The organism is Bradyrhizobium sp. SZCCHNRI1029 (assembly GCF_032487555.1).
Lineage (GTDB): Bacteria > Pseudomonadota > Alphaproteobacteria > Rhizobiales > Xanthobacteraceae > Bradyrhizobium.
Genome location: NZ_JAUEUK010000001.1, coordinates 1,030,387 through 1,087,510 on the forward strand (window position 1 = coordinate 1,030,387; position 57,124 = coordinate 1,087,510).

52 protein-coding genes and 3 tRNA genes (2 of these 55 running past the window's edge) are annotated in these 57,124 nt (G+C 66.0%); 14 read left to right on the plus strand and 41 right to left on the minus strand.

Annotation, left to right across the window (positions count from 1 at the left end; all coding sequences use genetic code 11):
* Positions 1-433, plus strand: partial view of a crotonase/enoyl-CoA hydratase family protein gene (locus QW861_RS04775; protein WP_315714716.1) — the final stretch only. The gene continues 458 nt to the left of window position 1, outside the view; only the last 433 of its 891 coding nucleotides appear in the window; its start codon lies beyond the left edge, outside the window; its stop codon occupies positions 431-433.
* A 195-nt stretch (positions 434-628) separates the two neighbouring features.
* Here the strand turns inward: QW861_RS04775 and QW861_RS04780 are convergent, their stop codons facing one another.
* The 4 genes from QW861_RS04780 to QW861_RS04795 form a co-directional block, all read right to left on the minus strand.
* Complete coding sequence (locus tag QW861_RS04780) at positions 629-2,668, minus strand: methyl-accepting chemotaxis protein (protein ID WP_315749424.1); 2,040 nt, start codon at positions 2,666-2,668, stop codon at positions 629-631.
* Positions 2,669-2,760: 92 nt separating this feature from the next.
* The gene (locus QW861_RS04785; protein ID WP_315749423.1) at positions 2,761-3,738 is read right to left on the minus strand and encodes an NADPH:quinone oxidoreductase family protein; all 978 of its coding nucleotides are present in this window, start codon (positions 3,736-3,738) and stop codon (positions 2,761-2,763) included.
* Positions 3,738-4,343, minus strand: coding sequence for a 2-hydroxychromene-2-carboxylate isomerase (locus tag QW861_RS04790; RefSeq protein WP_315749422.1), 606 nt, complete (start codon positions 4,341-4,343; stop codon positions 3,738-3,740). Before QW861_RS04790 ends, QW861_RS04785 begins: the two co-directional genes overlap by 1 nt.
* Before the next feature lie 223 nt (positions 4,344-4,566).
* On the minus strand, positions 4,567-5,271 hold the full coding sequence (locus QW861_RS04795; RefSeq protein WP_316192753.1) for a glutathione binding-like protein: 705 nt from the start codon (positions 5,269-5,271) through the stop codon (positions 4,567-4,569).
* 137 nt (positions 5,272-5,408) lie between these two features.
* On the opposite strand from QW861_RS04795, the gene QW861_RS04800 reads away from it, so the two are divergent.
* Positions 5,409-6,431, plus strand: coding sequence for a methionine synthase (locus tag QW861_RS04800; RefSeq protein ID WP_315714721.1), 1,023 nt, complete (start codon positions 5,409-5,411; stop codon positions 6,429-6,431).
* A gap of 502 nt (positions 6,432-6,933) precedes the next feature.
* Complete coding sequence (locus tag QW861_RS04805; RefSeq protein ID WP_316192754.1) at positions 6,934-10,140, plus strand: autotransporter domain-containing protein; 3,207 nt, start codon at positions 6,934-6,936, stop codon at positions 10,138-10,140.
* A 40-nt stretch (positions 10,141-10,180) separates the two neighbouring features.
* Here the strand turns inward: QW861_RS04805 and QW861_RS04810 are convergent, their stop codons facing one another.
* From QW861_RS04810 to QW861_RS04820, 3 genes are all read right to left on the minus strand, one after another.
* Positions 10,181-10,804: a hypothetical protein gene (locus QW861_RS04810; protein ID WP_315826250.1), complete on the minus strand. Its 624-nt coding sequence runs from the start codon at positions 10,802-10,804 to the stop codon at positions 10,181-10,183.
* A gap of 104 nt (positions 10,805-10,908) precedes the next feature.
* Positions 10,909-11,430, minus strand: a complete 522-nt coding sequence (gene gpt / locus QW861_RS04815) for a xanthine phosphoribosyltransferase (RefSeq protein WP_315714724.1) — start codon at positions 11,428-11,430, stop codon at positions 10,909-10,911.
* 38 nt (positions 11,431-11,468) lie between these two features.
* Positions 11,469-12,206 carry a competence/damage-inducible protein A gene (locus tag QW861_RS04820; protein WP_315714725.1) on the minus strand — a complete coding sequence of 246 codons (738 nt, stop codon included), beginning with the start codon at positions 12,204-12,206 and terminating at the stop codon, positions 11,469-11,471.
* A 228-nt stretch (positions 12,207-12,434) separates the two neighbouring features.
* Between QW861_RS04820 and QW861_RS04825 the strand changes: the two genes are divergently transcribed.
* The 5 genes from QW861_RS04825 to QW861_RS04845 all read left to right on the plus strand — a co-directional run bounded on the left by QW861_RS04825 (position 12,435) and on the right by QW861_RS04845 (position 17,691).
* Complete coding sequence (locus QW861_RS04825) at positions 12,435-13,853, plus strand: circularly permuted type 2 ATP-grasp protein (protein WP_316192755.1); 1,419 nt, start codon at positions 12,435-12,437, stop codon at positions 13,851-13,853.
* Positions 13,854-13,942: 89 nt separating this feature from the next.
* A complete protein-coding gene (locus QW861_RS04830; protein ID WP_315714727.1) occupies positions 13,943-14,887 on the plus strand; it encodes an alpha-E domain-containing protein in 945 nt (314 codons plus the stop codon).
* A 172-nt stretch (positions 14,888-15,059) separates the two neighbouring features.
* Positions 15,060-15,908, plus strand: coding sequence for a transglutaminase family protein (locus tag QW861_RS04835; protein WP_315749412.1), 849 nt, complete (start codon positions 15,060-15,062; stop codon positions 15,906-15,908).
* Between the two features lie 234 nt (positions 15,909-16,142).
* Complete coding sequence (locus QW861_RS04840; RefSeq protein WP_315714729.1) at positions 16,143-16,901, plus strand: peptidase; 759 nt, start codon at positions 16,143-16,145, stop codon at positions 16,899-16,901.
* Between the two features lie 34 nt (positions 16,902-16,935).
* Positions 16,936-17,691 (plus strand): SDR family oxidoreductase, encoded by a 756-nt coding sequence (locus tag QW861_RS04845; RefSeq protein ID WP_315749410.1) that lies wholly within the window; start codon positions 16,936-16,938, stop codon positions 17,689-17,691.
* Positions 17,692-17,900: 209 nt separating this feature from the next.
* On the opposite strand, the gene QW861_RS04850 is transcribed toward QW861_RS04845, so the two are convergent.
* Positions 17,901-19,127 carry an MFS transporter gene (locus QW861_RS04850; protein ID WP_315749409.1) on the minus strand — a complete coding sequence of 409 codons (1,227 nt, stop codon included), beginning with the start codon at positions 19,125-19,127 and terminating at the stop codon, positions 17,901-17,903.
* Positions 19,128-19,245: 118 nt separating this feature from the next.
* Between QW861_RS04850 and QW861_RS04855 the strand changes: the two genes are divergently transcribed.
* A complete protein-coding gene (locus QW861_RS04855; protein WP_315749407.1) occupies positions 19,246-20,496 on the plus strand; it encodes a NupC/NupG family nucleoside CNT transporter in 1,251 nt (416 codons plus the stop codon).
* Here the strand turns inward: QW861_RS04855 and QW861_RS04860 are convergent.
* The 3 genes from QW861_RS04860 to QW861_RS04870 form a co-directional block, all read right to left on the minus strand.
* Positions 20,434-22,455, minus strand: a complete 2,022-nt coding sequence (locus QW861_RS04860) for an acyltransferase family protein (protein WP_316186824.1) — start codon at positions 22,453-22,455, stop codon at positions 20,434-20,436. The genes QW861_RS04855 and QW861_RS04860 overlap by 63 nt on opposite strands.
* A 221-nt stretch (positions 22,456-22,676) precedes the next feature.
* On the minus strand, positions 22,677-23,282 hold the full coding sequence (locus tag QW861_RS04865) for a cupin (RefSeq protein ID WP_315749404.1): 606 nt from the start codon (positions 23,280-23,282) through the stop codon (positions 22,677-22,679).
* A 210-nt stretch (positions 23,283-23,492) separates the two neighbouring features.
* Complete coding sequence (locus tag QW861_RS04870; RefSeq protein WP_315776727.1) at positions 23,493-23,777, minus strand: usg protein; 285 nt, start codon at positions 23,775-23,777, stop codon at positions 23,493-23,495.
* 379 nt (positions 23,778-24,156) lie between these two features.
* Here QW861_RS04870 and groES point away from each other — a divergent pair, with 379 nt between their 5' ends.
* Both groES and groL read left to right on the plus strand, forming a co-directional pair.
* Positions 24,157-24,471 (plus strand): co-chaperone GroES, encoded by a 315-nt coding sequence (groES, locus tag QW861_RS04875; protein WP_315714736.1) that lies wholly within the window; start codon positions 24,157-24,159, stop codon positions 24,469-24,471.
* Positions 24,472-24,558: 87 nt separating this feature from the next.
* Positions 24,559-26,199: a chaperonin GroEL gene (groL, locus tag QW861_RS04880; RefSeq protein ID WP_315714737.1), complete on the plus strand. Its 1,641-nt coding sequence runs from the start codon at positions 24,559-24,561 to the stop codon at positions 26,197-26,199.
* 256 nt (positions 26,200-26,455) lie between these two features.
* Here groL and lepB (QW861_RS04885) read toward each other — a convergent pair whose 3' ends face one another.
* The 11 genes from lepB (QW861_RS04885) to QW861_RS04935 form a co-directional block, all read right to left on the minus strand.
* Positions 26,456-27,232 (minus strand): signal peptidase I, encoded by a 777-nt coding sequence (lepB, locus tag QW861_RS04885; protein WP_409998606.1) that lies wholly within the window; start codon positions 27,230-27,232, stop codon positions 26,456-26,458.
* A gap of 51 nt (positions 27,233-27,283) precedes the next feature.
* A complete protein-coding gene (gene lepB, locus QW861_RS04890) occupies positions 27,284-27,895 on the minus strand; it encodes a signal peptidase I (RefSeq protein ID WP_315749402.1) in 612 nt (203 codons plus the stop codon).
* A 102-nt stretch (positions 27,896-27,997) separates the two neighbouring features.
* The gene (locus QW861_RS04895) at positions 27,998-29,341 is read right to left on the minus strand and encodes an RtcB family protein (RefSeq protein WP_315749400.1); all 1,344 of its coding nucleotides are present in this window, start codon (positions 29,339-29,341) and stop codon (positions 27,998-28,000) included.
* 321 nt (positions 29,342-29,662) lie between these two features.
* A complete protein-coding gene (locus QW861_RS04900) occupies positions 29,663-29,950 on the minus strand; it encodes a GIY-YIG nuclease family protein (RefSeq protein WP_315714979.1) in 288 nt (95 codons plus the stop codon).
* Between the two features lie 211 nt (positions 29,951-30,161).
* Complete coding sequence (locus QW861_RS04905; RefSeq protein ID WP_315749397.1) at positions 30,162-31,313, minus strand: slipin family protein; 1,152 nt, start codon at positions 31,311-31,313, stop codon at positions 30,162-30,164.
* Between the two features lie 354 nt (positions 31,314-31,667).
* Positions 31,668-31,733: transfer RNA gene (locus QW861_RS04910), tRNA-His, on the minus strand.
* A gap of 2 nt (positions 31,734-31,735) precedes the next feature.
* A tRNA-Phe gene (locus QW861_RS04915) sits at positions 31,736-31,808 on the minus strand.
* A gap of 300 nt (positions 31,809-32,108) precedes the next feature.
* Entirely contained in the window at positions 32,109-32,645 is a 537-nt protein-coding gene (locus QW861_RS04920; protein WP_315749395.1) for an HNH endonuclease, read from the minus strand.
* A gap of 39 nt (positions 32,646-32,684) precedes the next feature.
* A tRNA-Asp gene (locus QW861_RS04925) sits at positions 32,685-32,759 on the minus strand.
* Position 32,760: 1 nt separating this feature from the next.
* Positions 32,761-32,937: a hypothetical protein gene (locus tag QW861_RS04930; RefSeq protein ID WP_315749393.1), complete on the minus strand. Its 177-nt coding sequence runs from the start codon at positions 32,935-32,937 to the stop codon at positions 32,761-32,763.
* A 1,399-nt stretch (positions 32,938-34,336) separates the two neighbouring features.
* Positions 34,337-35,512, minus strand: a complete 1,176-nt coding sequence (locus QW861_RS04935; RefSeq protein ID WP_315749391.1) for a DUF2778 domain-containing protein — start codon at positions 35,510-35,512, stop codon at positions 34,337-34,339.
* A 542-nt stretch (positions 35,513-36,054) separates the two neighbouring features.
* On the opposite strand from QW861_RS04935, the gene QW861_RS04940 reads away from it, so the two are divergent.
* The gene (locus tag QW861_RS04940; protein ID WP_315749389.1) at positions 36,055-36,855 is read left to right on the plus strand and encodes an FkbM family methyltransferase; all 801 of its coding nucleotides are present in this window, start codon (positions 36,055-36,057) and stop codon (positions 36,853-36,855) included.
* A gap of 8 nt (positions 36,856-36,863) precedes the next feature.
* Here QW861_RS04940 and QW861_RS04945 read toward each other — a convergent pair whose 3' ends face one another.
* The 3 genes from QW861_RS04945 to QW861_RS04955 form a co-directional block, all read right to left on the minus strand.
* A complete protein-coding gene (locus tag QW861_RS04945) occupies positions 36,864-38,381 on the minus strand; it encodes a glycosyltransferase family 39 protein (RefSeq protein ID WP_315749388.1) in 1,518 nt (505 codons plus the stop codon).
* Positions 38,378-39,511: a glycosyltransferase family 2 protein gene (locus QW861_RS04950; protein ID WP_315749386.1), complete on the minus strand. Its 1,134-nt coding sequence runs from the start codon at positions 39,509-39,511 to the stop codon at positions 38,378-38,380. The genes QW861_RS04945 and QW861_RS04950 overlap by 4 nt, the downstream gene beginning before the upstream one ends.
* A gap of 265 nt (positions 39,512-39,776) precedes the next feature.
* Positions 39,777-39,977, minus strand: coding sequence for a hypothetical protein (locus QW861_RS04955; RefSeq protein ID WP_315714746.1), 201 nt, complete (start codon positions 39,975-39,977; stop codon positions 39,777-39,779).
* A gap of 158 nt (positions 39,978-40,135) precedes the next feature.
* On the opposite strand from QW861_RS04955, the gene QW861_RS04960 reads away from it, so the two are divergent.
* Together QW861_RS04960 and QW861_RS04965 are read left to right on the plus strand one after the other, a co-directional pair.
* Positions 40,136-40,960 carry a DUF72 domain-containing protein gene (locus QW861_RS04960; protein WP_315749384.1) on the plus strand — a complete coding sequence of 275 codons (825 nt, stop codon included), beginning with the start codon at positions 40,136-40,138 and terminating at the stop codon, positions 40,958-40,960.
* 15 nt (positions 40,961-40,975) lie between these two features.
* Complete coding sequence (locus QW861_RS04965; protein ID WP_315749383.1) at positions 40,976-41,437, plus strand: DUF488 domain-containing protein; 462 nt, start codon at positions 40,976-40,978, stop codon at positions 41,435-41,437.
* A 4-nt stretch (positions 41,438-41,441) separates the two neighbouring features.
* Here QW861_RS04965 and QW861_RS04970 read toward each other — a convergent pair whose 3' ends face one another.
* From QW861_RS04970 to QW861_RS05045, 16 genes are all read right to left on the minus strand, one after another.
* Positions 41,442-43,127: a tannase/feruloyl esterase family alpha/beta hydrolase gene (locus QW861_RS04970; RefSeq protein WP_315749381.1), complete on the minus strand. Its 1,686-nt coding sequence runs from the start codon at positions 43,125-43,127 to the stop codon at positions 41,442-41,444.
* Positions 43,128-43,219: 92 nt separating this feature from the next.
* Positions 43,220-44,536, minus strand: coding sequence for an adenylate/guanylate cyclase domain-containing protein (locus QW861_RS04975; protein WP_315749379.1), 1,317 nt, complete (start codon positions 44,534-44,536; stop codon positions 43,220-43,222).
* 39 nt (positions 44,537-44,575) lie between these two features.
* Positions 44,576-45,733: an ABC transporter permease gene (locus tag QW861_RS04980; RefSeq protein ID WP_315714752.1), complete on the minus strand. Its 1,158-nt coding sequence runs from the start codon at positions 45,731-45,733 to the stop codon at positions 44,576-44,578.
* Entirely contained in the window at positions 45,730-46,668 is a 939-nt protein-coding gene (locus QW861_RS04985; protein ID WP_315749378.1) for an ABC transporter ATP-binding protein, read from the minus strand. The genes QW861_RS04980 and QW861_RS04985 overlap by 4 nt, the downstream gene beginning before the upstream one ends.
* Positions 46,665-47,456 (minus strand): efflux RND transporter periplasmic adaptor subunit, encoded by a 792-nt coding sequence (locus QW861_RS04990; RefSeq protein WP_315714754.1) that lies wholly within the window; start codon positions 47,454-47,456, stop codon positions 46,665-46,667. The genes QW861_RS04985 and QW861_RS04990 overlap by 4 nt, the downstream gene beginning before the upstream one ends.
* On the minus strand, positions 47,453-48,121 hold the full coding sequence (locus tag QW861_RS04995; protein WP_316192756.1) for a TetR/AcrR family transcriptional regulator: 669 nt from the start codon (positions 48,119-48,121) through the stop codon (positions 47,453-47,455). The genes QW861_RS04990 and QW861_RS04995 overlap by 4 nt, the downstream gene beginning before the upstream one ends.
* A gap of 116 nt (positions 48,122-48,237) precedes the next feature.
* Positions 48,238-49,518 (minus strand): alpha-glucosidase/alpha-galactosidase, encoded by a 1,281-nt coding sequence (locus QW861_RS05000; protein ID WP_316192757.1) that lies wholly within the window; start codon positions 49,516-49,518, stop codon positions 48,238-48,240.
* Between the two features lie 97 nt (positions 49,519-49,615).
* Positions 49,616-50,641: an alcohol dehydrogenase AdhP gene (gene adhP, locus QW861_RS05005; RefSeq protein ID WP_316192758.1), complete on the minus strand. Its 1,026-nt coding sequence runs from the start codon at positions 50,639-50,641 to the stop codon at positions 49,616-49,618.
* Between the two features lie 122 nt (positions 50,642-50,763).
* Positions 50,764-51,177: a DUF2000 family protein gene (locus QW861_RS05010; protein WP_316164454.1), complete on the minus strand. Its 414-nt coding sequence runs from the start codon at positions 51,175-51,177 to the stop codon at positions 50,764-50,766.
* Between the two features lie 124 nt (positions 51,178-51,301).
* Positions 51,302-51,706: a DUF4189 domain-containing protein gene (locus QW861_RS05015; RefSeq protein ID WP_315749370.1), complete on the minus strand. Its 405-nt coding sequence runs from the start codon at positions 51,704-51,706 to the stop codon at positions 51,302-51,304.
* A 170-nt stretch (positions 51,707-51,876) separates the two neighbouring features.
* Positions 51,877-53,481, minus strand: coding sequence for a molybdopterin-binding/glycosyltransferase family 2 protein (locus QW861_RS05020; protein WP_316192759.1), 1,605 nt, complete (start codon positions 53,479-53,481; stop codon positions 51,877-51,879).
* On the minus strand, positions 53,478-54,179 hold the full coding sequence (locus QW861_RS05025) for an XdhC family protein (RefSeq protein WP_315714761.1): 702 nt from the start codon (positions 54,177-54,179) through the stop codon (positions 53,478-53,480). The genes QW861_RS05020 and QW861_RS05025 overlap by 4 nt, the downstream gene beginning before the upstream one ends.
* 3 nt (positions 54,180-54,182) lie before the next feature.
* Entirely contained in the window at positions 54,183-54,506 is a 324-nt protein-coding gene (locus QW861_RS05030; protein ID WP_315750017.1) for an XdhC family protein, read from the minus strand.
* A 13-nt stretch (positions 54,507-54,519) separates the two neighbouring features.
* Positions 54,520-55,725 (minus strand): VWA domain-containing protein, encoded by a 1,206-nt coding sequence (locus QW861_RS05035; protein ID WP_316191753.1) that lies wholly within the window; start codon positions 55,723-55,725, stop codon positions 54,520-54,522.
* Positions 55,726-55,894: 169 nt separating this feature from the next.
* Positions 55,895-56,803: a MoxR family ATPase gene (locus QW861_RS05040; RefSeq protein ID WP_315714763.1), complete on the minus strand. Its 909-nt coding sequence runs from the start codon at positions 56,801-56,803 to the stop codon at positions 55,895-55,897.
* A 31-nt stretch (positions 56,804-56,834) separates the two neighbouring features.
* Positions 56,835-57,124, minus strand: partial view of a xanthine dehydrogenase family protein subunit M gene (locus tag QW861_RS05045; RefSeq protein WP_316192760.1) — the 3' end only. It continues 568 nt past the right edge of the window; 290 of the gene's 858 nt are visible here — the last part of the coding sequence; the start codon falls outside the window, past its right edge — the gene reads right to left on this strand; the stop codon is at positions 56,835-56,837.

Below are 57,124 nucleotides of genomic sequence, written 5' to 3' on the forward strand. Positions count from 1 at the left end.
CGGCATCGTGCCGGAGGCGGCGTCGAGCTGGTTCCTGCCGCGCATCGTCGGCATCTCGCAAGCGCTGGAATGGTGCTACACCGGCCGCGTGTTTCCGGCGCAGGAGGCGCTCGCCGGCCGCCTCGTCAGCAAGGTCGTGCCGCCGGATGATCTGCTGCCCACCGCCCGTGCGCTGGCCCGCGAGATCGCCGACAAGACCGCGCCGGTGTCGATCGCGCTGATCCGCCAGATGATGTGGCGCATGATGGGCGCCGACGATCCGATGGAGGCGCACAAGGTCGACAGCCGCGGCATCTACGCGCGCGGCCGCTCCGACGACGTCAAGGAAGGCGTGGTGTCGTTCCTGGAGAAGCGCCCTGCGCAATTCAAGAACACGGTGACGGCCGATATGCCCGACTATTTCCCGTGGTGGGATGAGCGGGAGTATAAGTAGCGCCACGGCCCCAGGACACCATTTGGCAAAGAACGGCGTCCAGAGCGCCACGCGATAGATGGCGCGGTATGGGTCCTGGCTCAAGGCCGGGACGACGCCGCGTGGGCGGCAACTGCAACGACTCCATCAGCAGCACCAGGATCGCAATCAACCCCGGCAGCCAATCACCGCGCCAATCACATCGCGTGCGATCGCTCACGCCGCCTTGATGCCGCGAATGAAGTCGTCGACATGGCGGCGCATGCTCTCGGACTGACGCAGCAGCTCCGCCGACGCCCCGAGCACCTGGCTGGCGGTGGCGCCGGATTCGTTTGCGGCGGCCGTGACCTGCTGGATGTTCTGCGAAATTTCGTCGGTCCCCTTGGCTGCGTGCTGGACGTTCCGCGCCATCTCGCGCGTCGCCGCGCCCTGCTCCTCGACGGCATTCGCGATCGACGACGCGATCTCGTTCAGCTCGCCGATGGTCGTGGTGATGCCGCGGATGGCCCGGACGGCCTCGCTCGACACCTCCTGCATTCCGGAGATCTGCGCGCGGATCTCGCCGGTCGCCTTGGCGGTCTGCTCGGCGAGCAGCTTCACCTCGCCGGCGACGACGGCAAAGCCGCGGCCGGCTTCACCCGCCCGCGCGGCCTCGATGGTCGCATTGAGCGCGAGAAGATTGGTCTGGCCGGCAATGTCGCTGATCAGCCGCACGATGTCGCCGATCCGCTCGGCCATGCTGGAAAGGCCCTGCACGGTCTCGTTGGTCCTCTGCCCCTCCGCGGCCGCCTTCTGCGCCATGTCGGCCGACTGCGTCACCTGACCGCCGATGCCCGCGACCGAGCTCGACAGCTGGTCCGTCGCAGCGGCCATCGTCTGCATGTTGCTCGACGCGGCCTCGGTCGCCTGCGCAACGCTGCTCGCTTCACTGCAGGTCCGGCTCGCCGTCCGATTCATCACGGCGGCCGTCGATTCGAGCTGTGCCGAGGCTGAGATCACGCTGTCGATCACGGCCGCGATGTCACCGCTGAAACGGTCGGTCAGTTCGCCGACGCGCTTGGCTTTTTCGGCGCGCTGGCTCATCGCCTCCGCATCCCTGGCAGCGAGCTCGGCGCCATGGATCATGTTCTCCTTGAAGACCTGCACTGCCCTCGCCATCAGGCCGACCTCGTCGCGCCGATCGACCGCGTCGATTGCAGTGCTCACATCGCCCTTCGCCAGCCGCGTCATCGTATCGGCAAGGGCGTTGATCGGCCTGGTGATGCTGCGCGCCAGCGCAACGACGATCGCGAGGCTCAGCGCCAAGGCGACCAGCAGCAGCGCGCCGACGGCGGCGAGGCTGGCCGTGGCCGCGGCCTGCTTGCCGGCCATCAGCTCGGACAGCTCGACGGCCAGAGCGTCTTCGACCTGCTTCAGCAGATCGATCCGCAGCGTGGCCGCATCGAACCAGGCCTTGCTCGCAAGCCCTTTGAAATCACCGCTGACGCCGCCCTGCTCCACCACCTTGCGCATGGCAACGACGCCGTCGATCGCCGATCCCGTCATCGCCGCATCGAACGCCGCACGTCCTTTCGCCGAGGCGGCGGCGCGAAATCCCGCGAAATAGCTATCCTGCGCCGCAGCCAGCCCTATGGCGCGCGCGTAGGCGGCCTGCTCGAAGCGACCGGCGGCAAGGCCTCCCGCCACGACCGCGCGCTCCAGGCCGGCGCGCTCCTTGCCTTCGGTCAGATTGCCATAGGCAATGATCGCCTTGGAGATATCGTCGTCGTCGCTGAGCCTCGATATGCCGCTGATCAGGCTGATCAGCCGGCTGACGATCTCGGTGAGCGAGCTGACCGCTGCCGCCGGCGTGACGGCTTGGGCATCGATGTCGCCGCGGCGGCGATCGAGCTGCGTCAACGCCTGTTCGCCCGCCTGCGCCGCCTCGGCCAGTGCGGCGCTCCGGCGCAGCCCGTCCAGCGCGGCAACCGCGTGCGCGCGCTCGCCATCGGTCAGCTTGCGCTGCTGATCCAGCTCGGCACGCATCTGCGTGCCCTTGCTGCTCAGAAATGCCGACGACATGCCGCGCTCACGCTGCAGCTCATGAACGAAGCGGCTGAGCCTGGCGACGGCGTCCGCCGCCGGCTGCATGCGCGTCATCTCGACACGCACCGCCCATTTCGTGGAAATCTCGTAGGCCGCCAACGCGGCCAGTGTGACGATGGGCAGCAATGCAGACAGGGCTATGCGGTGAAGTATCTTCGACGTCTTCAACATGATCGGCCTCGACCTGTCCGATCACTCTATGAATCCAGTGGTAAAAAAATACACAGCCCCATCCGCCGAATTTTTGGGCAGACGCCTGCCAACTAATCCATCACCAGCGCGACGCGTCCGATGGCCCTGCGCTCGATCAGAAGCCGCATCGCCGATGCGTAATTGTCGAACGGCACGCGGTGGGAGACGTTGGGCCGCAGCTTGCCTTGCTCCGCGAACGCGAGCAGTGCAGCCATCCGTCGCTCGCCCAGCTCGGGATCCTTCCGCACCGCCTCGCCGGCGCGAACGCCGAGCACGCTTGCGCCCTTCATGAGGATCAGATTGGTGCGTGCGAGCCCGATGCCGCCGGTGAAGCCGACCACCAGCAGCCGCGCGCCCCAGGCGATGCAGCGCACGCTGTTCTCGAACACCTCGCCGCCGACGGGATCGAACACGACGTCGACGCCGCGGCCATCGGTGATGTGTTTGACGGCGTCGCGGAACGGCCCGCGTGAATACAGAATGAGATGATCGGCGCCACGCGCGCGTGCCACCGCGAGTTTCTCCTCCGACGACGCCGCCGCGATCACCGCTGCGCCGAGCAGCTTGCCGATCTCGACGGCGGCGAGGCCAACGCCACCGCCGGCGCCGTGCACCAGCAGCGTCTCGCCGGGCTTGAGCTGGCCGCGATCGACCAGGGCGTGATGGGCGGTGCCGTGGCCGGCGAGATAGGTCGCGCCTTCCGCGTAGTCGAAAGTCGACGGCAGCGGCGTGAGCTGGCTGGCCGCAACCACCGCCTCCTCCGCATAGGCGCCGAAGCGCATGCGGACGATCACCTTGTCGCCGACGGCGCGGCCGGTCACGGCGGCCCCGGTTTCGACGACGTCACCGGCGGCCTCGACGCCGGGCGTGAACGGCAGCTCAGGCTTGAGCTGATACTCGCCGGCCGCCATCAGTATGTCCGGAAAGTTGATGCCGGCAGCGCGGATCTTCACCCGCACCTCGCCGTCACCGAGTGAGCGCGGCGGTAGGGCCTCCAGCCGCAGCGTCTCCGGCGGACCGAGCTCGCGGCAGACGATCGCACGCGGCATCAGGCGCGCCCCTTCGCCCGCGCCAGCGCCTCGCGGATCAGCGGCAGGCGATCATTGCCGAAATACATGTCGGTCACGTCGAGGAAGATCGTCGGCGAGCCGAAGCCGCCGCGCTTGACGACCTCCTCGGTGTTGATGCGCAGCTGGTCCTTGATGCCCTGCTGCGCGATCCCATCGAAGAACGCCTTCGGATCTATGCCGACGCGCCGGCACACCTCGGTCAGCACCGCATCCTGCGAGATGTCCTGGTCCTCGCCCCAATAGATCTCGAACACGGCCCGCGCGAACGGCACCATGTCCTGGCCCAGCCAGATGCAGCCGCGCATCGCCTTGACGCTGTTCACCGGAAACACCAATGGCGGCATCTTGATCTTGAGCCCGGCCGAGCGGGACCAGTCGTCGAGGTCCTTCAGCGTGTAGGCCGCCTTGGCCGGCACCGGCTTCTCGCGCTGCGCATAGACGCTGGGATTGACGGTGTTGAAGATGCCGCCGACCAGGATCGGCCGCCAGACGATGTCGACGCCGAATTCTTGCGCGAGCGGTTGGATGTTGTGGAAGGCGAGATAGGTCCAGGGGCTGGAGCAGTCGAAGAAGAATTCGATCATGTGTGTTTCCTCAAGGTCTTGATAAGTTCGCCTTTGCGCGCGCAAAAATCCGGAGTGTGGTCGTGGCCCTGGATTGCTTCGCTTCGCTCGCAATGACGGAGAGAGTTGGTGCAAACCACTCTTTCCGTCATTGCGAGGAGCGTAGCGACGAAGCAATCCAGGGGCTGCAACATACGGTCTGGATGGCTTATCCCCATGCTCCTCGCGATGCCGCGGAGCTCGCTCACGACCGCCCCGTCATCTCCTTCGCGCGCGCGCCGAACATCACATGACGCGACTGCTCGTTGAACGGCTCCTTGACGAACTTGCCGATCGCCAGCCCCGCCTGCAGCTTGGGCCGCGCGCGCAGGTCCGCGTACCAGCGCTGGATGTCGGGATAGTCGTCGAGCGTGAATCCCTGGGCCTTATGCGTCATCATCCAGGGAAAGCAGGCGATGTCCGCGATCGAATAGTCGTCGCCGGCGACATAGGCGCCGGTCTTGCCGAGCTGCACGTCGAGCACGTGGAACAGCCGTGCGACCTCGTCGCGGTAGCGCTGGATCGCGTAAGGGATCTTCTTAGCCGCATAGAGCGCGAAATGGCCGTGCTGCCCCATCATCGGTCCCAGTCCGGCCATCTGCCACATCACCCATTGGATGACACGCGAGCGCGCCCGCGTCTCCTGCGGCAGGAAACGGCCGGTCTTGTCGGCGAGATAGATCAGGATGGCACCGGTCTCGAACACCGGGAACGGCGCGCCGCCGTCGGCCGGCGCGTGATCGACGATCGCGGGAATCCGGTTGTTCGGGCTGATCGCCAGGAACTCTGGCTTGAACTGGTCGCCGGCGCGGATGTCGACGGGAATGACGGTATAGGGCAGCCCGAGTTCCTCGAGCATGATCGAGATCTTCCAGCCGTTCGGCGTCGGCGCATAATGGAGATCGATCATCCTTCCACGATTCCTTCCCCGGACCATTATGCCGCGCTGCGGAACACGCGAGGCGGCTTCGTTCTTCTGTACCTGAAGGGTAAGCCATGGCAGACAGGCGCTCAAGCCTGACCGCCTTTATGCTGGAGAGTTCGACCATGCTGTTTCCATCGACCATCGCAGGCTCGCTGCCGAAGCCGGAATGGCTGGCCGAGCCCAACGTGCTGTGGGCTCCGTGGAAGTCGAAGGGCGAGGAGCTGGCGCGTGCCAAGCGCGATGCGACGATCCTGGCGCTGAAGCTGCAGGAGGATTCCGGCATCGACATCCTCACCGAGGGCGAGCAGTCGCGCCAGCATTTCGTGCACGGTTTCCTGGAACGTGTCGAGGGCATCGACTTCGCCCACAAGGTCGAGATGGGCATCCGCAAGGACCGCTACAAGGCGATGGTACCGCAGGTGGTGGCGCCGCTGTCGCTGAAGGGCCGCGTCCATGGCGACGAGGCGCGGATCGCGCGCACGCACACCACGCGCGCGCTGAAGTTCACGCTGCCCGGACCGATGACCATCATCGACACCATCGCCGACAATTACTACGGCGACCGTGTGAAGATGGCGTTCGCCTTCGCCGAGCTGCTGAACCAGGAGGCCAAGGCGCTGCACGACGACGGCATCGACATGATCCAGTTCGACGAGCCCGCCTTCAACGTCTACATGGACGAGGTGCGCGACTGGGGCATCAAGGCGTTGGAGCGCGCCGCCGAAGGGCTGACCTGCCCGACTGCCGTGCACATCTGCTACGGCTACGGCATCAAGGCCAACACCGACTGGAAGGAGACGCTGGGCGGCGAGTGGCGGCAGTATGAGGAGACCTTCCCGGTCATCGACGCCAGCACCATCCAGCAGGTCGCCGTCGAATGCCGCAATTCGAAGGTGCCGATCGAGCTGCTCGGCCTGCTCAAGAACAAGATCGTGCAGGCCGGCGTCATCGACGTCGCCAGCGACGCGATCGAGACCGCCGAGGACGTCTGCAAGACCCTCGAGGACGTCATGAAGGTGGTGCCGAAGGAGAACATCATCGCCACCACCAATTGCGGCATGGCGCCGATGCGGCGCGAGATCGCCGAGGCCAAGCTGATGGCGCTCGGCACCGGCGCAAAGCTGGCACGGCAAAGGTTTGCCTGACTCAGATGTCAGGTCAGACCCGAGGCAAGGGCGTCGACGGCTCGCCGCCCCCCGAGGCATCGCGCTCGGGGCCCTGGCTCAATCGCGATCGCGCCGGGAGGCGACACGCACACGGGCCTGGAATCAAAGTAAGAGCGCATCCGAGGTGAGCACGGCCTCACCACGCGCGATTCGCCGCAACAGCACGGCCGCGCCTTTGCTGCCCCTGCACGACCGCCGCGATGGCCACGTCAGCCTTTCATATGCACTGCTCTGTGTTTTGCGGCAGATCGCAGCGATCATCGATCACGGTCGCCGGATGCGGAAAATCTATCCTTGGTAGCAAAATACCAGACGCACAACATTCCCGACGCTGTGTGTCTTTGCTGCGCTTGACAGTATGTGTCCTAACATTTCATTTCTTGGCCACAAGTGTGGCGTGAATTTTTTGCTGCTTAATCCAGTTCGTATCTGACCTCCGCTTTCATTATTGGGGAATGCAATGGCTTGCCTTGCGAGAACGATGTTTGCTGCGCCGAAGTCGCGGCGCTGGCTGACCCTCTCGGTTCTTCTTGCGGGCACCATGTTGAGCACCCAGGCCCTGGCGATCGATGTCGCCAACCAGACCGACTGGAATACGGCGGTGGCAGCGGTCGCGGCCGCCGGCGCCAACTCGACCGTCACCATCAACATCACCAGCGGCTTCACGCTGTCGAGCTCGCTTGCGCAACTGCAGGCCGCCAACAGCAACGTCACGGTGAACATCACCGGCAACGGCCAGACGATCAACGGCGCCTCCTCGTTTCAGGGCATCGTCGTCAACGGTGCCAACGCGCCGACCGTGAACATCTCCAGCCTGGCGATCACCAACACGGCCGCGATCGGCGGCAACGGCCAGAACGGCCAGAACGGCTATTATAGCGGCGGTCTGGCCTATGGCTCCGGCGGCGGCGGCGGTGGCGGTCTCGGTGCCGGCGGCGGCCTGCTGGTCGGCAGCGGCGCCAACGTCACGATCGCCGCGGTGACCTTCACCAGCAACAGCGCCACCGGTGGCGCCGGCGGCAATGGCGGCAGCGCACAGAATGCGGCGGCCGACCCGGTGAATGGCGGCAACGGCGGCGCGGGCGGTGCCGCGAACAACGGCGGTGCCAGCGGCGGCGGCGGCGCGGGCGGCACCGGCGGACATACCGGCACGCAAGGCACGGCCGGCACCGCGGGCGCCGCGCTCGGCGACGGCGGCGGTGGCGGCGGCGGCTCAGGCACCACCAACAGCAACACCTACACCAACAACAATCCGGGCGGCACCGGCAACGCCAATGGCGGCAACGGCGGCACCGGCGGCGACGGCGCGACGAATGCCAGCGGCGCGGGCGGGCCTGGGCCCGGCTCCGACGGCGGCGCCGGCGGCAATGGCGGCGCAGCCAATGGCGGCGCCATCTATGTCGCCACCGGCGGCACGCTGACGATTCTCGACTCGCCGATTTCGGGCAACACCGTCACCGGTGGCGCCGCCGGCACCCCCGGCATCGGCATCGGGCCAAGCGCCATCAACGGGTTTTCGGCAGCGGCCGGCGCAGCGCAGGGCGCCGGCATCTTCCTGAGCGGCGTGACGGCCAATATCGGCGTGTCCGGCGGCAGCGTGACCTATGGCGACACCATCGGCGGCACCGGCCTGACGACCGGCGGCGTCAACACGGCGATCAACAAGACCGGCATCGGTACGTTGGTGCTGTCGGCGACCAATACGTTCACCGGCAACGTCAACATCAGCGCCGGCACGCTCTCGGTCGGCGCCACCGCCAATCTCGGCAACGTCGCCAACGACGTGATCATTTCCAATGGCGGCACTTTGGCGGTCACCGGCACGACGACGTTCGCCAACGGCCGCGACTTCAAGATTGCCGGGCTGTCGACGATCGACGTAGCCGGCGCGACCACGACCACGTTGCAAGGCATCGTCGGCGACGGCGCCTCCGCCGGCACCCTGGTGAAGGCGGGCGGCGGCATCCTGCTGCTCTCGGGCACCAACACCTACACCGGCGCGACCAATGTCGACGCCGGTACGCTGCGCGCGGGCTCGGCCGGCGCGTTCGGCGCCAGCACGGTGTTCAGCGTGCTGTCCGGCGCCACGCTGGATCTCAACGGCTTCAACAAGACGTTCGGCACGCTGAGCGGAGATGGCACCGTCACCGGCGCCAACGCGACGATCTCAGGTTCGTTCGCGCCGGGCAACGGCACCCCGGCGTCCTCCATGGCTATCGTCGGCAACCTCGCGTTCCAGTCGGGCGCGCAATACCTGGTGCAGGTGAATCCGAGCACGGCGTCGTTCGCCACCGTCACCGGCACTGCGACGCTCGGGGGCGCCGCCGTCACCGCGACCTTCGCAAACGGCAGCTACATCTCCAAGCAATACACCATTCTCACCGCCACCGGCGGCGTCAGCGGCACCTTCGGCGGCGTCACCAACACCAACCTGCCGGCGGGCTTCAGCGCGACGTTGAGCTACGACGCCAACAACGCCTTCCTCAATCTGACGATGAGCTCGTCGGGGAACATCAACCAGCAGAACGTCAGCAACGCGCTCAGCAACTACTTCAACACGAACGGCAGCATTCCCGTCGTCTTCACCGGGCTGACGCCAGCGGGGCTGACGCAGATCTCGGGCGAGACCGCGACCGGCTCGCAGCAGACGACGTTCAATGCGATGACGCAATTCATGGGCGTCATGACCGATCCGTTCATCGGCGGCCGCGGCGACCAGGGCTCTGCGCCCAGCGGCGCGATCGGCTACGCGGAGGAGACGCTTGCTTTTGCGTCCAAGCGCAATCCGAACGACGCGCTGGCCGCGATCTACACCAAGGCGCCGGCCGCGCCCGTGGTCAGGCCGGGCTGGAGCGTGTGGGCAGCCGGCTTCGGCGGCTCGCAGACCACTGATGGCAACACCGCGCTCGGGTCCAACAATACCACCAGCAACATCTACGGCACGGCCGTCGGCGCCGACTACCGCTTCTCGCCGTCCACGATCGCCGGGTTCTCGATGGCCGGCGGCGGCACCACGTTCAGCGTCGCCAATGGCGGCAGCGGCCGGTCCGACCTGTTCCAGGCCGGCGCCTTCGTCCGGCACACTGTCGGCCCGGCCTATATCTCCGCGGCATTGGCCTATGGCTGGCAGAACATCACCACCAACCGCACCGTGACCGTGGCCGGCGTTGACCAGCTGCGCGCCAACTTCGACGCCAACACCTTTGCCGGCCGGGTCGAGGGCGGCTATCGCTTCGTGTCGCCCTGGATGGGGTTCGGGATCACGCCCTACGCCGCGGCGCAGTTCACGACGTTCAGCCTGCCGGGCTATGCGGAGAATGCGGTCTCCGGCGCCAATACCTTCGCGCTGCGCTTTGGATCGCAGAACGTCACCGATACGCGGTCGGAGCTGGGCCTGCGCACCGACAAGGCCTATGCGCTGGCTGACGGCGTTTTCACGCTGCGCAGCCGCTTCGCCTGGGCCTATGACTTCAACCCCAGCCGGTCGGCCGGGGCCACGTTCCAGACCCTTCCGGGCGCATCCTTCGTCGTCAACGGCGCGCGGCAGGCGCAGAATTCAGCGCTGACCACGGTCTCCGCTGAAATGAAGTGGCGGAATGGCTGGTCGGCCGCCGCGAGCTTCGAGGGCGAGTTCTCGGATGTGACCCGCAGCTACGCCGGCAAGGGCATCGTGCGCTACACGTGGTGACGCGCGGAGCTCCGCGCGGCACATCCGCACGGCGCCCCGATCACCCGACGGTCATCGCGCTCGGATGCAGCACCGGCGCGTAGCCCGCCTTGATCGCGCGCAGCGTCGAGGGCGGGGTCAACAGCAACGCGTCGGTGATCCCTGCGCGTGGCGCGTCATAGCCCGCCGCCGACCAGGGCAGCGCCCTGCCTTTTCGGATCAGAAAGCTCTCCTCGCCTGACTGCACCATGGCCCCGTCAGGCAAGGCGGCGAGCGGCGTCGGCAGCGGATGCAGGCGCTTGCGACCGCGATCGAGGCGCTCGCGATGGAGCACGCGATCAATCTCGGAGATGCGCAGTGCCCCGACGCCGTTGCCCTCCTCCCACGCCGCACGAAACCTCTTGGCGTCGTCGCGGCGGCAGTAGAAGCAGGGGCGATGACCGGCGGCGAGCGCGGTCGCCTCGTCAAGGAAGAACAGCTCGGTCCAGCTTTGCGTTGCCATGACCTTGCGGCGCTTGCCGCGAAACTCGCACAGGCAGACCAGCCAGGCGGGACTCGACCAGCGCCGGTTCAGCAGCGTCTTCGTCGCGGGGTCGTGGATGATGCCGCGATTTCCGGTGAAGAGGCCGCGATGCGGCGCGGCGACGATATCGCCCATCGGCGTGACGCGGTTCTGCAGCGGCATGGCGAGCCTTCGGCTGGCGAATAGCGAATGGGGAGTAGCGAATAGCGAACGCCTCGCCCACCCGAATTCCCTATTCGCTACTCCCTATTCGCCACTCTCCGGGCTTACGCCGCCCCGTCGCGCAGCGGCGGCGCGAACGACAGCGCGGTGTCCCAGGGGAAGAAGATCCAGGTGTCCTGCGACACCTCGGTGATGAAGGTGTCGACCAGCGGCCGGCCCTTCGGCTTGGCGTAGACGGTGGCGAAATGGGCGTCGGGGAGGATCTCGCGGACCATGCGTCCGGTCTTGCCGGTATCGACGAGATCATCGACGATCAGGAGCCCCTTGCCGGTGCCGCCGCCGAGTTGCGCCGTGTCGGCCGAGATGCCCTTCAGGACCTGCAGCTCGCCCTGCTTGGTGTGGTCATAGCTCGCGATGCAGATCGTATCGATGACGCGCACGCCAAGCTCGCGCGCCACGATCGCCGCCGGCACCAGTCCGCCGCGGGTGATGGCCACGACGGCATGAAACGGCCCGATCTCGTTCAGCCGCCAGGTCAGCGCCCGGCAATCGCGATGAAACTGGTCCCAGGACACCGGGAAGGCCCGGCCTGCGCGCTCCTCTGCACTCAAAGTCTTGTCTGGCATCTCATCTCGTCCGTGAGTTCTCGAAAGCTGCACCTGCTTTAGCGCGTCACATTCAGCCCGGCGAGCATCTCCTTCACGGCCGCCATCGCGGCCGACAGCTTGTCCTGGTCGCGCGAGCGCACCACCAGATGCGTGTTCGGCTTCTGGTCCTCGTCGATGAAGGGATAGCTGCCGATGATGGTCTCGGGGTGCGCCTTGGCGATCTCGCGCAGGGGGCCGCCGATATCGCCCTCGCGGGCATTGGCGCGCACGGTCTCCGACAGCATGCGCACGCCCGATTTCAGCTTCGGCGCGACGATGTCCATCATCGCCTGCATGATCGACGGCACGCCGGCCATGACGATGACGTTGCCGAGCTTGAAGCCGGGCGCCAGGATGGTGGCGCTCTGGATCAGCTCGGCGCCGTCGGGGATGCGCGCCATGCGCAGCCGCGCCTCGTTGAGCTCCTGCTCGCTCCAGCGCTCGCGGAAGCGCGCCACCACCTCGGGATGGTGGTCGATGCCGACGCCGAACGCCTTGGCGATCGCATCCGCGGTGATGTCGTCATGGGTCGGACCGATGCCGCCGGTCGTGAACACATAGGTGTAGCGGTGCCGCAGCGCATCGAGCGCCGCGATGATGTCCGGCTCGTCGTCCGAGACCACCCGGACCTCCTTGAGGTCGATGCCCAGATTGGTCAGGTATTCGGCGATGAAGCCGATGTTCTTGTCCTTGGTGCGGCCGGACAGGATCTCGTCGCCGATGACCAGCAACCCCGCGGTGACGATCTCGCTCATGGTTTCTCCTCGCATCTGTCGTCTCTTTTGGCCCGCCACGGCGCCAATGTCATCCGGAACGTCGCAGTCTATGCCGCGGATTTGAGCACCACGCAGCCGGTTTTTCGGGCACGGCCTTCGCACCCCCCACGAAATGCCGCAGGAGAATGCATATCGCGCTGGCCCGCCCCTTGCTACCATCCCGAGGAGTCATGCAGTGTATGGCGAGGCTGGGACACACGGGCATCTATGGCAGTTGCGTTCGACGAAATGAACGGGCCGGGCGGCGAGGTCCGTCAGGCTTATCAGGAGCTGTCGCGGTGGCTGAAGGAAACGCCGCCGGAGGCGCTGGAGTATCGCCGCCACGAGGCGGAGCTGTTGTTCCGGCGAATCGGCATCACCTTCGCGGTCTACGGCGAGGCGGAGGCGCAGGAGCGGCTGATCCCGTTCGACGTCATCCCGCGCATCCTCTCGGGCAAGGAATGGACCCTGCTGGAGAAGGGACTGAAGCAGCGCGTCAAGGCGCTGAACATGTTCCTGCGCGACATCTATCATGGCCGGGACATCCTGCGCGCCAACGTCATCCCGGATGACTTGATCTTCCAGAACCCGGTGTTCCGCCCGGAGATGAACGGCCAGGACGTGCCGCACGACGTCTACGTCCATATCGCCGGCATCGACATCGTCCGCGTCGACGCCAACGACTTCATCGTGCTCGAGGACAACGCGCGCACGCCGTCGGGCGTGTCCTACATGCTGGAAAACCGCGAGATCATGATGCGGCTGTTTCCGGACCTGTTCGCGCGCCACCGCGTCGCGCCGGTCGAGCGCTATCCGGACGAATTGCTATCGGCGTTGCGCTCGGTGGCGCCGCTCAGCGCCTCGGCCGAGCCGACGGTGGCGCTGATGACACCGGGCATCTACAACTCCGCCTATTACGAGCACTCGTTCCTGGCCGACAAGCTCGGCATCGAGCTGGTCGAGGGCCGCGACCTCATCGTCAAGAACGACGAGGTGTTCATGCGCACCACCGAGGGGCTGAAGCGGGTCGACGTGATCTACCGCCGCGTCGACGACGACTTCCTCGACCCCCTCACCTTCCGCCCGGACTCGGCGCTCGGCGTGCCCGGCCTGATGTCGGCCTATGTCGCCGGCAACGTGACGCTCGCCAACGCGGTCGGCACCGGCATCGCCGACGACAAGGCGATCTACTCCTACATGCCCGATGTCGTGAAGTTCTATCTCGGCGAGGAGCCGATCCTGAAGAACGTGGAGACCTGGCGCTGCCGCGAGCCGCAGGATCTGTCCTACGTGCTCGACCATCTCGGCGAGCTCGTCGTCAAGGAGGTGCACGGCTCGGGCGGCTACGGCATGCTGATCGGCCCGGCCGCGACCAAGGCGACCATCGAGGCGTTCCGCGACAAGCTGAAGCGCGAGCCGGAGGGCTTCATCGCGCAGCCGACGCTGGCGCTCTCGACCTGCCCGACCTGCGTCACGTCAGGGCTGGCGCCGCGCCATGTCGACCTGCGCCCGTTCGTGCTCACCGGACGCGACCGCACCACCATCGTGCCGGGCGGCCTCACCCGCGTGGCGCTGAAGGAAGGCTCGCTGGTGGTGAATTCCAGCCAGGGCGGCGGCACCAAGGACACATGGGTGCTGGATGAGTAAGCCTCGCCGCCCTCGCTTTACGCGCTTCGTTCCCGTGCATGCCTTCCCCGTCGCAGGGGCGGGTTCACATCGCACCTCATAGATTGCCCATGCTGTCGCGCACCGCCGAAAACCTGTACTGGCTGGCCCGCTACGTCGAGCGCGCCGAGTACCTCGCCCGCACCATCGACGCCACCCTGCGCGTCACGGCGCTTCCCGCGGCCTATATCGGCAAGACCAATGAGTGGGAATCGGCGCTGATGACCGCCGGCGTCAATGTCAGCTTCTACGAGCATTACTCCGAGGCCAACGAGCAGAACGTCGTCGAATATCTCTCGTTCAACCAGTCGAACCCGTCCTCGATCAAGAACTGCATCGAGGCCGCCCGCCTCAACGCCCGCTCGGTGCGGACGGCGCTGACGTCGGAGATGTGGGACACCCTCAACGGCTCCTGGATCGAGCTCCAGGAGGTCTGGAGCAAGGGCACCAAGACGCGCGAGGAGCTGGCGCGCTTCCTGCGCTTCGTGCAGGAAACCTCGCTGCGCTTCGACGGCTCGGCCTACCGGACCATGCTGCGCAACGACGCCTACTGGTTCTCGCGGCTCGGGCTGCATCTGGAGCGCGCCGACAACACCGCCCGCATCCTCGACGTCAAATATCACGTGTTACTGCCCGAGGAGGAGCATGTCGGCGGCCCGCTGGACTATTATCAGTGGACCTCGATCCTGCGTTCGGTCTCGGCGCTCACGGCCTATCACTGGGTCTATCGCGAGACGCTGAAGCCCTGGCTGATCGCGGACCTGCTGATCCTCAACGACACGCTGCCGCGCTCGCTGGCGAGCTGCTACGGCAACCTCGTCCGCAATCTCGACCAGATTGGCGTCGCCTATGGCCGCCAGGGGGCGGCGCAGCGCCATGCCCGCGGCGTCCGCAACCGGCTCGACCACTCCAACATGGACGACATTTTCCAGCGCGGCGTGCACGAGTTCATCCAGGAGTTCATCGCCGACAATTCACGGCTCGGAGAGATCATCACCAAGCAGTATCTGATCTGAGCGCCTGGAGCGCGGCGAATACGGCGATGGGCGGCCGTCGGACTGTGACTGCGAGACCACGTCCGGCACCCGGCCCCCTGCCCTCCGCCCGACGGATCCTCCTTCCCCCTTTCAGGGAGAGGTGAAACGAGCTACCGCGGACAGCACATCTGACGAAGACTGGTCGACCGCCATGCGCCTGCGTATCTCCCATTCCACCACCTACCGCTACGAGCCGGCGGCGACCGGCGCGATCCAGATCATCCGCATGACGCCCGGCAGCAATGACGGCCAATATGTGGCGGAGTGGCAGATCGACGTGTCGACCGATTCCCGCCTCGACATGCACGAGGACGCATTCGGCAACGTCACCCACGTGATCACGCATGGCGCGCTCGAGGACCTCACGATCACCGCCGAAGGACTGGTCGAGACCCACGACACCGGCGGCGTGCTGAAGGGAGCGGACGAACGCTTCCCACCCAGCTTCTTCCTCCGGCAGACGCCGCTCACGGCCGCAAATGCGGCCATGGCCGCCGTCGTGCGCGATCTGCGCGCGGAGTCGGAGAGCGACGTACTCGGCCTCCTGCACACGCTGATGATGCAGGTCTACGAGCACATGACCTTCGACGAGGATCCGACCCACAGCGGCACCTCGGCGGCGGAAGCCTTCGTGCTGAAGCGCGGCGTCTGCCAGGACTATGCGCATATCTTCATCGCCTGCGCGCGCGCCGCCGGCATTCCCGCGCGTTTCGTATCCGGCCACTTCCTGCGTTCCGATGGTGCAGTGCACCAGGAGGCCGGCCATGCCTGGGCGGAAGCCTATGTACCGGATCTCGGCTGGGTCGGTTTCGACGCCGCCAACTGCATCTGCACCACCGACGCTCATGTCCGGGTCGCGATCGGACTCGATTATCTCGGCGCGGCGCCGGTGCGCGGCACACGCTATGGCGGCGGCACCGAGACGCTCACCGTGAAAGTGAAGGTCGAGCAGGTCGGCCGCGGCGGTCCGTCGCAATCCCAGTCGCAGCGGCAGTCCTGAATTCTGGAACGCGCGCTCCAGCCATGGTGTCGTTCCGGGGCGCGCGAAGCGCGTGCCCGGAATCCATCGGGCGGCAGAATGCACGGAGGGATGGATTCCGGGCTCGTCGCTTCGCTCCGCCCCGGAATGACGACCTTTTGTGGAGCGACCGCTCATTCCGGCTTCGACATTGGCGGGGGTGGACGGGAGGCCGATTTTCGCTAGTAATTCGCGCAATGGCTCGAGGGGACTGAGATGACCTATTGCTGCGGAATTCTGGTGCGTGACGGCCTCGTCATGATCGCGGACACCCGAACCAATGCCGGTCTCGACAACGTCTCGACCTTCCGCAAGCTGCACATCTTCTCCAATCCGGGCGAGCGCATCGTGGCGGTCGCCAGCGCCGGCAATCTCGCCATCAGCCAGTCCGTCCTATCGACCTTGACCGAAGGGATGGAAGACCCCGACACCGGCGAGGTCGAGACCCTGATGAACGCGCCGACGATGTTTCAGGCCGCACAGCGCATCGGCAAGGCGATCCGCATGGTGCACGCCACCGAAGGCCCGGCGCTGAAGGCCGAAGACATCTCGTTCGACGTCTCGTTCCTGTTCGGCGGCCAGATCAAGGGCTCGCGGATGCGGCTGTTCATGGTCTACACCGCCGGCAACTTCATCGAATGCACCACCGACACGCCGTACTTGCAGATCGGCGAGCACAAATACGGCAAGCCGGTGCTCGACCGCGCCATGCATTACGACGTCGAGCTCTACGAGGCGCTGAAGACGGGCCTGATCTCGATGGACTCGACGATGCGCTCCAATCTCGGCGTCGGCCTGCCGATCGACGTGCTGGTCGTGCGCGCGGAGGCCTGCGAGGCCGACCTCAATCATCGCATCGAGGCCGGCGAGCCCTATTTCCACGATCTCCGTTCGCGCTGGTCGGCGGCCCTGCGCGCTGCGCATAACAACATTCCAAGGCCGCCCTATAAGACTCAGAGCGAGTCAAAACACTGAAACTGCAAAACACTTGAACTGAAGGTGAGGAAACATGGCTGAAGCGGCAAAGAAGATCGCGCTGGTGACAGGCGCAGGCACGGGGGTCGGCCGCGCCGCATCGCTCGCGTTGATGAACTCCGGCTTCACCGTGGTGCTGGCCGGTCGCCGCAAGGAGATGCTGGAGGAGACCGCCAAGCTCGGCCCAGCCGGCATGAGCCTCCCCGTCTCCGCCGATATGATGGACCCCGCCTCGATCGCGGCGCTGTTCGACACCGTGAAGTCGACCTACGGCCGGCTCGACGTGCTGTTCAACAATGCCGGCATGGGCGCGCCACCGGTGCCATTCGAGGACCTCACCCTGCAGCAATGGCAGTCGGTGGTGGCGACCAACCTCACGGCGCCGTTCCTGTGCACGCAGCACGCCTTCCGCATCATGAAGGATCAATCGCCGCGCGGCGGCCGCATCATCAACAACGGCTCGATCTCGGCGCACGCGCCGCGGCCGTTCTCCTCGCCCTACACCTCGACGAAGCACGCGATCACGGGTCTGACGAAAGCGTCGAACCTCGACGGCCGCGCCTATGACATCGCGGTCGGCCAGATCGACATCGGCAACGCCGAGACGCCGATGACCGAGCGCATGGTCGGCGGCGTGCTGCAGCCCGACGGCCGCATGATGCCGGAGCCCCGCATGGACGTGAAGGCGGTCGGCGACGCCGTCGCCTACATGGCCGGCCTGCCGCTCGACGCCAACGTCCTGTTCATCACGGTGATGGCGACGAAGATGCCGTTCGTCGGACGGGGGTGATCACTTCTTTCAGATCCCGCTCCCTGCTCTCTCCACTCGTCATTCCGGGGCGCGCGAAGCGCGAGCCCGGAATCCATAGCCACACGCGGTGGTGTGGCGCGAGATGGATGTGGCATTTATCTTCGTCACACGACGTCTCACGGTGATGGATTCCGGCCTCATCGCTGCGCGATGCCCCGGAATGACGGAGAGAGCGCGGCCGGCTCGCCCTACTCCAACCGCTCCACCTTCCGCAGCTCGGGAAACAGCTTCATCCACGCCAGCGCGATCGCGATGGTGCCGACGCCGCCGAGGATGGCGGCGGGCATGGCCCCTAGCAGCGCGGCGGTGACGCCGCTCTCGAACTGGCCGAGCTGGTTGGAGGCGTTGATGAACAGGAAGTTCACCGCGCCGACGCGACCGCGCATCTCGTTGGGCGTGGCGAGCTGAACGAGAGAAAAGCGGATCACGACGCTGACGGTGTCGGCGGCGCCGAGAACGGCGAGCGCAGCGACCGAGATCCACATCACATGCGAGACGGCGAACACGACCGTCGCCGCACCGAACACGATGACCGCCTGGAACATGCGCAGGCCGACGCGCCGCCGAATGGTGTAGCGCGCCAGCACCGCCGTCATCGCCAGCGCGCCGACCGCTGGCGCGGCGCGCAGCACGCCGAGCCCGAACGGCCCGGTGTCGAGAATATCGCGCGCGTAGATCGGCAGCAGCGCAGTGACGCCGCCGAGCAGCACCGCGAACAGATCGAGCGAGATGGTGCCGAGGATCGCCGGATTGGCGCGGATGAAGCGGACGCCGGCGAACAGATCGTCCTTGCTGCCCTCGAGCCGCTCGGCCGGCACGTCATCAGGCACCTGCATCAGGCCGGTCAGGGCCATGCCTCCGATCCAGAACAGCATCATGATGCCGTAGGGCACACCGGGCGCGACCGCATAGGCGAAGCCGCCGATCGCAGGCCCCGCGATGGTCGCGAGCTGCGCTGCACCGCTGGACAGCGCGCTGGCCCGCTGCAAGGTGCCGGACGGCGCGATCAGCGGCAGCAGCGCCGCCGTGGCCGGACTTTCGAAGGCGCCGGCAATGCCGAGCACGAAGACGGCCGCGAACAGCTGGAATTCGCCGAGCTGACCGGCGTAAGCGCCCCAGCACAGATAGAGCGCCGTCAGCGCCTCGACGAGCTGACAGAGCTGCACGACGCGCTTGCGCTGGAATCGGTCGGCGGCGCTGCCGGCGACGAACACCAGCAGTGCCGTTGGCAGGAACTGGATCAGCCCGACCATGCCGAGATCGAAGGCGCGCCCGGTCAGATCGTAGATCTGCCAGCCGATCGCCACCGCCGCGATCTGGCTCGCAAAGCGCGACAGGCTGCGGGACGACAGGAAGAACAGGAACGCGCTTTGCTTCAAGAGATCGCGCGCGCCGATCGGGACGGTGGACGACATGATGGCGCCTGCGTGACGCAGCCCTCACTGCTTGTCAATCGCGGGCCCCGCATGGCCCGCGCGGCATTGCACGCGGCAGTTCCCTGCGCCCATAATGAAACGGGGTTCGGGGGATCTGATGCTTCAGCTGCAATCGGCGTTCGGGATAATCGCACTGCTCGCGATCGCATGGGCGCTCGGTGAAAACCGGCGCGCGGTGTCGTTGAAGCAGGCCGGGCTCGGGCTGGTGGTGACGCTCGTGACGGCCATTGTCCTGCTCAAGGTGCCTGCGGTCGCCCGCGCGTTCGGCGCCATCAACGACGTCGTGGGCGCCATCTCGTCGGCCTCCCGGGCCGGCACCTCCTTCGTCTTCGGCTATGTCGGCGGCGGCGCCCTGCCCTTCGAGCTGAAGGCGCCCGGTGCCGATTTCGTGCTCGCCTTCCAGGCGCTGCCGATCGTGCTGGTCATGAGCGTGATCACGACGCTGTTGTTCTACTGGCGCGTGCTGCCGCCCTTGGTGCGCGGCATGGCCTGGCTGCTGGAGCGCACCCTCGGCGTCGGCGGCGCGGTCGGCCTGTCGACCGCCGCGAATGTCTTCCTCGGCATGGTCGAAGCGCCGCTGTTCATCCGGCCGTATCTGGCGCAGATGACGCGCAGCGAATTGTTTCTCGTCATGACCGGCGGCATGGCCGGCATCGCCGGCACCGTGCTGGTGCTCTACGCCACGCTGCTGGCGCCACTGATCCCGGATGCCGCCGCGCATTTCGTCATCGCCTCGGTGCTCGGCGCGCCGGCGTCGATCCTGGTCAGCCTGATCATGGTGCCGGAGACGTCGAAGCAGCTCACCGGCGGCGCGCTCGGCGATCCCGGGACTCAGGCCACCTCGACCATGGACGCGATCGTCAAGGGCACCAGCGCCGGGCTCGAACTCCTGATGAACATCGTGGCGCTGCTGCTGGTGCTGGTCGCGCTGGTGCATCTCGCCAACGCGATCCTGTCGCTCTTGCCCGCCATCGGCGGCGCCGACATCTCGCTGCAGCGGCTGCTCGGCCTCGTGATGGCGCCGGTGTGCTGGCTGATGGGCCTGCCGTGGTCGGAGGCCGTCACCGCCGGCAGCCTGATGGGCACCAAGACGGTGCTGAACGAGCTGATCGCCTATGTCGAGCTGGCCAAGCTTGACGCCGGCGCGCTCGATCCGCGCGCGCGGCTGATCATGCTGTACGCGATGTGCGGCTTCGCCAACTTCGCCAGCCTCGGCATCATGATCGGGGGCCTCGGCACCATGGCGCCAACGCGGCGCGACGAGATCAACGCGCTCGGCCTGAAATCAATCGTCTCGGGCACCCTCACCACCTGCCTGATGGGCGCGATCGTCGGCCTGCTGACGTGAGCTGAGCTCGGTCGTCTTCGGGAGAAGCAGCGGCGCGATCCGGGCCATCACGAGCTGCGAGCCCGCCGCCGTGAGATGCGCGTGGTCGAACGACAGCGGGACGTCGCCGACCGTGAGCGGACAGCGTCCGCTCTCGCAGACCGCCGACAGGATCGAAACGTAGGAAAAGCCCTCACCACTCGGCAGCCCCGCCTGCATGGCCGAATCCAGCGCGAAGATGTCCGAGCGAACGAAAGCCACGGGATCCGGCGCCATGCCGCGCAAGGTGGCGCGCGCCAGCATCGACGGCAGTCGCGCGCGAAATTGCACGGACGGGCCGAGCAGCACCACCGGAATGCCGGCATCACTGAGCCGAGACAGGGTCGACCTGAGGTCGCGCACCATTCCGGCAAAGCGCGGCGATCGGGCATCTTCGAGCCAATCGGCCGACATCACCACCAGGTCGGGCCGGTGCGCCGCGAAGTAGTCGCGCATCTGGGCCGCCAGCGCGCGGCAGGCGGCCACGCCCTGCGTCTCCGCGCTGAAGGTCGGCATGCAGGTGGGCTGGCTCGCCTGCATGATGTTGACGGTGTCCGGATCGAGCTCGGCCTTGAGGCCGTGGTAGTAGTGCGCAGCAAAGCTGTCGCCCCACAGCAGCAAATTGGTCTTGCCAGGCACTGGACGGAGGCAATCCTCGGGCACGCGCCCGTCCGGCGTCGTGAAGCAGGTGCCGTAGCGATAGACCGGCTTCATGTCGTAGGCGTTGTAGGCGTCCAGCCGCTGCGCCGCGCGGTCGGCGTCCGACACGGCGCCGGCGCGCAGCAGACCCACGCCGCTGCCGGCCAGCAGCAGCAGGCTTGCCAGCGCCGCAAGACCGAAGGCCGCGCGCGGGGTCGCTGCGAGTTTGCGATGGCGGAACGGCTGCTCGATGAAGCGCCAGGACAACGTGGCGACTGCGACCGTGAGCGCGAACAACGCCACCCGCTCCCAGCCGTCGAGCGCGAGGCCGGGCTTGGCGAAGCGCGCGAAGGCGAACAACGGCCAGTGCCACAGATACAGCGAATAGGAAATGCGGCCGAAGAACGCCGCCACGCCGAGCGGCGATAGCGGGCTACGCGGCACGTTGGCCACGCCGGCGCCGCTCCACAGGAACAGCGCGGCGCCGAGGCATGGCGCCAGCGCGTCGACGCCGGGGAAACCCGGTCCGGGGCGCAGCGCCAGAATCGGCACCGCCATCAGCAGCAGCGACAGCGCGCGGGCGCCGCGCCGGGCGAGACCAGGCCGCGGTGCGGGAAGGCCGGATATCGCGACCAGGCTGCCGAGCAGGAATTCCCAGGCGCGCGGCGGGCTGAGGAAGAATGCGCTCGCGGACGCGCCCTCGCGCATCAGCAGCAAACAGAGCGCGAACGAGCCGGCAGCCAGCAGCGCCAGCGTGAAAGTCAGCGCCAGCCTGCGGCCGCGCGCTATCAGCAACACGGCCCAGACCACGATCGGCAGCACCAGATAGAACTGCTCCTCGACGGCGAGCGACCAGGTGTGCAGCAGCGGCTTCTCCACCGCGGCGTGGTCGAAATAGCCCGACTGCTGCCAGAAGAAGACGTTCGAAGTGAAGGTGACGACGGCGGCCGCGGAACGGAAGAATTCGGCGCGCTCGGAGCCCAGCATGTCCTGCGACGCCGGAAGCGCCGCGAACGCCACCATGGCGTAGAGCGCCGGCAGCAGCCGCCGCACCCTCCGCTCGTAGAATTGCACGAACGAGAAGCGGCCCGCCGCGATCTCCGCGGCGATGATGCCGGTGATCAGGTAGCCGGAGATGACGAAGAAGATGTCGACGCCGACGAAGCCGCCGAAGATCGCCGGCGCCTCGAAATGGAATGCGACGACGGAGAGCACCGCGATGGCGCGCAGCCAGTCGATGTCCTCGCGATGTCCTACACCTGAAGCCGAGCCGGCGCCCGCGCTGGCGAAGCGGGGCTGCATCGATGCGCGCGTGCGAGGCGCGCGCGGGATCGTGGGAGCGAACTGGACGACGAAGCGCGGCAACGGGACGGGTACGCCTTTACGCAAGCCCGCGACGAACACCTCTTACGGATTCGTCGCCGGCCCATCCGTCCCAGTGACGCGAGACCGGATGTCAACACACACGCGCGATGGGACCGCCGTCCATCGCACGCAAATGTTTCCATCCATTTCTGTCGGCTTTACGTCGACAGTTCGACGGTTTTGAAGTCGGCCGGCAGGATCACTTCCAGCAGCTCGACGTCGTCGGAATAGTCGAGGATCATGTGCCGGATCTTCGGCGGCTGGGTCCAGCAACTGCCCTCCTGCATCAGCGTCTCGCCGACGCCTTCGAGGTAGCTCTTCACCCAGCCCTTGAGCACATAGACCATCTGGAAGTCGACCGCATGGGTGTGCAGCTTGGAGACTTCCTGCGGATTGCACGGCGGCAGCATGCGGATGACATGCGCGCGCGCCAAACCGTGCGTCGCGTCGGCGATGCCGAGGTCGCGGTAATGGGCATAAGCGCGCAGGCCGTCGGCCTTGAAGTCCTCCTCGCGGTGATGGCTGATCGCGACCTTCTGTTTGCGGCGGCGCGGCGCCGGCGCTGGTCGCCCCTTGCTCGCCAGCGCCTTGCGCGCCGAGGGCGCAGCCGCCCGGCCCGGCTTGGCGGGCGTCTTCGCCAGCGGCTTGGCGCTAGTTCTCGTAACGGCCTTCGCCGTCGCCTTGCTGCTCTTGCCGGTCTTCAGCGCCGCTGACTTGGCGGCGGCGCGTGATGCGGGCTTGGTCGTCCGGCTCTTGGTGGCCATGGTGCTCTCCCTGCGTATCCTCGTCGCGAGGGTAGCACATATTGGAGAGTCCCAGCAGCCGCTCCAACAAAGGTCGTCATTCCGGGGCGTGCGAAGCACGAGCCCGGAATCCATTCCTCCGCGCGTTCCGCCGCCCGATGGATTCCGGGCTCGCGCTTCGCGCGCCCCGGAATGACACCGGTCATGAGGCGGCAGCGGTGGCTGTCAGCCTCAATGCAGCCGGAAGATGCCGTCGACGGCGCGCAGCTCGGCCGGCTTGATCAGCTTGGAATGCGCCACCGTGACCGAATACAGCGGACCCTCGATCTTCTCCTGCCAGAACGCCAGGAAGTCCTGCAGCGCCGGGAATTTCGGAAACAGGTCGTAGTTCTGCCAGACATAGGTCTGCAGCAGCGAGCGATGGTCCGGCATCCGATACAGGATCTGCGCCGTCGTCAGCCCGTAACCCAGCACCTGTTTCCGAAAGTCCTCGGAAACCTCAACCTTCGACACCATGCCAACCTCCGTTTCTGGAGCGCATGTCCGTGTGGCCATCCGGGATGGAGCCACCCGGCAAAGATGCGCTCACTGCCTAGAAATGTGACGCATGTCCTCAACCCATCTCAAGCTTAAATGTTTAACGACATGTTGAAAAATGCTGCATTAGCAGCCACTTAGCCCAGGTGCTAATACGGGGTTTCATGGTTCGTTCCGCTCCCGTTAACGCTATCGGAACGCTTTGGCAGAGCCCGCAGTTGACTGCTAATTTTTCTGCTACAAGCCCTTGCCCGGCCGAATGCTCTCCCCTAAATCCAGCCTGCGTGCTGGCACTCGCCGGCGCCGACTGCCAAATTCCCAGAAACTGACAATCGCCTCAATAGCTTAGGAGGACTGTATGGCTTTCCGTCCGCTTCACGACCGCGTCGTGGTCAAGCGCATCGACGCCGAAGAGAAGACCGCTGGCGGCATCATCATCCCCGACTCGGCCAAGGAAAAGCCCTCGCAGGGCGAAGTGATCGCGGTGGGCCCGGGCGCCCGCGACGAGAGCGGCAAGCTGGTCCCGCTCGACGTCCAGGTCGGTGACCGCGTGCTGTTCGGCAAGTGGTCGGGCACCGAGGTCAAGATCGACGGCCACGAGCTGCTGATCATGAAGGAAAGCGACATCATGGGCGTGCTCACCGACACCGCGTCGAAGAAGAAGGCCGCCTAAGCCAACCCGCTCAACGCTCACCCTGAGGAGCGCCTGCGGGCGCCCTGCCCAGGGTGAGACGACCAATTCAACTCAGGGAAACCCAATATGTCAGCAAAAGACGTAAAGTTCGGCGTCGACGCTCGCGACCGCATGCTGCGCGGCGTGGACATCCTCGCCAATGCCGTCAAGGTCACGCTCGGTCCGAAGGGCCGCAACGTCGTCCTCGACAAGTCGTTCGGCGCGCCGCGCATCACCAAGGACGGCGTCACCGTCGCCAAGGAGATCGAGCTCGACGACAAGTTCGAGAACATGGGCGCGCAGATGGTGCGCGAGGTCGCCTCGAAGTCCGCTGATGCGGCCGGCGACGGCACCACCACCGCGACCGTGCTGGCCCAGGCCATCGTGCGCGAAGGCGCCAAGGCGGTTGCCGCCGGCATGAACCCGATGGATCTGAAGCGCGGCATCGACCTCGCGGTCGAGGCGGTCGTTGCCGACCTCGTCAAGAACTCCAAGAAGGTCACGTCGAACGACGAGATCGCCCAGGTCGGCACCATCTCCGCCAACGGCGACGCCGAGATCGGCAAGTTCCTCGCCGACGCCATGAAGAAGGTCGGCAACGAGGGTGTCATCACCGTCGAGGAAGCCAAGTCGCTCGAGACCGAGCTCGACGTCGTCGAGGGCATGCAGTTCGACCGCGGCTACATCTCGCCCTACTTCGTCACCAACGCCGACAAGATGCGCGTCGAGATGGATGACGCCTACATCCTGATCAACGAGAAGAAGCTGTCGTCGCTGAACGAGCTGCTGCCGCTGCTCGAGGCCGTGGTGCAGACCGGCAAGCCGCTGGTGATCGTCGCCGAGGACGTCGAGGGCGAGGCGCTGGCTACGCTCGTCGTCAACCGCCTGCGTGGCGGCCTGAAGGTCGCGGCCGTCAAGGCTCCGGGCTTCGGCGATCGCCGCAAGGCCATGCTGCAGGACATCGCGATCCTGACCGGCGGCCAGGCGATCTCGGAAGATCTCGGCATCAAGCTCGAGAACGTCAACCTCTCCATGCTCGGCCGCGCCAAGAAGGTGATGATCGACAAGGAGAACACCACGATCGTCAACGGCGCCGGCAAGAAGGCCGACATCGAGGCGCGCGTTCAGCAGATCAAGGCGCAGATCGAGGAGACCACCTCGGACTACGACCGTGAGAAGCTGCAGGAGCGTCTGGCCAAGCTCGCCGGCGGCGTCGCGGTGATCCGCGTCGGCGGCGCGACCGAGGTCGAGGTCAAGGAGCGCAAGGATCGCGTGGATGACGCGATGCATGCGACACGCGCGGCTGTCGAGGAAGGCATCCTGCCGGGCGGCGGCGTCGCCCTGCTCCGGGCTTCCGAGCAGCTCAAGGGCCTGCGCACCAAGAACGACGACCAGAAGACCGGCATCGAGATCGTCCGCAAGGCGCTCTCCGCCCCGGCCCGCCAGATCGCGATCAACGCGGGCGAGGACGGCTCGGTCATCGTCGGCAAGATCCTGGAGAAGGACCAGTACGCCTATGGCTTCGACAGCCAGACCGGCGAATACGGCAACCTGGTCTCCAAGGGCATCATCGACCCGACCAAGGTGGTTCGCGCCGCGATCCAGAACGCCGCCTCCGTGGCCGCGCTGCTGATCACGACCGAAGCCATGGTCGCCGAGCTGCCGAAGAAGAACGCCGGCGGCCCCGCGATGCCTCCGGGCGGCGGCATGGGCGGCATGGACTTCTAAGTCCGACGCTTCGTCGCAGACGACAATTGCAAAACCCCGGCAGCGATGCCGGGGTTTTCGTTTGTACTGGAATTGTCGAATCGCCAGCCTCGGTTTCGGGCTCGTGCCCCGATGCATTCAATGCGTAGTTCGGATGAGCGCACGCCGCATCCCGAAGGGCGCGGGCGGAAGCGACATCCGGGGTCTCACGAACCGCGCCGGTGATCCCGCATGTCGCTTCGCTCATGCGGGGCTACGGGTTCGCGTCCGCCCTACTTCACCATCGTCCCGATCCGCTCGAAACGGATCCGGCCCGGCTCGCCTTCTCGGCGCGGGCGGCGGAGAAAAAGATCATGGCGGCGCGGCCGATCACGTTCTCGATCGGCACATAGCCGATCTGGGACAGGACGCGGCTGTCGGTCGAGTTGTCGCGGTTGTCGCCGAGCATGAACAGCCGGCCGTCCGGCACAACGAAGACGTTGGTGTTGTCGAAGAAGCCGTGGCTGACGCAATCCAGCGTCTCGTAGCTCGCGCCATTCGGCAAGGTCTCGCGCCAGCGCGTGACGCGCTCGTTCGCATCGCCCCCGCAGGCCGCCTCTCCGGTCAGATCCTCGACGCGCTCCCGCTCGACGGCCGTATCGTTGATGTAGAGCACTCCGTCCTTCATCTGGACGCGATCGCCGGGCAGTCCGACGACGCGCTTGATATAGACGGTCGCATTGTCTTTCGGCAGGAAGAACGCGACGACATCACCGCGCGCAGGTGTCGCGCCCCAGATACGCGCCGACGGCGGCAACGAGGAAGGCCATGACAACGGCCAAGTGAAGCGGCTGTAGCCGTAGGGATATTTCGACACGAAGAAGACATCGCCGACGCGAAGCGTTGGAATGTTCGAGGATGAAGGAATGTTGAACGGCTGATACAGGAAGGAGCGGATCAGCACCGGCGAGGCCAGCAGCAGGCTCAGCAGCGCGAAGCCCGCGATGAAGATCGCCGCGATCGCCCACCACGGCTCGCGGGTCCGCCGAATCCCACCAGCATCTACGCTCGTCATGACGCCCCCCAGTCAGCCATCCCTGACGCATCGCACCAGATTTCGTCTGCGCTACTTGCTCCGAGCCGGACCAGGTACGACGCGCTCGAGGCGGCCAAGGATACTGCTGAACGGCACATCCCCCATCCGCGCGGGCATCCGACTGTCGACCGAATTGTCGCGATTGTCACCGACGACGAACAACGTTCCGGCCGGCACGGTGTGAACCGCGGATTCATCGAGAGCCGAGTGCTCGATGCAATCGAGCGTCTGATAGCTTACGCCGTTCGGCAACGTCTCGCGCCATTGGCTGACAGCAGCGAGACTGGCCACTCCGCACAGACCCTCTCCGACGAAATCCTGCACCTTCTCGTGCTTCACGGGCTTGTCGTTGATCCAAAGCTGACCATCCCGCATCTGAATCCGCTCCCCCGGCAATCCGACGACACGCTTCACAAATGGAGCCGATGTTCCTGACTTGGGCGAGGTCAGCGCAATGATGTCGCCGCGCGCGGGCGTTGCGCCAGCGCCGTAGCCGGCAATCACCGCCTTGTCGCCGACCAGCAGCGTCGGAGCCATCGACGCCGACTCGACCGCCAGGGGTTGGAGCAGACTGACAATCAGCGGAAGGATCGAGGACGAAATGAACATGGAATGCCAGGTTGCGACCGATGAGAAACTCACGTCTAGACCATCCCCGGGCACTCCCGCAACAATCACAAAACGGACAGTTCCGGACACAACCGGTACGCGACCCGCGCAATCAGCTGTCAACCGGAGCCGAGATCACCGCCCCTTCCGCCACGGCGCGTCGGCTTCCCAGTCACCGGCCATGATCGAGCCGTAAGGGATCACCTCGTCGGTCACCTCGCCGAGGCCGTAGCGTGCGATCTGCGCCCGTACCGACGCCGCGTTCTTGTAGGCCTGCGGCAGCTCCGACAAATCAGGCTTGCCGCAATAGAACCGCGCATCGATGCCCTCGGGCATCTCCGGGCGATGCGCGCGCAAAAACGCCTTCCGCCCGAGATTGCGGCCAGCGCCGTGCGGCGCGAAGCCGAGCGCATCCTTGTTGTCGCGATGCTTCAGGATCAGCACCGGCTCGGCCATGTTGAGCGGCACGATCGTGCGTCCGTCATCGTCAGCCGAGAAGCCGGACCAGTTCGGCGTCGCCCCCTTGCCGTGGTAGAACAGGCCGTCGCTCTTCTGGAAGACGAAGTTGTGCTCGTTCCAGAACCGGTCGGCGACGGCGTTGCCGAGCTTCGCCGCAGCGAGATCGTGAATCGCGTGGTGATTGGCCCTGGTCCACAGCCGCGCGACCTGCAACGCCTCCCAATAGGCGCGGCCGTCGTCGCTCGACGCCTTGATCCAGGCGCTGTGCTCCGGGACCTTCGGCGCATGGATCGCGGTGTGCCGCTTCGCCACCGCCATGCCGCGCTTGTAGAGCTGTGCGCCGAAGCCGCGCGAGCCGTGATGCGTCACCAGCGCCGCCTGCCCGGTCGACCTGAGATGGCCGACATAGGCGAAGTGGTTGCCGTCGCCCTGCGTGGCGAAGTGGCCGATCGCGAAGCGCTCGAGCCCCTTCAGGAAGGGATTGGCCTCGAACCCTGCCATCACCTCGTCGGGCGGCTGATGCAGCCGGTCGCGTCCGCCGGGACCGAAATGGGTCACGGCGTGAACCGCATCGAGAATGCGCTTGGGATCGTCCTTGCGCGCGAACACCGTCACCGCCACCGAGCAGCAAATGTCGGAGGAATGGAAGCCCGGATGGATCGCGTCCTCACAGGCGACCACGCCGCCGACCGGGATGGTGCCGAGCGCCGTTCCCGACGGACAGGCGTCCGGCATCACGGCGCCGGCTACGATGGTCGGCACCCGCATCAACGCATCCATGTGCTGGGTCACCGCCGCGACATTGGCGCGCTCCAGCTCGTTGTCGGCCTCGATCAGCATCGCGAACGGCACGCCGTTGGTGCGCATCAGCGTCTCCGCCGGCTGCAGTTCCTGCAGCGCGGCGAAGATCGCGTCATCATCGGCGCCATCGGCCCGCATCGCATTGGCCGTCGCCAGTCCCTCCTTGAACCAGCGACCGGGCTTGAAGCCCCAGGCGATCAGGGTGTTTCCGTCGATCATGGCTCGTCTCACATTCCAATCAGGTCAGTTTGTAACATCCAGCGGCAGCTGCGTTCATTCGCCGCTCGTAGCGCGATCAGTGGCGCCTGTGCGTGCGTAGTTCGTGACACCAAGATGTTGCGCTCATCGCCGGCCAAGCATATGGCATCCGTCGATGATCTATACCCCCGACACTGTGCTGGCCGAGAATGGCGGAGGAAAGAGCGCGTGATTTCTCGATGCGTCATTCCGGGGCGCGTCGGCAAGCAAATGGCAAAGCCATTTGCGCAGACGGCGCGAGCCCGGAATCCATACTCCCGACGGTCAGTGTGAGGCACCGTCTCAACCACAAATCCCCGGATACAGATCGTCCCAATTCGGGTTGTTCTCCTCGATCAGCCTGATTTTCCAGTCGCGCCGCCACTTCTTCAGCTCCTTCTCGCGCGCGATGGCCGTGATCGCGTTGTCGTAGATCTCGAACCAGACGAGCTTGCCGATGTCATAGCGCGAGGTGAAGCCCGGAGCCGCCTTGGTTCGGTGTTCGTAGACGCGTCGAATGAGATCATTCGTGATGCCCAGATAGAGCGTCCCGTGTTTTTTGCTCGCCAGTAGATAGACGTAGTATGCCATCCGAGAGCCGTGGTTATGGATTCCGGGCTCAGCCGCTACGCGGCTGCCCCGGAATGACGCGTGGAGAGAGGTGTGATCTCTCCTCCCGTCATTCCGGGGCTCGCAGCGAGAGCTCGGAATCCATACTCACGAAACTGAGCTGCAATTTCAATTCTGTCCTACGCCCTCTCACTTCCAAGCGAGAGGCCGCCCTTGGGCGGCCTCTCTTCGATCACGCCGTCTCCGGCGCCTTCAGCCGGACCAGCCGCGTCAGCAGCGCATCGAGGCCGGCGCCGTCGCCGGCATGCAGGTCGATGCGGCCGACCTTCTCGACTAGGCGCTCCAGCGACTCCAGCTCCTTGAGCCGCAGCAGCAGCGGGTTCTCCTCCATCAGCCTGGCAGTGTTCAGGAGCGAGCGCGTCGCCGCGGTCTCCTCCTGGCGACGGATCAGGTTGGCCTTGGCCAGCCGCTCCGCCTCCACCACCTTGTTGACGAGCTCGCGGATCTCGCCGGGCAGGATCACGTCCTTCACGCCGAGCTCCGTCACCTCCACGCCCGAGCCGCCGAGCCGCGCGCGCACGTAGTCGCGCAGCTCGGCATCGAGCGAGGCCTTGGCGGCCAGCACCTCGTCGAGCGTGCGTGACGCCACCGCCTCGCGGATCGCGAACTGCACCAGCCGGTACAGCCACGCATCCACATCGGGCGTGGTCGCGACAGCCGCCTCCGCGTCGGCAATCCGCCGGAACGCCGTGAGCGTCACCCGCAGCGCGATGCGATCCTTGGTCAGCATCTCCTGCGCGGTGATCTCCAGCACTGTGGGCCGCATATCCAGGCGCTTGACCTCGATCTTGCGGCCGACCGCCCAGAAGGCGTGCCGGCCCGGCGCCAGCCGCTCCGTCAGCTTGCCGTCGACATGGAGCAGACCGGCCTCGTGGTTCTCGACCACGACCTCGGTCACAACGCTCGGCCGGTTACGCTCGATCATCGCCAGATGCCGCGCGCTCACACGCACGTCGCTTGCGATGTCGATGCGCTCGACCTCGACCTGCGTCGCCACCTTCCAGTAGACACGTGTCTGCCACGGCGTGAGCAGATGCGTCGGCCGGCCGTCGAGGCTGACGATCGCGATCTCGTTCGCGCCGGTCTCCACGGCCTCGAAGAGTTCGGCGGCGAGATCGGGCCGCGCGGCCTTCAGCACCGCGTAGCGCTCGGCCGGGTATTCGGCCCTGACCACGTCGTACACTTGCACCATCAGCCGGTGCAGCGGATCGAGCAGCGCATGACGGCCAGGACCGAGCACGCGCACGAGCTGGCCGTCACGCCACACCAGCGCCCGCTCGCCATCCTCCACCGTCACGGTCTTCGTCACCAGATGCCAAGTCACAACACACTCCCACAGCTTGCGTCCGGCCCATCGGCCGAAACGCGATTCATTGATCAAAGGACGTGAGGACCGGACGACGCTTCCTGCGTGAACCGAGCGGACCGAGGCTTGAGCATCTGACGATGCCGGGCGCACGCGCGCGGTCACACGAGCTATCAGCCCGAGCGTCCTTGCGCAGCCTTCCCGGCATCTTCAGACGCGGTATCCACCGCGGCACAGAGCCGGTTCTGCAGTGTCTTGATCTGGTCGAAATGCCCTAGAACTTTCTTCTTGGGCAAAACGGCCGGACCGCGACTGAAGCGCGCGTCCGGTCCTCGTCAGAGGCGATTAGCTTTTCAGGCTAAACCGAAGCGCTGGAGCGGGAGTCGAACCCGCGACCCGATGATTCACAGTCATCTGCTCTACCTAACTGAGCTATCCTTTGGTGGTGTCGATCGGAATCGAACCGATGCCTTCGGGCCTTCAACCCGACGCTCTCCATGAGCTACAGACTCCTTGTTCTTTGCGACGACGGAACACGGGACCGGACACCGGCCGCGCCAGTCGGGATTTCAGCGAGCCCGAACCAAAGTCATCACGAAGGACCGTGCTACTACACACAATCAACGGCACGCGCAAGACGTAGACATCGATTATTTTCGAACGATCTCATTCCGTAACTAATCGTCTACATATCGATCTACTCATAACGACGTCGCTCGCATGCAAATGCGGGCGACGCAATTTCGTAGCCCGGATGTCGCTTACGCCGAGGCCCGTTGGACCTCGGCGCACGCTCATCTGGGCCACCTCTCCTCACCGCTCCAGCTCCACGTCCCAATAGAGATAATCCTGCCACGTCTCGTGCAGGAATCTCGGCGGAAACAGGCGCTGCGCGGCCATCAGCTCGTGCCGCGTCGGCTCGAAGGGCGGCCGTCGCGGCTTGAGATAGCGCCGGTCCTTGCGCGCGTTGCATGGACTGCAAGCGGCGACGATGTTGGTCCACGACGTCTCGCCGCCATCGGCCCGCGGTACCACGTGGTCGAACGTCAACTCGCCGTGCAGATAGCGGCCGCCGCAATACTGACATTCGAAGCGATCGCGCAGGAACACGTTGAACCGCGTGAAAGGCACGCGCATCGCGGGCCTGACGTAGTTGCGCAGCGCGATCACCGCCGGCAGCCGCATGGTGACGCTCGGGCTACGAACGACCCGGTCGTATTCCGCGACGACGACGTGAGAGCCGCTGACGACTGCCCTGATCGCATCCTCCCAGCTGACCACTGACAGCGGGAAGTAGCTCAGCGGCTGGAAGTCGGCGTTGAGAACCAGCGCCGGATTTGTTGCTGACATCGTCGACCTCCTCTCTTCGCTTCAACCGCCTGGTCGTTCTGGCGCCCATGGCGGGAATCGAACCCGCCTTCCCGGATCGACGGTCCGGTCCCTTCGCCAGATGGGGACATGGGCCTCATGGTCTACCCGGCGCACCGCTCGACGCTCGCCGGCCATCGCGCCCGCCGTCCACCGCGTGCGGATGAAACGCGTCCGGATCGGTGCGATTGAGGTAGTCGAGATAGAGCTGCCGCGCGCGCGCCTCGGTCACGCCTCGGCACGTCATGACGATGCGCACGAAAGCTGCTGCCACCGGTGAATCCAGTGCGCGCGCAATGTCGCAAGTCTCGGGATCTTCGCCTGACGTCCGGGTCATCCAACCCTCCGCTTGGTGCGCGGAGGGTGCAGTCCCGCCGCTGTTATGCTCTTGCTGAAATCTGGAGCCCCGGTCGGGCCAGGATTTTCACGAGATCGCTTGGACCCTGACAGGCGACGCGCAGACCCGACCAATCGCTCGACCGATTAAAGGGTCGTTCGTTGGTGGCGGCGTTCGCGAGATGTGAGCGTAGGCTCAACACGGTCGTAGTCCTCAAGAGCGCGCCGGTGATGATCGGCGGCCGATTGCGATGGGGCAGAGCTATGCGCAGAATTTTCCGAAACCGTCAAGACCAAAGCGTGAAGCGATGACGTTGCCGGCTTCCGCAATGCGACGGATCTGCAACAGCCGGACTGCTCGTCGGGCAAATCAGTTGCGCATTTTCGCGCACGACAAGAGCACTGTCGCCCGCTCGAACGATCGAAGACGCGCGCGCGCGAAGGCTGATTTGTTGAGCCGGGTCAATCAGATCGCCCCGCTCGCCTCCTGTGCCCCGCATTTTCTTGTTTCCAAAAATCGGAAATCATGCATTCTATGCCGGTCCCGCCCTCATGAGAGGGGCGCTTCGCGATCGTCATGAACGTGGAGGGCGGGATGCGGTGGGCGCGTCGGGTTGCAGCGTGATCTGATCATGCGGACGAACGATCCGGCGCGCACGGCGAAGTCGTGATGTCCTGACACCCCGATGCTGGTGTCAAGGTCGAGGGAGACGAATGCTCCGACCGATGGTGGCCAGAAAGCCCGGCGCACCAGGGAGACCACGTATAAGCCGTAGGTCCATCGCGCGGGGAATGCCGGATGATGCGGCTGAACCTGTGGTGACTGCCGCCTGCTTTCTTTGTTGCAGGCGGGCCATGGGTGAGGCCCTCACCCGGCATTCCCCGCGCCCTCTCCTGATTTTCGAGGGCGACGTCGCTGGCAAGCCTCGGGCGTCGTTCGCCGCGAGAATGCGATGTCGTGTCCAGGAGTGTTCGAGCTGTGTATCCGTTTTCCCTTCTTTCCGTACGATCGCATGAAGCGGTCGCCCGGAGCGACGCCGATCCCGAAGCCGCATCAGAAATCGTGCGCTCGTGACTGCACGGCAGCCGGCGGATTCTCGATCTTGTAGCTCTAAAAGTGCGTGCTCTTGGAGATTGGGAGATCGGACGAGCGCTGCAAGTGAATGCGCCCTCTCCCACAAGGGGAGAGGACGCTGTATCGCGCAGCGTAGTAGTTAGCGATATAGCACTCGTGCGACGGGAATCACGGCGCACCTTTGCACGCCCTACAGTTCGGAACTACTGCTGAGTGTGTGAGGGCGACCATGCAGATCCCACCTCAACGCCTCCCGTCCGGCTCACTCGATGCGGGCGAGCACGGCGAGCTTGCGGATGCCCTTGTTCTTGTAGGCATCGAGGAACGCATAGTAGTCGCGGAACGAGACGCAGCCGTTGGAGTCGCCGTTCGGGCCGAGCATGAAGGTGTGCGCCAGCAGGCCGTTGCGACCGTGGATGGCGTCCTCGCCGCCGATCGGGTTGAGCCGCAGCGCCGGCACGCCATGGAACAGCGCCTCGCGCGGCTTCAGCTCGTAGATGTGCGGCGGGGTGACGCCGCGCATCTTGATCTTCTCCGAGCTCGGCTTGTCGAGGTTGTCGCCGAGGCCGGAATGCGCCTCGAGCTTGGTGCCGTCGGGCAGATACACCGCCTTGGCCGAGATGTCGTACACGGCCGTGCTCAAATCGTACGGCGGCCGGCCGCCGCGGGTCGGATCCTTGGCGATGCTGGCAGTGATGTTGGAATCAGCCGAGGCATAGGCCAGGAGCCCGCCATCCTGGTTCTCCGGCTTGCCCCAGAGCTTTTCCTGGATCGAGTGGCGCTCACCCGCGATCGACAGCACCGCCGCCTTGGCACGCTCGGTCATCGCGCGCAGCGAGAAGCCGCTGCTCTTCGGCGCATTGGCCTCGGCAGCCTGCGCCGGCGTCGCGGGCTGCGCGGCCGGCCTGGTGTTGGCGAGCGCCAGCTGCATCGGCGGCCGGGCATCCTTCTTCGACGCCTCGGCGACCTTCGCAGGCTCGGCCGGCTTGGCCTCGGCCGACTTGGTCTCGATCTGCCTGGTCTCGATCTGCTTGGGCGCGGCTTCGGCGAGCTTGGGCAGCGGCGGCGCGCCGTTCGCGGCGTTGGAGGCGACGCCCTGCGGCACGGCCGCGCCGAAGCGGTCGTTGAACATCTGCGGCGTGATGGCGGCGGCCGTGGTGACGGGCGGAGATTCCGGGAATGCCGAGAAGGCCTCACCCACCGCATCGGCGGCGCTGCGCGTCGCGAGCCGCGGCGCCGGGCGCACGACGGGCTCATCCTGCTCGATGCTGCCCAGGGTCGGATAGGCGTCGGCCGCGATGATCTTGGTATAGACCGTTACGGCGCAGCCCCCGATCAGGCATGCGATTGCCGCGCCACCGATCAATTTGTGAGAGAACGCGATCAGGGAGGACTTCCTGCGATTTCGTGCGGCCAACGCAGCTCGACTGTTACTCATTCACTCACGCCCGAACGAATACTCGACAACTCTCGCTCGATGCGCCACGGACACCCGCTTTGCATCTCGCAGAAGCACAGAGCTTCATTAAGGCGACTTTTAGTTAAATGCTGATTAAGTTTTGGCGGATTAGAGGCGGGTTAACCATCAGGGCCTGTTTTGCCGGCAAACAGGGCAGAAACAGGGCAAAACTGCAGCCGGAGGCAATATTGCCGTACCGGAAAAATCGGGAGAGGCAGCATCCGTCGGTCGCGCCGATCCGTAAAACAGCGCACGCCGCGTTAACGGTTGGGCCGGGGCGGCGGCGAGCGATCGATGATCTCTCGTATGCGTGCGCTGACGAGGTAAAGGCCGCAGGTCTCGCCAGTCGAAAGCCCCTGCTCCGGCAGGCCAGGTGCGCGACAAGCGCATCCGTAGCAACCCGGAGTTACAGGTGCTGTGGCCGCTGGCGACAGTATGGTACGGGACGATTCTCTGCGACACGCCGTCGGCGAATCGTACCGCGTCCGCTCCCGGCCAAGACGACACGAGAGGACCTCTCCATGCAGATCCCCGGCCGGAAGCTGGCCTTCGTGCTGGCCTCGACCAATCAAGGTACGATGATCGTCAACCGGCTCGACTATCGCATGATCGACGCCAACCGCGGCTACGGCGTCGGCTTCCAGATCCTCAACACCGGCGCCTTCGATCCGGGAGAGGTGCAGCTGGCCGTCCGCCTGCTCGGCGTACGCCGCAGGCACCATGGGGACGGCGCGGTCGCGATCGACTGCGGCGCCAATATCGGCGTCCACACGATCGAATGGGCGAAGGCGATGACCGGCTGGGGATCCGTGCTCTCGATCGAGGCGCAGGAGCGGATCTACTACGCGCTCGCCGGCAATATCGCGATCAACAACTGCTTCAACGCGATTGCGATCCATGCCGCGGTATCCTCCGAGCGCGGCGTGCTCAACATCCCGAGCCCGAACTATCTGACCCCGTCGAGCTTCGGCAGCCTCGAGCTGCGCCAGCGTCCCAACACCGAGTTCATTGGCCAGGCCATCGACTATGAGAACGACACGGTCGAGGTGCGCAAGCTTCCGCTGGACGATTTCAACCTGCCGCGTTGCGACCTGATCAAGCTCGACGTCGAGGGCATGGAGCTCGAGGCGCTCGAAGGTGCGGCGGCGACGATCGAACGCTGCACGCCGATCATGCTGGTCGAGAAGATCAAGACCGATGCCGACCAGTTGCGGCAATGGTTCGATCGCCGCGGCTACAAGACCATCGACGCCGACATCAACATGGTCGCGATCCACGGCGGGGACAAGGCGCTGGCGGACATCATTCCGCAGCAGGCCTGAGGCGCGTGTCAGCGCTGCAGCTCCGGCGGCGGCGTGCGGTCGAGGAGATCGCCCTTCGGCTCGCTGAGCGCGTAGAAGGCGTAGGTCTCGATGGTCAAGGACCCGCGCTTGCGCACGGCCTCGCCGACCTTCTCGATGCGGCCGAACGTGTTGCTGACGTAGACCCGCGTCGCGATCTGGGCCTCGTCGACGAAAAGCTGCGTGCCCGCGAGCTTGGCCGGATCCGGCTCCGGGAAATTGACCCAGCGGATGCGCTGGATCGGCTGCAGCACGCAGGTCCCCGGCGGCAGATAGAACGACAGCCAGGCGGTGGTGCCATAGTCCATCGCCAGCACGCAGGAGGCGCCGGCGCGCACCCGCGCCGCCTCGATCTCGGCAGCCAGCGGCCGCCAGCCGACGCCGACGCTGCGCACCGTGGCATCGCGCCGGTAGCCGGACAGCAGGCCCGTGTTGGCCTGCACGATCAGCGCGACGAACATCACGACGCCGACGGGCACGGCCCAGCGCAGACAGAACGTCGCGGTGCGCTGCTCGCGCGCCGACCAGGCGACGAGATGGGCCGCCGCCGCGGCAGCCACCACGAACGCCGGATAGACCGGCGCGAACCAGTTGGCCTCGACCCGCGCATGCAGCGAATGCCAAACGAAATAGGCGACGATGACCCAGACCATCGCCTCGATCAGGACGCGCGCCGCCGCATCCCCTGCCCTGCGCCGGGCCAGGCCGTAGAGGCCCATCAGGCCGAGGATGAAGACCAGCGGCGTCGCGAAGGCAAACTGCGTCGGGATGATCTCGGCGATGTAGACAGGCCTGACCGCCTCGACCCTGGCACGGCCGAGCTGCTTGATGAACGACACCCATTGGTGATCGGCATTCCACAGGATCACCGGCGCGAACAGCGCGAACGCCACGAGGCCGCCGAGATAGGGCCAGGGCGAGGCCAGCCAACGGCGCAATTTCGGCACGGCGACGAGCCAGATCAGGATCGCCGCGCCGAAGAACATCGCGGTGTATTTCGACAGCAGCGCCGCACCGACGGCTGCGCCGACCGCGAGCCACCACGCGCCCCTCCCCGTCTCCAGCACCTTGGCGCAGAAGAACAGCACGAAGCTGGAGGCGACCAGCAGCGGCGCGTCGGGGGTCACGATCAGTGTGCCGACCGCCGCCATCAGGGTGACGTTGAGCAGCAGCGCCGCGGTCGCCGCCACGCGCACGCCGCCGAACAGGATCTCGGCCGTGCGATACACCGCATAGCTCATGGGCAGGCCGAGCAGGATCGAGACGAGGCGCACGCCGAGCTCGCTGTCGCCGGCGATCAGCGTGCCCAGCCGGATCACGACCGCAACCATCGGCGGGTGGTCGTAATAGCCGCCCGCGAGATGCTTCGACCACATCCAGTAATAGGCTTCGTCGAAGGTGATCGGCGTGACTGCCGCCGCGATCAGCCGGACAACGATCAGGCCCGCGATGGTCAGCCAGACATTGCGGACCAGCCGGGCGTCGTCGGCACCTGCCGCAGATGTCATCGCTTGCGCCAGACGAACAATCCGGAGATCGCGTAATTCCAGACCACGCCCATCAGCGCGCCGGCGGCGCCCGCCAGCCACCAGATCGGCTCCTGGTCATAGACCGAGAAGGCGACGCCGACATTGGCCAGCAGGCCGACCGAGCAGACCAGATAGAAGACGAGCAGGCCACGCAGGATGGCAAAGCCCTTCAGCCGCTGGTCGCGATAGGTGAGGAAGTTGTTGAGGATGAAGTTCGAGGTCATCGCGACGAAGGCGCCGAGCGCCTGCGACTCCGCGAACGGAAGGTCGAACAAATTGAGACCGAGGAACAGCGTGGCGAGATGGACCACCAGGCCGGTGCCGCCGACCATCGCGAACAACAGGAAGCGCAGCGACACCACGTCGTTGGTCATCTTGGCCAGCACGAGGCCGAGGAAGTCGAGCGCGACCATCGAGTCGAGCTTGCTCTCGCCGTGCAGGCGCGAGCCGAACGTATAGGGCACCTCGACCGTCTTCAGACCACCCTCGGCGCTGGCGATGATGTCGAGCAGGATCTTGAAGCCCTGCGTGGAGAGCTTCGGCGCGATCTCCTCGAAGCGGTCGCGGCGGATCATGAAGAAGCCGCTCATGGGATCGTTGACCTCGACCTTGAGCGCGCGGCGCGCGATCTCGGTGGCGAAGGCGCTGGCCCCGGCCCGCTTGCTGTCGAAGCTTGCGGCGCTGCCGCCCTCGATGTAGCGGCTGCCGACGACGAGCTCGGCCGCGCCGCTCTGCAGCAGCGACAGCATCTTCGGCAGCTGGGTCTCGTCATGCTGCAGATCGGCGTCGATCACGGCGGCAAAGGGCGCGCTGGCGGCCAGGATGCCCTCGATGCAGGCGCCGGACAGGCCGCGCCGGCCGACCCGGCGGACGCAGCGGACGCGTTTGTCGCTGCGCGACAATTCGCGCACCACCTGCCAGGTGCCGTCCGGGGAGTTGTCGTCGACGAACACCACCTCCCACGGCACATCCTTGAACGCCGCCTCCAGCCGCCGGTACAGCGTGGTGACATTGTCGCGCTCGTTGAAGGTCGGAACGACCACCGAAACGATCGGAATATCAGCGGTTTGCGGCGGCGCGGGCATGGCCGGTCGGAGGACATCGTTCATGGTGCGGATGCGTATATCTGCCGCGTTCCACACTGCCAAGCGCAACGGCTGAAGGAAGACGCAAAAAGCCCGGACTGTGGTGCCGGCGTGCACCGCTGCCGAACGGGCGGCCCAAAATGCCAACGACCACAAACAAAGGGCGCGCGTACATCCGGCGCAACCGCTCTGCCGTGGTCGTCTCGGTGCCGGAGCCGTTACAGCTCGACGTCACCGTCCCGACCAAAATGGGGTACCTCGGCGGGATTGCAAGGGGTCCCTGGCCGGCCTAGTTCGGAACCTCCCGGACCACGGGTCCGCGTACGGCCGGAGCCACCGGAACCGTCTGCACCGGCGTGGGCGGCACCTCGACCTTGGCCGGCTGCATCTGACGGGCCATCGGCCCGACGGGAACATAGTAGAAGGCTGCCGCAAGCACGACAGCGGCGACGATTGCCCCCAGCAGGCCGCCGACCGATTCCGCTCTCATTGTCCTATCTCCCCTTCCCGGCCCCCGCCCTGGATACACGAGGCTCCGGAGCACGGGAAGAGCGACGGCGCGACCGCGCCGAACTGGTCAGAACCGGCCCGGTTGACTATCGTCTCCCCTACCGCAACACCCTCGGCAATCAGCATCGGAATTGGTCCGTGAGCAAAGCCCCCGCACGCGCCTCGCAATCCAAGAGCCACATCTACATCGGCATCGGCGGCTGGACCTTCGCGCCGTGGCGCGGTGTGTTCTATCCGGACAAGCTGCCGCAATCGAAGGAGCTCGAATACGCCGCCTCGAAGCTGACCTCGATCGAGATCAACGGCACCTATTATGGCTCCCAGAAGCCGGAGAGCTTCCGCAAATGGGCGCGCGAGGTGCCGGACGGCTTCATCTTCTCGCTGAAGGGGCCGCGCTTCGCCACCAACCGCCGCGTGCTCGCCGAGGCCGGTGATTCGGTGAAGCGCTTTTACGACACCGGCGTGCTCGAGCTCGGCGACCGGCTCGGGCCGGTGCTGTGGCAGTTCGCGCCGACCAAGAAGTTTGACGAGGCCGATTTCGGCAAGTTCCTCGAGCTGTTGCCGCGCGAGCTCGACGGCCGCAAGCTGCGTCACGTCGTCGAGGTCCGCCATGACAGTTTCTGCGTCCCCGGCTTCGTGGCGCTGCTGCGCGAGTTTGCCACGCCGGTCGTGTTCGCCGAGCACGGCAAATATCCGGCGATCGCCGATGTCGTGGGTGATTTCGTCTACGCCCGACTGCAGAAGGGCAATGACGAGCTTGCGACCTGCTATCCGCCGAAGCAGCTCGACGCCTGGGCGAAGCGATTGCAACTGTGGGCCGGCGGCGGCGAACCGGACGACCTGCCACGGGTTGACGACAAGCCGGCGAAGAAGGTGCCGCGCGACGTGTTCGCCTATGTCATCCACGAGGGCAAGGTGCGCGCGCCGGCTGGCGCGATGGAGCTCATCGAGCGCGTGAGTTGACGCAGGAGGCGCATGATGGCCAAGAGCAAGACCCTGTTCACCATCGGCTATGAGCACACGCCGGCCAAGGCCGTGCTCGATGAGTTGCAGGCCGCCGGCGTCAAGCTGCTGGTCGATGTGCGCGCGGTGGCGGCCTCGCGCCGACCGGGCTTCTCCAAGAGCCAGCTTGCGGCCGGGCTCGACGAGCGAGGCATCGGCTATGTGCACCTGCGCGGGCTCGGCACGCCGAAGGAAGGCCGCGAGGCGGCCCGCAGCGGCCACTACGACACGCTGCACAAGATCTACAGCGCGCATCTGAAGACGCCGCAGGCGAAGGAGCAGATGGACGAGCTGGCCTCGCTCGTGAAGAGCGCCGGTCCCGTCTGCCTGCTCTGCTACGAGCGCGACCACGCTCATTGCCACCGGCAATGGATCGCCGAGATCATCGAGGAGCGCGACCATGTCCGAGTCGAGAATCTGATCGCGCCGCAGGTCTGACGTTTCACTCCGCCGCGCAGGTGAAGGATGACGCCTGCTCGACGTCGCCGCCGACATATTTGGCGAATTTCGGCCACGGGCACAGCGGCCGCGTCCGCTGCGGGCTCCATGTCGATGGGAGCTCCTTGTTGGCCGCATTGACCGAGGCCGTGATCGCCTCCGGCGCCTTGCCCTTCTCGACCCAGTCCATCAGCGCGCCCAGCGCATCGAACTTCTCCAGCGTGACGCCGCCGCCGCAATGGGTCTCGCCGGGCAGCGCAAACAGCCGCGCGAAACCGTCGGCCTTGCCCTGGACGTTGGCGTTGAGCTTCTCATACCAGCGGATCGTGTCGTTGATTGAGAACACCGGATCAGCCTGGCCGTGGTAGATCAGCATCTTGCGGGCACCGTTCTGGAACGCCGGCAAAGTCGGGTGATCGACCGCGGGCGGAGCCATGAAGTCCATCGCCGACTCCGTGAAGGGGCCTTCCTTGGCGTAGATCTTCGGTGCGTCCTTGTCGAAGTCGTAGGTCTGCAGCTTCTCGACGAGCTTGTCGGGCGAGCCTTCGATCTCGACCGGCGGCGTCGAGAAGATGTAGTTGAGCGAGGCGCCGCCCATGGTGGCAATGATCGGAAGGTTGTTCCACGGCGCCACCGGGCTTTCGACCTTCCAGGCGCGCCAGTTGCCGGTGCCGACGCCACCATCCGCCGGCCAGTCGGAATACAGCGGCTCGCCCTTGGAATTGTGGGGGCCCGCGAAGACTTTCTTCAAGGCATCGACCTTGGCGGCCGGCAGGCAGGCTTCGGTTGCCCCAGCGGCGCAGCGCAGGCTGTCGAAACTGAACGCCTTCTGGCAGGCTTTCAGGTTGGCCGTGAGGCCGTCCTTGGCGCCGTCGAGCCCGTCGCAGACCTCCGTGATCTTGGAAGCGATCAGCTTGGCATCCTCCCGCGTGATCGACTTGCGGATGTCGACGTCGGCCTTGGTCAGCGCCTGCACGTCCCAGGCGTGCTGCACGGCAGCGCGCGGCAGGTTGAAGCCGGGATTGCCGACCAGGAAGCCGTCATACTGCTCGGGCATGCGCTCGGCAGCCACCATGGTGTGGCGGCCGCCATTGGAACAGCCGGCGATGTAGGAATAGTCCGGCTTCCTGCCGTAATGCGCCGAGATGATCGCCTTCGCGATCGGCGCCAGCGTGATGTCGGCCGAATAGCCGTAGTCGCGGCGCGCCTGCGGATCGAGCCCGAAGGCTGAGCCGGACGCAAGCCCGCGCGGCTTGTTGGCGGGATCGTTGCCGGAGTGGCCACTGTCCGACGACAGCACGGCAAAGCCGCGGCCGAGCGGCGTCACACCGCCACCGACGAGACCGTCGGCCTTGTCGCCGAGCGCCGGCACCACCACGCCGTCATTGCCGCCATTGACCTGATGCAGGAAGCGGCCGTTCCAGGTCTCCGGCAGCCTGATCTCGAACTGGATCGCATAGGCATGGCCATCGACGCCGGTGCGCTCATTGACCTTGCCGGAGAGAATGCAATGCCGCGGCAGCCCGTCGGCGGCCTCCTGCAGCTTCGATCCCGTCAAGGTCAGCCCGGGGATCTTCAACGCCTCGGCCGTCACCTTGCTGCAGGCAACATCCTCAGCCCGCACCGCCTCCAGCCCGGCTGCGCACAAGATCCCTGCTGCGGCCAAAAACGACGCCCCGGTTCGGATCATGCATTCCCCCTGATGATGCTTCTCGTTGGGGGCAGTTAAACGCGGAGGCCAGCCAATGTAAATCTCCGACATCGCGCGCCGTATCGCCTGCGTCAGTGCAATTGCCAGATCTCGAACGGCCGGTCGTAGCCACGCACTGACACCGCGCCGTGGAAGACGGCGTCGCGCGCCCCGTCGCCGGCCGCCTGCCGCACCTCGCTCGAGATCAGGAGTTGCGAATCGAACTCCTTGTTCAGCGCCTCGAGCCGCGAGGCGAAGTTCACGGTGTCACCGATGACGGTATACTCTTTGCGCCGCGGCGAGCCGATGCTGCCGGCGACCACCTCGCCCAGATGTATGCCGATCCCGATCCTGAGCTGCCAGGATGACGATGCGTTGACGCGCTCCATCGCTGCCACCATCTCGCGCGCAGCCATGACCGCCTGCACGGCGGCATCGCGCGCCTCGAACGGCGCGCCGAACAGCGCCAGGAAGCCATCGCCGAGGAATTTGTTGACGATGCCGCCATGACGCTCGAGGATCTCCACCAGCACCGCGAACGCTCCGTCGAGACGATCGACAACCTGCTGCGGCGTCTTCGACCGCGCCGCCGCGGTGAAGCCGCGGAAGTCGACGAACATCACCGCGACCTCGTGGATGTCGCGCGCCTCCGCCGTCCCCTCCTTCATCAGGCGCTCGACGACCTGGGGCGAGACGTGCTGGCCAAACAAATCCGTGACGCGGTCGCGCGCCGACGCGGCCTCGATGCTCGCCGCGAACTGGCGTCGCAGCTGCACGCTGACGGCACCGGCGAGCATCCCGCACAACAGGATGATGAAGCTGCGCTCACCGTGATAATAGATCTCCGGATTCTGGCTGAGATCGATCGAAGGCCGGTCGAACAGCGCCACCACCAGCAGCTCCACCGCAGCAACCAGACCGGTGAAGCTCGACAGCCAGAAATCGAGACGAAGCGTCGAGAGAACGATGAAGATGAAATAGACCAGCGGCGCGCCGAAGCCCAGCGCCTTGTCGTGGCCGATGCCCTCGATCTGCAGGATGAGGACGAACGTTGGCAGCGAGGTCTCGACCAGGGCGCTGACATAGCGCCAGATCACCGGCACGTCCCGGCCGTGGCGGATGTCCGCCTTGATCCTGAACAGGATGAGAGTCTGGAAGCTGATGAATGCGACGATGATCGCGTAGACGTAGAGGACCCCGGTTCGGGTCGGCCAGATCCACTCCGAGATCTTGGGCTCGAAGATTTCGACCAGCACCGATATCACGAGAAACAGAGCCGCAGTGGCGATCAGCGCCCTCACCCGCAGCAGCTCGGTGTTCAACGTCTGACGCATCAGCGCCTGGTCGAACTCGGCCGGCGCTCCGGCCGGCGCTTCGTTCGCCTGTCCTGCTCCTCCCACGATCTGCATCTTGCCTCAGCCGTTCCTGCTCCCGGCCGCCATTGTGCCTCAATCGAGGGTGCGGCGGAAGCGCAGGACGGCGACCGTCATGGCGAACAGCATGAGGCCGAACAGGGCGATCGTATCATGCTGCAGGTTCTGGAGCGTCGAGCCCTTCAGCATGATGGCGCGGACGATCCGCAGATAGTGCGTCAGCGGCAGGCATTCACCGAGCACTTGCGCCCATTGCGGCATGCCGAGAAAGGGAAACATGAATCCAGACAACAGGATGCTCGGCAGGAAGAACATCATCGAGAGCTGCATTGCCTGCAGCTGGTTCTGCGCCAGGGTCGAGAAGGTGTAGCCGATCGAGAGGTTGGTCGCGATGAACAGCGTCGACAGCAGCGCCAAGAGCAGCAGGTTGCCCATGATCGGAACGCCGAACAGCAGGACGCCGATGCCGATGATGATCGTCGCCTGCAGGAAGCCGACCATCACATAGGGGATGATCTTGCCGAGCATGACCTCGACCGGCTTGATCGGCATCGACAGCAGGCTCTCCATCGTGCCGCGCTCGATCTCGCGCGTCACCGAGAGCGCGGTGAAGATCAGCATGGTCATGGTCAGGATGGTGCCGACGAGGCCCGGCACGATGTTGAGCCGCGACGAGGCCGCCGGGTTGTAGCGCGCGTGGGCCCTGATCTCGAACGGCGTCGTGACGGGATTGCCGGTGTAGAGATCGTGCGCGAGCGCGGTCTGCACGATCATGCCGAGCGAGGACAGCGCCGATGACGCCGCGACCGGATCGGTCGCGTCGGCCGCGACGAGCAAGGCCGGCCGGTCGCCGCGGCGGACCGCGCGCTCGAAGCCACGCGGGATCTCGACGCCGAACAGGACCTTGCCGGACAGCAGGAGATCGTCGAACTCGGCGACGCTGCTGACCTCCCGGGTGAAGCGGAAATAGGCGGTGTTCTCCATCGCCTTCAGGATCGAGCGGCCGAGATCGCTGTCCTCCTGCAGCAGCACCGCCGCCGGCAGATGATGCGGCGTGGTGTTGATCGCGTAGCCGAACAACATCAGTTGCATCACCGGGATCATCACGATCATCGCAAACGAGACCCGGTCGCGCTTGAGCTGGATGAACTCCTTGACCAGCATCGCGTAGGTGCGCCGCCAGAAGCCGAAGCGCGGCTCGGAAGACGCGTGATGGACGGCTGCGTCGCTCATTGGAAATTGTCCCGTGAACGGTTCATCAGGTCGATGAAGACGTCCTCGAGCGAGGGCGCGGCGGGCTGCCAGTGCAGATCAGCCTTGTCGCGCCAGGGCGCGATCGCAGCGTCCAGCGCGTCGCGGTCGCGGCCGGACACGTGCAGGCTGGTGCCGAACGGCGCCACCATGTCGACCCCCGGCTTGCCGGTGAGGTCCGCCGCGAGCTCGCGCAGATCGTCGCCGCTCACCGTATACGTGGTGAGCGCCGATTGCGCGATCACCTCCGAGACGGTGCCGTGCACCAGCAGATGACCATAGGCGATATAGGCGATCTCGTGACAGCGCTCGGCCTCGTCCATGTAGTGGGTCGAGACCAGCACGGTCAGCCCTTCGCCGGCGAGCGCATGGATCTCGTTCCAGAAGTCGCGCCGCGCCTTGGGATCGACGCCGGCGGTGGGCTCGTCGAGCAGCAGCAGTTGCGGATTCGGCAGGGTGCAGGCCCCGAGCGCCAGCCGCTGCTTCCAGCCGCCCGACAACTCGCCGGCGAGCTGCCGCTCGCGGCCGGCAAGCCCGAGCCGCTGCACCATGTCGCGCGCGGCCCGGCGCGGATCGGACATGCCATAGAGGCGCGCCACGAATTCGAGGTTCTCCCGCACCGAGAGGTCCTGATAGAGGCTGAAGCGCTGCGTCATGTAGCCCACCCGGCGCTTGATCTTGTCGGCGTCGCGACGGATGTCGAAACCGAGGCAGGTGCCCTCGCCGCCGTCGGGTGTCAGCAGGCCGCACAGCATCCGGATGGTCGTGGTCTTGCCCGAGCCGTTCGGGCCGAGAAAGCCGTAGATCGAGCCGCGCTTCACCTGCATCGACAGATCATGCACGACCTCGCGGCCGTCGAAGGACTTGGTCAATCCCTGGACGTCGATCGCGATCTCGGCGGGACCCGTTCCGTTCATTGCTTGTCCGCCACCGGGGTCTTCGGATCAGGCGTCCTGGAATGCGGATAGATGCTCACCGGCTGGCCGACGCGCAGCGCATCCGGCCGCGACGGCCGCGCCTGGATCAGATAGACGAGCTTGTTGCGCTCATCGAGGCTGTAGATCACCGGCGGCGTGTATTCCGCCGAGGTCGCGAGGAAATAGATTCTGGCCGTCAGATCATCAGCACAGTTGTCGCAGGTGACGCGGACCTCGTCACCGATCGCGAGCTTCGGCAGATCAGGCTCGGGCACGTAGAAGCGCAGCTTCATGTTGCCCGGCGGCATGATCGACAGCACTGGCCGTTGCGCCGCGACCATCTCGCCCTCGCGGAAGTAGATCTGCTGGATAGTGCCCGCGACCGGTGCCACGCCCTTGCGCCGTGCCAGCCGCGTCTGCGAGGTCACGAGATGGGCCTCGGCGACGCGCAGCGCCGAAACGGCGGAGTCGAGCGTCGCCTGTGTCCCCGCGCCCGTCTTGCTCAGGGCCGCGGCGCGGTCATAGGTCTGCTGCGCGTTGGCCAGCGTCGCCTTGGTCTGGTTGAGATCGGCCTGCTGCAGATCGTCGTCGACCGAATAGAGCGGATCGCCGACCTTGACCACGTCGCCCTCATGCACGTTCAGCTTCGTGATCCGACCCGCTTCGTCCGGGCTGACGAAGATCATGTCGGCCTCGACCCAGCCTTGATAGCCGGGATCGCGCGTCTCCTTGCAGGCGTTGAACGTGAAGGCCGTGACCAGCACGGCGAGGCAATGCAGCAGGCTCATGTCGGCCTCCTTGTGCCAAAGATCAGATCGAGATGGGTCTGCAGCATCGCTTCGGCGTCGAGCGGCGCATGTCGCTCGAACAGGCTCTTCCACAGCACCGCGACCATCATTGGCGCGATCATCAATTGCGGGTGTTGCACCAGCTTGGGCTCGCGGATCTCGCCGCGCGTGATCGCCAACTGGATCAGCGCGCGCATGGCCGCGAGACCGCGGGAGACGACCTCGCGATAATAGAAATCGGCAATGGCCGGAAAGCGCGGCCCTTCCGCGATGATGAGCCGGACGAGATCGGCCCGTCGGGTGCCGGCGACCTCCTGCAGGAACATGCGCGCCAACGCCTCGACCATGTCGCGCACCGAGCCGCCGGCCGGCGGCGGCGCCGCAAGACGGCCGACGAAGGGCACGATCGCGGTCCGGATCAATTCCTCGAACATCGATTCCTTGTCCTTGAAGTGCAGATAGATCGTCCCCTTGGCGACCCCGGCCCGCTTGGCGACGTCGTCCAGCCGGGTCGCCGCGAAGCCTCGGGCGATGAACTCGTCCATCGCCGCCTGCACGATCGCCGCGCGGCGCTCTGCGGAGCGATCCGCCCGGCGCGACGCGCCAGCTCCCGCCGGCTTGACGGCCTGAACTCCGCGCTCGGACAATTTCGACGGCTTCGACATGGAACGATTATGACTGACTAGTCAGTCATTGTAAAGAGGCCTCGCAGATCCGTCGGCGCGGGTCAGGAGCCCTACCCGACCGCGCGCGGCCCCCTCGTCAGACGAAGTCGGCGCGATCACGCGCAGGACCTGATGTAAGGCCGATTGACCTCCCAGAGCTCGTCCACGATCTGGCGCGCGGCGGCCGCCGAGTTGACGACGGGATCGATGAGCAGCGCCTGCAGCGCGAGAGCCTTGGAGGCGGTCATGGCCGCCTGCACCGCCAGTTGCTGAACCTGAACCTGGACCGACATCAGCTTGGCGACTGCATCTGGAAGCGGGCCCAGCGACACCGGATGGATACCGACGCGATCGGCGACAACGGGCACTTCGACGGCGGCCTCGGCAGCCAGGTTGGGAATGACGTGACGGTTCAGAACGACGCCGGACTCGATGACCTGCTTCCGATCGTGCAGCACCGAGCCGATCACGGTGACCGCGCGCTCTCCGGACGGCATTCGCCACCAGTCCGGCATGCCGGCTTTGCCCGCCAGGACCTCGTCGATCTGCCGGATCAGCTTGGCCCGCTCCGCCTCGTCCCAGGCGAAGTCGTACCCGCTCTCGCCCGCTTCCCAGCCATAGGCGAGATACTCGCCGACATGGCTGTCGCCGCAGCCCAGCCAGAAGCCGAAGTCGCGCAACAGCGCCCGCGTCAGCGGCGCGACCTTGGGGTCGTGGCTCCCAGCCTTTTCGCGGAGCAGTGGATAGAGATCGGCCCCGGTGTCGCGATCCCGGATCTGCATGAGACATTGGAAATGGTTGAGCCCGGCGCCCCACACGTTCACGCGCTCCTCGGCCAGTCCCAGAATGGAAGCCACCTGGCTGCGCGCGATGAAGATGCCGTGGCACAGGCCGATATGCGCGAGGCGGCTGTGAAGCCCCAGCGCGAGGATGATGCGGCTCTCGGGATTGGAGAAGTTGATGAACAGCGCGTCCGGACAGCGCCGCTCCATCTCGCGCACGAAGTCGAATACGACCGGCAAGGTGCGGAGCGTGAAGAACAATGCGCCCGGCCCGCCATTCTCGCCCAGCGTGTGACGGATGCCGTATTTGCGCGGCACCTCGAAATCGAGCTTCCACAGGCGGTTGCGGTCGATCGCGGTGGCATGGATCACGAAGCCGGCGCCGTCGAGCGCCGCGCGCCAATCCGTGGTCGCTTCGATCTTAAGGCCGGCGCCGGAGAGGTCGTTGAGCAGCCGGGCCAGTGCTTCCGACCGGGCAAGCCGGGTCGGGTCGCGGCCGACCAGCACGAGCGTCGAACCCGCGAGATCGTGCGTCGAGAACAGGTCCCGGAACACGCTGAGTCCAAAGGACGCGCTGCTCGCGCCGAGGAAGACGATCTTGGTGACGGCTGCCATGAGCAATTTGTGCCAGCGCCGCGCGTCTTCATTCCTGATCCAGATCAAACCGCCGCCCCAATGTTCGGCACGGCGGCGCCGTCGATCGGTCTTGCGATCAGCCGAAGTCGAGCACCACGCGACCGTCGATCTTGCCGGCCTTCATGCGGTCGAAGACGGTGTTGATCTCCGACAATGGCGCCGTGGTCACCTCGGCCGTCACCTTGCCGTCCGCGGCGAACGCGATGGCTTCGTCGAGATCACGCCTGGTGCCGACGATCGAGCCGCGCACGGTGATGCGCTTCAGCACGACATCGAAGATCGGTGTCGGGAATTCGCCCGGCGGCAAGCCGACGAGGCTGACCGTCCCCTTGCGGCGGACCATGTGCAGCGCCTGGGCAAAAGCCGGCGTCGACACCGCGGTGACCAGCACGCCATGCGCGCCGCCGCCGGTGATTGCGATCACCTGCGCCACGGCATCCTTGTCGAGCGCGTTGACGGCATGTTCGGCGCCGGCCTGCAGCGCGAGTTTCAGCTTGTCCTCGGCGATGTCGAGACCGATCGCCTTCAGCCCCATCGCCTTCGCATACTGGATTGCAACATGACCGAGGCCGCCGACGCCGGAGACCACCACCCACTCGCCCGGCCGCGCGTCGGTCTCCTTCAAACCCTTGTAGGTGGTGACGCCGGCGCAGAGGATCGGGGCGATCCTGGCGAAATCCACATTGGCCGGCAGACGCGCAGCGAACGCCGCGGATGCGATCACGTATTCGGCAAAGCCGCCATTCACGCTGTAGCCGGTGTTGTGCTGGTGCTCGCACAAGGTCTCCCAGCCGGTCTCGCAATACTCGCAGCGCAGGCAGGCATCGTGCAGCCACGCCACGCCCACGGCGTCGCCGACCTTGAAGTCGGTGACCCCGGGCCCGAGCGCCGCGACCATCCCGGCCGCCTCGTGTCCTGGGATGAATGGCGGCACCGGCTTCACCGGCCAATCGCCGGAGGCGGCGTGAAGGTCGGTGTGGCAGACGCCGCACGCCTTCACCCTGACCAGAAGCTCGCCGGGTCCCGGCACAGGAATCGGAACGTCCTCGATGTCGAGCGGCTTGCCGAAGGCTTTGACGACGGCGGCTTTCATGGTCTGCATCTGTCTGCTCCTCATGTCGCGGCGCAAACTAACGACGTCGGCGTATTCCGGGCTTGATCGGCATCAAGCCGCGCCGCTGCATGAAATAACAGTTTGATGACAGTGCAATGTGCCCATGGCTGTCAGGCGTGAAATTTGAGTCCGTCGACGACCTTGTCGACCACCTTGCGCTCCGCACGAAACGCCAATCCCACCAGATTGAGATCGGTGCGCGCCACCGCCTTCACGACATCACGGTTGGCCTCGTCATGCGTGGTCTTGAACATGTCCTCGGTGTAGAGCGCCGGCTTCACGCTGCGCGACAGCGCCCGATCCAGAGCACGCGCCAGCGCGGCACGATCCGGCGCGCCGTAGATCAGGATCGGCTGTCCGATCAACGCGTGATACAGGGTTGCCGAGCCGTCCTCATAAGGTGCGCCGATGCATTCGGGAAATGCCGCGGCGATGCCGCTGGAAAGAAACGCCGCGACGTTGAGCTTCTGCCAGGCCTCGAGATCGTTGCGGATGATCAGCGCGATCTTGGTGTCGAATTGCATGCCACTTCCAGGGTTCGATGTCATCGAACCCCGAGAATAGCCGAGCCGTTCTCAGGGTGAAGCATCGAAATGAAAGCGGACGCGGAACCACGGCAGCGGAGCCGCTGAGATCATCAGACTTGAATCAACCCTTGGCGTCGCAGACCCAGGCGCGGATGACGCATTCCTTGCCGCCATATTTGTAGCATTCCCGGGTCGCTTCGTTGAGCGAGGTCGAGATCGTCGGCCGAACAGCATAGCCGTGGGCGCCGCAGGGATTGGTGAGATCGACCGCGAACGCCGCGCAGGCCTTCTTCATCGTCACCGCGGTGCAGTCGCCCTTGCACTGCTTGAGCGCCGCGGCCTTGGCGAGATGCTCCGCCGGATAGTCGAACGCCTGGCCATAGGCGGCGCACTGGCCAATGGCGAACGCGCCGGCCGCATGCGCCGGGCTGATAGCGCTGGTGTCTGCGATGCGCGCGGCACCAACGATCACGGTCAATCCAAATGCAAACAGCGCGAAACGTCGCGCGGCGGTCGAAATGATCACTCTCTCCTCCCCCGAGGCCCAATGTCGGCAAATCTAGCCGGGGGTCGTTGAAACTTGGTGAATGAGAGGTTGAGTCGGAGGGAAGTCGTAGCCCGCACGAGCGTAGTCGACATGCGTGCTCTCACGCACGGCGTTCCGCATGTCGCTTACGCTCATGCGGGCGACGGGCTTCAACCGCGCCGCGCGGCTTCCAGCGCCTGCGGCGTGTCGATGTCGAGAAATGCACTGTCACCGTCGACCGGCACCTCGGCGACAGCCTCGGTGTGCTTGGCGATCAGGTGCCGCGCGCCGACATCGCCGTCCAGCGTCATCAGCTCGGCGAAGAAGCGGCGCGACCACAGCACGGGGTTGCCGCGGCGTCCCTCGGACACAGGCACCACGATCAAATTGCCGCGATCGGGCGCGAACGCGCCGATCAGGCGGTCGAGCAGATCCGAGGACACCATCGGCATGTCACCCAGGCACACCACTGCGCCATCGATGCCCTCAGGCACCGCGGCAATGCCCGATTTCACCGAGCTGGCGAGGCCGCCGGCGAAATCCGGGTTGCGGACGAAGCGGACGTTGAGGTCGGACAGCGCCTGTTCGACCAGCTCGGCCTGATGACCGGTGACGACGATGACCTCACCGGCCTTGGAGGCCAGCGCCTGCTCGGTCACGATGCGTACCAACTTCTTGCCGTCGAGTTCAGCCAGCAGCTTGTTCGGTCCACCCATGCGGGTCGAGCGTCCGGCGGCGAGCACGACGGCGGCGACCTTGCGTTCGCCCTCGGCCTCCGGCGTGGCGCGCGGCTGCGGCCGCGTCACGATCTCCATGAGGAGGCCACCCACACCCATGGCCGTGAGCTCGGCGCGGCTGACCTTGATGCCGGCGAGCAGCCGCATCAGCACCCAGTCAAAACCGTTCTCCGCCGGCGAACGGGCGCAGCCGGGCGCGCCGAGCACCGGCACACCGCCGGCATTGCCGATCAAGAGCAGATTGCCGGGATCGACCGGCATGCCGAAATGCTCGATGGCACCGCCAATGCCGGTGATTGCGGCTGGAATGACGTCGCGGCGGTCGGCGATGGCGGACGCGCCGAACACGATGACGAGCTCGGCGCCCAGCGCCAGCAGCTCCCTGATCGCAGCAGCCAGCGCGGCCTGCTCATGCGGCACGCGGCGCTCGGCGATGATGGTGGCGCCGGCCGGTGCGAGCCGCTCTGCGGTGACGCGCAGCGTCTTGTCGATGACCTTGGGTGCGAGCCCCGGAAGAAGCGTCGAGACCACGCCGACGCGCTTGATCACATAGGAGGCGATGCTGAGCGCGCCCCTGCCCGCCGCCGCGACGGCGGCATCGCGCAGGCGGCCTTCGACGCCGAACGGGATCAGCTTGACGGTGCCGACCATCTCGCCTTCGACCACCGGCTTGAACGCCGGCAGGGTCGCAAAGGTGATGGCCTCGTCGACGCCGTTGATGCGCTCGACCGCGGCGCGGTCGATCATCAGCACGCCGGCCTGCGCCGCGAACAGATTGGCGCGCCCGGTGAAGGCGCGATCGACGTGAATGCCCGCGCCGGCGACGACCTTGGCGACGTCGGCGGCCGCCTCGTCCTCGGAGACGTCGCCGGCCTCGAGCCGGACGACGACGATCTCCTTGACGCCTTCCCGGACCAGCGCCTCGACCTCCGCGGGACCGATCAGCGTGCCCTTCTTCAGCACCAATGATCCTTTGCGCAGGGTGTGCACCGTCACCCCGCCGATCGCCTCGGCTGGACTGGCAGGACCGAACTTCATGCCGCCTGCTCTTTCTCCTTGGCCGGCAGCCGCAACGTGGCGGTGATCTCGGCCATGATCGAGACCGCGATCTCCGACGGCGACACCGCGCCGATGGCGAGCCCGATCGGCGCATGGATGCGGGCAATGTCGGCATCGCTGGCGCCCTGCGCGCGCAGCCGATCACCGCGCTTGGCGTGCGTCTTCCGCGAGCCGAGCGCGCCGATATAGAAGCAGTCGCGCGAGAAGGCGTGCAGCAGCGCCGGATCGTCGATCTTCGGATCATGCGTCAGCGCGACAAAGGCGGTGTAGTGATCGACGTTGAGCGGGGGCAGCGCCACGTCGGGCCATTCGGCGATCAGCGGCACGTCAGGGAAGCGCTCGGGGCTGGCGAAAGCCGTGCGCGGATCGACGACGGTGACGTCATAGCCCAGCGACTTGGCGATCGGCGCCAACGCCTGGCTGATATGGACGGCGCCGACGATCACGAGCTTGGCCGTCGGCGCGTAGACGTTCAGGAACAGCCGCTTGCCGTCCACCTCGACCATGCCGCTCTTGCCCATACGCAGATGGGTCGACAGCTCGTTGCGCAGCGGATCGTTGGCGATGGCGGCGGCCCTGACCAGGCGCTGCGCGCCGGAGCCGACGTCCGTGACGAGAATCGCCGGGCGGCGCGCGGCACGCTCGGCGTTCAGTTCGGCCAGCGTTGCGGGCTGCATGGATCAACCCACCTTCTCGACGAACACGCGGATGGTGCCGCCGCAGGACAGCCCGACATTCCAGGCCGTCTCGTCGGCGACGCCGAACTCCAGCATCTTGGGCTGGCCGCTGGAGATGACGTCCAGCGCCTCGGTGACGACGGCGCCCTCGACACAGCCGCCGGACACCGAGCCCAGGAAGGTGCCCTCATCGTTGATCACGAGGTTGGAGCCGACCGGGCGCGGGGCCGAGCCCCAGGTCTCGACCACCGTGGCGAGGGCCACGCCGTGACCGGATTTGTGCCAGTCCTCGGCGGCCCTGAGGATGTCTTCGTCGCGGTTGAGCATGGTCATCTCCCTCTCAGGCGGCGGGCCGGATCGCGCTGCGCTGGTGCGGCGGCAGCGGCGACGACAGCGCCGAGATCAGCGTCTCGATCGAAGTCAAGTTATGTACCGGGCGGAATTCGTCAACGTGGGGCAGCATGGTTTTGATGCCCTGCGCCTTCGCCTCGAAGCCGGAATAGCGCAGCAGCGGATTGAGCCAGATCAGCCGGCGGCAGGAGCGGTGCAGCCGGTCCATCTCGAAGGCAAGCTTGCTGTCGGCCTCGCGCTCCAGCCCGTCGGAGATCAACAGCACGATCGCGCCCTGCCCGAGCACGCGGCGCGCCCACTGCTTGTTGAAGGTCTGCAGCGAGGTGGCGATCCGGGTCCCGCCGGCCCAGTCCTCGACATTGGCCGAGCAGCTCGCCAGCGCCTCGTCGGGATCGCGCTGGCGCAGCGCCCGGGTCACGTTGGTCAGCCTCGTGCCGAACAGGAACACCGAGACGCGCTTGCGCGCATCGGTGATGGCATGCAGAAAATGCAGGAACAGGCGGGTGTACTCGCTCATCGAGCCGGAGATGTCGAGCAGCGCCACGATCGGTGCCGGCTTCTCGATTCTCCCCAGGCGATGGAAGTTGATGATCTCGCCCTCGGTGCGCAGCGCCTGGCGCAGCGTCTTGCGCATGTCGATGCGATGGCCGCGCGGATCGGCGGTGTGGCGGCGGGTCTTCAGCTCGGCCTGCGGGAGCCGCATCTTGGCGATGGCGCGCGCGACCTCGGCGATCTCCGCCGCGCTCATCTGCGCAAAGTCCTTCTTCTGCAGCACCTCGCGGTCGGACACCGCGAGCCGCAGGTCCTGCTCCTGCGCCTTCGGCTCCTCATGGGTCTGCGGCTGCGACATCGCCTCCTGGACCCGGCGCGACGCCGGCGGCGGCTTCTTTTTGGCGTGATCCGGCAGCGGCACCGAATCCAGCATCGACTTCCACTCCTCGGCGGGACGGAAGAACAGGTCGAAGGCCTGAGAGAAGATCAGCGCATGCTCGTGGCGCTTGACGAAGATCGATTCCAGCGTGGTGAAGACGTCCGCGCGCTTGCCGATGTCGATGACCTCGAGGGCGGTCATCGCGTCGATCACGGCGCCCGGCCCGACGGGAAGGCCGGCGGCGCGCAAGGCCCGCGCGAAGCCCGCAATGTTGTCGGCGATGCCGCCGGTTGGCGGCGCGAGGTGATTGATGCTTGTGGGCACGTTCTGATCCCTCGTCCGCTTCGCTCACGCCTCAAATTGAGCTCGTCATTCCGGGGCGCCCGGAGGGCGAGCCCGGAATCCATACTCACGATCGCGGTTATGGATTCCGGGCCTGCGTGCTGCGCACGCATCCCGGAATGACGACCTTTATTGTGGGCACCGGCGTGAACTACGTCTCGTTGGTCGCGTCCTTGATCGCCTTCTGCAACGCATCGCCCTGCATGCGGGCGATGTCGTCCTGATATTTCAACAGCGCGCCCAGCGTGTCGCCGACGACCTCGGCGTTCAGCGAGCGCGCATCGAGCTCCGTCAGCGCCGTGGCCCAGTCGAGCGTCTCGGCGACCCCCGGCGACTTGTAGAAGTCCTGGTCGCGCAGCGCCTGGACGAAGCGCACGATCTGCTGCGACAGCCGCTGCGAGATGCCGGGCAGCCGGGTTTTGACGATGGCAAGCTCGCGCTCGGCGGAGGGATAATCGACCCAGTGATACAGGCAGCGCCGCTTCAGCGCGTCATGGATCTCGCGGGTCCGGTTCGAGGTGATGATGACGATCGGCGGATGCGGCGCCTTGACGGTGCCGAACTCCGGGATCGTGACCTGGAAGTCGGAGAGGATCTCGAGCAGATAGGCCTCGAACGCCTCGTCCGCGCGGTCGAGCTCGTCAATGAGCAGAACCGGCGCGCCGGCGACATCCGGCTCCAGCGCCTGCAGCAGCGGGCGCTTGATCAGGTAGCGGTCGGCGAAGATGTCCGACGTCAATTGATCGCGGTCGACCTCGCCGCCCGCTTCCGCCAGCCGGATCGCGATCATCTGCGCCGCTGAATTCCATTCGTAGACGGCGGAGGCGACGTCGAGACCCTCGTAGCACTGCAGCCGGATCAGCTTGCGGCCGAGCGCCGCCGACAGGACCTTGGCGATCTCGGTCTTGCCGACGCCGGCCTCGCCTTCGAGGAACAGCGGCCGGCCCATGCGCAACGACAGATAGGTCACCGTCGCCAGCGATCGCTCGGCCAGATAGCCGCGCGAGGACAACAATTCGAGCATCGCGTCGACCGATGCTGGCAGGGCCGGAGCACTCATGGGCGAGACCGCTTCCTTCTTCACGCGTCCGTCACGAAGCCGGAGCCTCGGGTTCGGCGGCTCCCTCCGACGCGGTTGAGGCCTTGGCGCCGGTATTGGCCGCATCGACCGCACGGCGCGCCAGCACGCCGATCAGATGGGCACGATATTCGGCGCTGCCGTGAATATCGCTGTTGAGGCCTTCAGCCGAGACCGTAATGCCCTCCAGCACCTTCGGCGAGAAGCGCTTCTGCAGCGCCTCCTCGAAGGCGGTGACGCGGAACACGCCATTGCCGCCGGCCCCGGTCACCGCAACGCGCACGTCGGACGGACGGCGGGCGA

Excerpts from the sequence above, each read along its gene's own strand:
- adhP (WP_316192758.1), bottom strand. The coding sequence starts at position 50,641 with ATGCAGACCATGAAAGCCGCCGTCGTCAAAGCCTTCGGCAAGCCGCTC.
- QW861_RS04895 (WP_315749400.1), bottom strand. The coding sequence starts at position 29,341 with ATGATCGACGGAAACACCCTGATCGCCTGGGGCTTCAAGCCCGGTCGC.
- QW861_RS04790 (WP_315749422.1), bottom strand. The coding sequence starts at position 4,343 with ATGATCGAATTCTTCTTCGACTGCTCCAGCCCCTGGACCTATCTCGCC.
- QW861_RS04785 (WP_315749423.1), bottom strand. The coding sequence starts at position 3,738 with ATGCCGCGTGCGATCGTCTGCCGCGAGCTCGGTCCGCCGGAGACGCTG.
- QW861_RS05025 (WP_315714761.1), bottom strand. The coding sequence starts at position 54,179 with ATGCAGCCCGCAACGCTGGCCGAACTGAACGCCGAGCGTGCCGCGCGC.
- QW861_RS04965 (WP_315749383.1), top strand. The coding sequence starts at position 40,976 with ATGGCCAAGAGCAAGACCCTGTTCACCATCGGCTATGAGCACACGCCG.
- QW861_RS04795 (WP_316192753.1), bottom strand. The coding sequence starts at position 5,271 with ATGATCGATCTCCATTATGCGCCGACGCCGAACGGCTGGAAGATCTCG.
- lepB (WP_409998606.1), bottom strand. The coding sequence starts at position 27,232 with ATGACGAGCGTAGATGCTGGTGGGATTCGGCGGACCCGCGAGCCGTGG.
- QW861_RS04935 (WP_315749391.1), bottom strand. The coding sequence starts at position 35,512 with ATGAGTAACAGTCGAGCTGCGTTGGCCGCACGAAATCGCAGGAAGTCC.
- QW861_RS04835 (WP_315749412.1), top strand. The coding sequence starts at position 15,060 with ATGCGCCTGCGTATCTCCCATTCCACCACCTACCGCTACGAGCCGGCG.
- QW861_RS04900 (WP_315714979.1), bottom strand. The coding sequence starts at position 29,950 with ATGGCATACTACGTCTATCTACTGGCGAGCAAAAAACACGGGACGCTC.
- QW861_RS04860 (WP_316186824.1), bottom strand. The coding sequence starts at position 22,455 with ATGCAGCCCCGCTTCGCCAGCGCGGGCGCCGGCTCGGCTTCAGGTGTA.
- QW861_RS05020 (WP_316192759.1), bottom strand. The coding sequence starts at position 53,481 with ATGAAGTTCGGTCCTGCCAGTCCAGCCGAGGCGATCGGCGGGGTGACG.
- QW861_RS05010 (WP_316164454.1), bottom strand. The coding sequence starts at position 51,177 with ATGCAATTCGACACCAAGATCGCGCTGATCATCCGCAACGATCTCGAG.
- QW861_RS04985 (WP_315749378.1), bottom strand. The coding sequence starts at position 46,668 with ATGAACGGAACGGGTCCCGCCGAGATCGCGATCGACGTCCAGGGATTG.
- QW861_RS04850 (WP_315749409.1), bottom strand. The coding sequence starts at position 19,127 with ATGTCGTCCACCGTCCCGATCGGCGCGCGCGATCTCTTGAAGCAAAGC.
- QW861_RS04975 (WP_315749379.1), bottom strand. The coding sequence starts at position 44,536 with ATGCAGATCGTGGGAGGAGCAGGACAGGCGAACGAAGCGCCGGCCGGA.
- QW861_RS04990 (WP_315714754.1), bottom strand. The coding sequence starts at position 47,456 with ATGAGCCTGCTGCATTGCCTCGCCGTGCTGGTCACGGCCTTCACGTTC.
- QW861_RS04820 (WP_315714725.1), bottom strand. The coding sequence starts at position 12,206 with ATGAGCGAGATCGTCACCGCGGGGTTGCTGGTCATCGGCGACGAGATC.
- gpt (WP_315714724.1), bottom strand. The coding sequence starts at position 11,430 with ATGCCAGACAAGACTTTGAGTGCAGAGGAGCGCGCAGGCCGGGCCTTC.
- QW861_RS04920 (WP_315749395.1), bottom strand. The coding sequence starts at position 32,645 with ATGTCAGCAACAAATCCGGCGCTGGTTCTCAACGCCGACTTCCAGCCG.
- QW861_RS05000 (WP_316192757.1), bottom strand. The coding sequence starts at position 49,518 with ATGGCAGCCGTCACCAAGATCGTCTTCCTCGGCGCGAGCAGCGCGTCC.
- QW861_RS04945 (WP_315749388.1), bottom strand. The coding sequence starts at position 38,381 with ATGACATCTGCGGCAGGTGCCGACGACGCCCGGCTGGTCCGCAATGTC.
- QW861_RS04980 (WP_315714752.1), bottom strand. The coding sequence starts at position 45,733 with ATGAGCGACGCAGCCGTCCATCACGCGTCTTCCGAGCCGCGCTTCGGC.
- QW861_RS04800 (WP_315714721.1), top strand. The coding sequence starts at position 5,409 with ATGCTGTTTCCATCGACCATCGCAGGCTCGCTGCCGAAGCCGGAATGG.
- QW861_RS04995 (WP_316192756.1), bottom strand. The coding sequence starts at position 48,121 with ATGTCGAAGCCGTCGAAATTGTCCGAGCGCGGAGTTCAGGCCGTCAAG.
- QW861_RS04870 (WP_315776727.1), bottom strand. The coding sequence starts at position 23,777 with ATGGTGTCGAAGGTTGAGGTTTCCGAGGACTTTCGGAAACAGGTGCTG.
- QW861_RS04970 (WP_315749381.1), bottom strand. The coding sequence starts at position 43,127 with ATGATCCGAACCGGGGCGTCGTTTTTGGCCGCAGCAGGGATCTTGTGC.
- QW861_RS04865 (WP_315749404.1), bottom strand. The coding sequence starts at position 23,282 with ATGGCCACCAAGAGCCGGACGACCAAGCCCGCATCACGCGCCGCCGCC.
- QW861_RS04780 (WP_315749424.1), bottom strand. The coding sequence starts at position 2,668 with ATGTTGAAGACGTCGAAGATACTTCACCGCATAGCCCTGTCTGCATTG.
- QW861_RS04940 (WP_315749389.1), top strand. The coding sequence starts at position 36,055 with ATGCAGATCCCCGGCCGGAAGCTGGCCTTCGTGCTGGCCTCGACCAAT.
- QW861_RS04810 (WP_315826250.1), bottom strand. The coding sequence starts at position 10,804 with ATGCCGCTGCAGAACCGCGTCACGCCGATGGGCGATATCGTCGCCGCG.
- QW861_RS04845 (WP_315749410.1), top strand. The coding sequence starts at position 16,936 with ATGGCTGAAGCGGCAAAGAAGATCGCGCTGGTGACAGGCGCAGGCACG.
- QW861_RS04840 (WP_315714729.1), top strand. The coding sequence starts at position 16,143 with ATGACCTATTGCTGCGGAATTCTGGTGCGTGACGGCCTCGTCATGATC.
- QW861_RS04955 (WP_315714746.1), bottom strand. The coding sequence starts at position 39,977 with ATGAGAGCGGAATCGGTCGGCGGCCTGCTGGGGGCAATCGTCGCCGCT.
- QW861_RS04805 (WP_316192754.1), top strand. The coding sequence starts at position 6,934 with ATGTTTGCTGCGCCGAAGTCGCGGCGCTGGCTGACCCTCTCGGTTCTT.
- QW861_RS05040 (WP_315714763.1), bottom strand. The coding sequence starts at position 56,803 with ATGAGTGCTCCGGCCCTGCCAGCATCGGTCGACGCGATGCTCGAATTG.
- QW861_RS05030 (WP_315750017.1), bottom strand. The coding sequence starts at position 54,506 with ATGCTCAACCGCGACGAAGACATCCTCAGGGCCGCCGAGGACTGGCAC.
- groL (WP_315714737.1), top strand. The coding sequence starts at position 24,559 with ATGTCAGCAAAAGACGTAAAGTTCGGCGTCGACGCTCGCGACCGCATG.
- groES (WP_315714736.1), top strand. The coding sequence starts at position 24,157 with ATGGCTTTCCGTCCGCTTCACGACCGCGTCGTGGTCAAGCGCATCGAC.
- QW861_RS04825 (WP_316192755.1), top strand. The coding sequence starts at position 12,435 with ATGGCAGTTGCGTTCGACGAAATGAACGGGCCGGGCGGCGAGGTCCGT.
- QW861_RS04950 (WP_315749386.1), bottom strand. The coding sequence starts at position 39,511 with ATGAACGATGTCCTCCGACCGGCCATGCCCGCGCCGCCGCAAACCGCT.
- QW861_RS04830 (WP_315714727.1), top strand. The coding sequence starts at position 13,943 with ATGCTGTCGCGCACCGCCGAAAACCTGTACTGGCTGGCCCGCTACGTC.
- QW861_RS04855 (WP_315749407.1), top strand. The coding sequence starts at position 19,246 with ATGCTTCAGCTGCAATCGGCGTTCGGGATAATCGCACTGCTCGCGATC.